Source organism: Arthrobacter sp. TJ-236 (assembly GCF_058269235.1).
The window spans coordinates 113,021-168,650 of sequence record NZ_JBZCNI010000003.1; the positions used below are offsets into that span (position 1 = coordinate 113,021).

General features: G+C 70.4%; 56 protein-coding genes and 1 tRNA gene (1 of these 57 only partly in view). 32 read left to right on the forward strand and 25 right to left on the reverse strand.

Annotated elements, in window-relative coordinates:
• Positions 1-228: 228 nt before the first annotated feature.
• Positions 229-621, reverse strand: a complete 393-nt coding sequence (locus AC4D16_RS12725) for a DUF5997 family protein (protein WP_490949862.1) — start codon at positions 619-621, stop codon at positions 229-231.
• 67 nt (positions 622-688) lie between these two features.
• Here AC4D16_RS12725 and AC4D16_RS12730 point away from each other — a divergent pair, with 67 nt between their 5' ends.
• Positions 689-1,405, forward strand: coding sequence for a LysR family substrate-binding domain-containing protein (locus AC4D16_RS12730; RefSeq protein ID WP_490949861.1), 717 nt, complete (start codon positions 689-691; stop codon positions 1,403-1,405).
• On the opposite strand, the gene AC4D16_RS12735 is transcribed toward AC4D16_RS12730, so the two are convergent.
• Entirely contained in the window at positions 1,402-2,802 is a 1,401-nt protein-coding gene (locus tag AC4D16_RS12735) for a GntP family permease (protein WP_490949860.1), read from the reverse strand. The two genes, AC4D16_RS12730 and AC4D16_RS12735, sit on opposite strands and share 4 nt — an antisense overlap.
• Positions 2,803-2,841: 39 nt before the next feature.
• On the reverse strand, positions 2,842-3,357 hold the full coding sequence (locus AC4D16_RS12740) for a gluconokinase (RefSeq protein ID WP_490949859.1): 516 nt from the start codon (positions 3,355-3,357) through the stop codon (positions 2,842-2,844).
• A gap of 178 nt (positions 3,358-3,535) precedes the next feature.
• Here AC4D16_RS12740 and AC4D16_RS12745 point away from each other — a divergent pair, with 178 nt between their 5' ends.
• Positions 3,536-4,348 (forward strand): FadR/GntR family transcriptional regulator, encoded by an 813-nt coding sequence (locus AC4D16_RS12745; RefSeq protein ID WP_490955263.1) that lies wholly within the window; start codon positions 3,536-3,538, stop codon positions 4,346-4,348.
• 164 nt (positions 4,349-4,512) lie between these two features.
• Here the strand turns inward: AC4D16_RS12745 and AC4D16_RS12750 are convergent, their stop codons facing one another.
• Positions 4,513-5,007, reverse strand: coding sequence for a Dps family protein (locus AC4D16_RS12750; RefSeq protein WP_490949857.1), 495 nt, complete (start codon positions 5,005-5,007; stop codon positions 4,513-4,515).
• Positions 5,008-5,214: 207 nt separating this feature from the next.
• On the opposite strand from AC4D16_RS12750, the gene AC4D16_RS12755 reads away from it, so the two are divergent.
• Positions 5,215-5,760: an SRPBCC family protein gene (locus tag AC4D16_RS12755; RefSeq protein ID WP_490949856.1), complete on the forward strand. Its 546-nt coding sequence runs from the start codon at positions 5,215-5,217 to the stop codon at positions 5,758-5,760.
• 79 nt (positions 5,761-5,839) lie between these two features.
• On the opposite strand, the gene AC4D16_RS12760 is transcribed toward AC4D16_RS12755, so the two are convergent.
• From AC4D16_RS12760 to AC4D16_RS12775, 4 genes are all read right to left on the reverse strand, one after another.
• Positions 5,840-6,061, reverse strand: coding sequence for a hypothetical protein (locus tag AC4D16_RS12760; RefSeq protein ID WP_490949855.1), 222 nt, complete (start codon positions 6,059-6,061; stop codon positions 5,840-5,842).
• Positions 6,062-6,162: 101 nt separating this feature from the next.
• A complete protein-coding gene (locus tag AC4D16_RS12765) occupies positions 6,163-6,960 on the reverse strand; it encodes an SDR family oxidoreductase (RefSeq protein WP_490949854.1) in 798 nt (265 codons plus the stop codon).
• A 103-nt stretch (positions 6,961-7,063) separates the two neighbouring features.
• Positions 7,064-7,528, reverse strand: coding sequence for an Hsp20/alpha crystallin family protein (locus AC4D16_RS12770; RefSeq protein WP_490950126.1), 465 nt, complete (start codon positions 7,526-7,528; stop codon positions 7,064-7,066).
• Positions 7,529-7,745: 217 nt separating this feature from the next.
• Positions 7,746-7,819 (reverse strand) — tRNA-Val (locus AC4D16_RS12775).
• A gap of 134 nt (positions 7,820-7,953) precedes the next feature.
• Here AC4D16_RS12775 and AC4D16_RS12780 point away from each other — a divergent pair.
• From AC4D16_RS12780 to nhaA, 5 genes are all read left to right on the forward strand, one after another.
• The gene (locus AC4D16_RS12780) at positions 7,954-8,205 is read left to right on the forward strand and encodes a DUF2630 family protein (RefSeq protein ID WP_490949853.1); all 252 of its coding nucleotides are present in this window, start codon (positions 7,954-7,956) and stop codon (positions 8,203-8,205) included.
• Positions 8,205-8,873, forward strand: coding sequence for a haloacid dehalogenase type II (locus AC4D16_RS12785; protein WP_490955264.1), 669 nt, complete (start codon positions 8,205-8,207; stop codon positions 8,871-8,873). The genes AC4D16_RS12780 and AC4D16_RS12785 overlap by 1 nt, the downstream gene beginning before the upstream one ends.
• A gap of 168 nt (positions 8,874-9,041) precedes the next feature.
• Positions 9,042-10,457 (forward strand): TrkH family potassium uptake protein, encoded by a 1,416-nt coding sequence (locus AC4D16_RS12790; RefSeq protein ID WP_490955265.1) that lies wholly within the window; start codon positions 9,042-9,044, stop codon positions 10,455-10,457.
• A gap of 7 nt (positions 10,458-10,464) precedes the next feature.
• Positions 10,465-11,148 carry a potassium channel family protein gene (locus AC4D16_RS12795; protein ID WP_490950125.1) on the forward strand — a complete coding sequence of 228 codons (684 nt, stop codon included), beginning with the start codon at positions 10,465-10,467 and terminating at the stop codon, positions 11,146-11,148.
• 101 nt (positions 11,149-11,249) lie between these two features.
• Positions 11,250-12,638 (forward strand): Na+/H+ antiporter NhaA, encoded by a 1,389-nt coding sequence (gene nhaA / locus AC4D16_RS12800; protein ID WP_490955266.1) that lies wholly within the window; start codon positions 11,250-11,252, stop codon positions 12,636-12,638.
• A gap of 80 nt (positions 12,639-12,718) precedes the next feature.
• On the opposite strand, the gene AC4D16_RS12805 is transcribed toward nhaA, so the two are convergent.
• Together AC4D16_RS12805 and ku are read right to left on the reverse strand one after the other, a co-directional pair.
• The gene (locus AC4D16_RS12805) at positions 12,719-12,967 is read right to left on the reverse strand and encodes a hypothetical protein (RefSeq protein ID WP_490955267.1); all 249 of its coding nucleotides are present in this window, start codon (positions 12,965-12,967) and stop codon (positions 12,719-12,721) included.
• Positions 12,967-13,806 (reverse strand): non-homologous end joining protein Ku, encoded by an 840-nt coding sequence (ku, locus tag AC4D16_RS12810; RefSeq protein WP_490955268.1) that lies wholly within the window; start codon positions 13,804-13,806, stop codon positions 12,967-12,969. The genes AC4D16_RS12805 and ku overlap by 1 nt, the downstream gene beginning before the upstream one ends.
• 58 nt (positions 13,807-13,864) lie before the next feature.
• On the opposite strand from ku, the gene AC4D16_RS12815 reads away from it, so the two are divergent.
• The 4 genes from AC4D16_RS12815 to AC4D16_RS12830 all read left to right on the forward strand — a co-directional run bounded on the left by AC4D16_RS12815 (position 13,865) and on the right by AC4D16_RS12830 (position 19,955).
• Positions 13,865-14,359: an SRPBCC domain-containing protein gene (locus AC4D16_RS12815; RefSeq protein ID WP_490949847.1), complete on the forward strand. Its 495-nt coding sequence runs from the start codon at positions 13,865-13,867 to the stop codon at positions 14,357-14,359.
• A 93-nt stretch (positions 14,360-14,452) separates the two neighbouring features.
• Positions 14,453-17,017: an ATP-dependent DNA ligase gene (locus tag AC4D16_RS12820; RefSeq protein WP_490955269.1), complete on the forward strand. Its 2,565-nt coding sequence runs from the start codon at positions 14,453-14,455 to the stop codon at positions 17,015-17,017.
• Positions 17,018-17,068: 51 nt separating this feature from the next.
• Positions 17,069-19,456 carry a phosphoketolase family protein gene (locus tag AC4D16_RS12825; protein WP_490955270.1) on the forward strand — a complete coding sequence of 796 codons (2,388 nt, stop codon included), beginning with the start codon at positions 17,069-17,071 and terminating at the stop codon, positions 19,454-19,456.
• 34 nt (positions 19,457-19,490) lie between these two features.
• Entirely contained in the window at positions 19,491-19,955 is a 465-nt protein-coding gene (locus AC4D16_RS12830) for an SRPBCC family protein (RefSeq protein ID WP_490949844.1), read from the forward strand.
• A gap of 82 nt (positions 19,956-20,037) precedes the next feature.
• On the opposite strand, the gene AC4D16_RS12835 is transcribed toward AC4D16_RS12830, so the two are convergent.
• Positions 20,038-20,754: a FadR/GntR family transcriptional regulator gene (locus tag AC4D16_RS12835; RefSeq protein ID WP_490950124.1), complete on the reverse strand. Its 717-nt coding sequence runs from the start codon at positions 20,752-20,754 to the stop codon at positions 20,038-20,040.
• Between the two features lie 139 nt (positions 20,755-20,893).
• Between AC4D16_RS12835 and AC4D16_RS12840 the strand changes: the two genes are divergently transcribed.
• The 3 genes from AC4D16_RS12840 to AC4D16_RS12850 all read left to right on the forward strand — a co-directional run bounded on the left by AC4D16_RS12840 (position 20,894) and on the right by AC4D16_RS12850 (position 25,025).
• Positions 20,894-22,258, forward strand: a complete 1,365-nt coding sequence (locus AC4D16_RS12840) for an SLC13 family permease (RefSeq protein WP_490949843.1) — start codon at positions 20,894-20,896, stop codon at positions 22,256-22,258.
• Positions 22,259-22,320: 62 nt separating this feature from the next.
• Positions 22,321-23,529 (forward strand): CaiB/BaiF CoA transferase family protein, encoded by a 1,209-nt coding sequence (locus tag AC4D16_RS12845; protein ID WP_490949842.1) that lies wholly within the window; start codon positions 22,321-22,323, stop codon positions 23,527-23,529.
• A complete protein-coding gene (locus AC4D16_RS12850) occupies positions 23,526-25,025 on the forward strand; it encodes a carboxyl transferase domain-containing protein (RefSeq protein WP_490955271.1) in 1,500 nt (499 codons plus the stop codon). The genes AC4D16_RS12845 and AC4D16_RS12850 overlap by 4 nt, the downstream gene beginning before the upstream one ends.
• Before the next feature lie 156 nt (positions 25,026-25,181).
• Here AC4D16_RS12850 and AC4D16_RS12855 read toward each other — a convergent pair whose 3' ends face one another.
• Positions 25,182-26,291, reverse strand: a complete 1,110-nt coding sequence (locus AC4D16_RS12855; RefSeq protein WP_490949840.1) for a GTP pyrophosphokinase — start codon at positions 26,289-26,291, stop codon at positions 25,182-25,184.
• 65 nt (positions 26,292-26,356) lie between these two features.
• Between AC4D16_RS12855 and AC4D16_RS12860 the strand changes: the two genes are divergently transcribed.
• Together AC4D16_RS12860 and AC4D16_RS12865 are read left to right on the forward strand one after the other, a co-directional pair.
• Positions 26,357-27,238, forward strand: coding sequence for an alpha/beta hydrolase family protein (locus AC4D16_RS12860; RefSeq protein ID WP_490949839.1), 882 nt, complete (start codon positions 26,357-26,359; stop codon positions 27,236-27,238).
• 52 nt (positions 27,239-27,290) lie between these two features.
• A complete protein-coding gene (locus tag AC4D16_RS12865) occupies positions 27,291-27,809 on the forward strand; it encodes an RES family NAD+ phosphorylase (RefSeq protein WP_490949838.1) in 519 nt (172 codons plus the stop codon).
• Positions 27,810-27,824: 15 nt separating this feature from the next.
• Here the strand turns inward: AC4D16_RS12865 and AC4D16_RS12870 are convergent, their stop codons facing one another.
• The 4 genes from AC4D16_RS12870 to AC4D16_RS12885 all read right to left on the reverse strand — a co-directional run bounded on the left by AC4D16_RS12870 (position 27,825) and on the right by AC4D16_RS12885 (position 31,068).
• Positions 27,825-28,574, reverse strand: coding sequence for a phosphotransferase (locus AC4D16_RS12870; RefSeq protein WP_490955272.1), 750 nt, complete (start codon positions 28,572-28,574; stop codon positions 27,825-27,827).
• Positions 28,575-28,667: 93 nt separating this feature from the next.
• On the reverse strand, positions 28,668-29,447 hold the full coding sequence (locus AC4D16_RS12875; RefSeq protein WP_490955273.1) for an isocitrate lyase/PEP mutase family protein: 780 nt from the start codon (positions 29,445-29,447) through the stop codon (positions 28,668-28,670).
• A complete protein-coding gene (locus AC4D16_RS12880) occupies positions 29,444-30,082 on the reverse strand; it encodes an alpha/beta hydrolase (protein WP_490955274.1) in 639 nt (212 codons plus the stop codon). The genes AC4D16_RS12875 and AC4D16_RS12880 overlap by 4 nt, the downstream gene beginning before the upstream one ends.
• An 8-nt stretch (positions 30,083-30,090) precedes the next feature.
• Positions 30,091-31,068 carry a ring-cleaving dioxygenase gene (locus AC4D16_RS12885; protein ID WP_490955275.1) on the reverse strand — a complete coding sequence of 326 codons (978 nt, stop codon included), beginning with the start codon at positions 31,066-31,068 and terminating at the stop codon, positions 30,091-30,093.
• A gap of 158 nt (positions 31,069-31,226) precedes the next feature.
• Between AC4D16_RS12885 and AC4D16_RS12890 the strand changes: the two genes are divergently transcribed.
• Complete coding sequence (locus AC4D16_RS12890) at positions 31,227-31,685, forward strand: PGPGW domain-containing protein (protein WP_490949833.1); 459 nt, start codon at positions 31,227-31,229, stop codon at positions 31,683-31,685.
• Between the two features lie 126 nt (positions 31,686-31,811).
• Entirely contained in the window at positions 31,812-32,192 is a 381-nt protein-coding gene (locus tag AC4D16_RS12895; RefSeq protein WP_490955276.1) for a DUF7793 family protein, read from the forward strand.
• Positions 32,193-32,222: 30 nt separating this feature from the next.
• Here the strand turns inward: AC4D16_RS12895 and AC4D16_RS12900 are convergent, their stop codons facing one another.
• Positions 32,223-33,062: a helix-turn-helix transcriptional regulator gene (locus AC4D16_RS12900; protein ID WP_490955277.1), complete on the reverse strand. Its 840-nt coding sequence runs from the start codon at positions 33,060-33,062 to the stop codon at positions 32,223-32,225.
• A gap of 144 nt (positions 33,063-33,206) precedes the next feature.
• On the opposite strand from AC4D16_RS12900, the gene AC4D16_RS12905 reads away from it, so the two are divergent.
• The 6 genes from AC4D16_RS12905 to AC4D16_RS12930 all read left to right on the forward strand — a co-directional run bounded on the left by AC4D16_RS12905 (position 33,207) and on the right by AC4D16_RS12930 (position 38,753).
• Positions 33,207-33,956 (forward strand): SDR family oxidoreductase, encoded by a 750-nt coding sequence (locus AC4D16_RS12905; RefSeq protein WP_490955278.1) that lies wholly within the window; start codon positions 33,207-33,209, stop codon positions 33,954-33,956.
• Positions 33,957-33,968: 12 nt separating this feature from the next.
• On the forward strand, positions 33,969-34,892 hold the full coding sequence (locus AC4D16_RS12910) for a carbohydrate kinase family protein (protein WP_490955279.1): 924 nt from the start codon (positions 33,969-33,971) through the stop codon (positions 34,890-34,892).
• A gap of 71 nt (positions 34,893-34,963) precedes the next feature.
• Positions 34,964-35,491 carry a YbhB/YbcL family Raf kinase inhibitor-like protein gene (locus tag AC4D16_RS12915; protein WP_490955280.1) on the forward strand — a complete coding sequence of 176 codons (528 nt, stop codon included), beginning with the start codon at positions 34,964-34,966 and terminating at the stop codon, positions 35,489-35,491.
• A 67-nt stretch (positions 35,492-35,558) separates the two neighbouring features.
• Positions 35,559-36,368 (forward strand): HAD family hydrolase, encoded by an 810-nt coding sequence (locus AC4D16_RS12920; RefSeq protein ID WP_490949827.1) that lies wholly within the window; start codon positions 35,559-35,561, stop codon positions 36,366-36,368.
• Positions 36,346-37,161, forward strand: a complete 816-nt coding sequence (locus AC4D16_RS12925; protein ID WP_490955281.1) for a glycerophosphodiester phosphodiesterase family protein — start codon at positions 36,346-36,348, stop codon at positions 37,159-37,161. The genes AC4D16_RS12920 and AC4D16_RS12925 overlap by 23 nt, the downstream gene beginning before the upstream one ends.
• 71 nt (positions 37,162-37,232) lie before the next feature.
• Positions 37,233-38,753, forward strand: coding sequence for a dihydrolipoyl dehydrogenase family protein (locus tag AC4D16_RS12930; RefSeq protein WP_490955282.1), 1,521 nt, complete (start codon positions 37,233-37,235; stop codon positions 38,751-38,753).
• A gap of 197 nt (positions 38,754-38,950) precedes the next feature.
• Here the strand turns inward: AC4D16_RS12930 and AC4D16_RS12935 are convergent, their stop codons facing one another.
• The 4 genes from AC4D16_RS12935 to AC4D16_RS12950 form a co-directional block, all read right to left on the reverse strand.
• The gene (locus tag AC4D16_RS12935; RefSeq protein WP_490955283.1) at positions 38,951-40,414 is read right to left on the reverse strand and encodes a glycoside hydrolase family 43 protein; all 1,464 of its coding nucleotides are present in this window, start codon (positions 40,412-40,414) and stop codon (positions 38,951-38,953) included.
• Positions 40,415-40,533: 119 nt separating this feature from the next.
• Entirely contained in the window at positions 40,534-41,472 is a 939-nt protein-coding gene (locus AC4D16_RS12940; protein WP_490955284.1) for a hypothetical protein, read from the reverse strand.
• A gap of 58 nt (positions 41,473-41,530) precedes the next feature.
• A complete protein-coding gene (locus AC4D16_RS12945) occupies positions 41,531-42,532 on the reverse strand; it encodes a phosphotransferase family protein (RefSeq protein ID WP_490955285.1) in 1,002 nt (333 codons plus the stop codon).
• A 28-nt stretch (positions 42,533-42,560) separates the two neighbouring features.
• Positions 42,561-43,889, reverse strand: a complete 1,329-nt coding sequence (locus AC4D16_RS12950) for a uracil-xanthine permease family protein (RefSeq protein WP_490955286.1) — start codon at positions 43,887-43,889, stop codon at positions 42,561-42,563.
• 113 nt (positions 43,890-44,002) lie between these two features.
• Here AC4D16_RS12950 and AC4D16_RS12955 point away from each other — a divergent pair, with 113 nt between their 5' ends.
• Positions 44,003-44,851, forward strand: a complete 849-nt coding sequence (locus AC4D16_RS12955; RefSeq protein WP_490949820.1) for an SDR family NAD(P)-dependent oxidoreductase — start codon at positions 44,003-44,005, stop codon at positions 44,849-44,851.
• Entirely contained in the window at positions 44,848-46,215 is a 1,368-nt protein-coding gene (locus AC4D16_RS12960; protein ID WP_490955287.1) for an aldehyde dehydrogenase family protein, read from the forward strand. Before AC4D16_RS12955 ends, AC4D16_RS12960 begins: the two co-directional genes overlap by 4 nt.
• A 22-nt stretch (positions 46,216-46,237) precedes the next feature.
• Here the strand turns inward: AC4D16_RS12960 and pgm are convergent, their stop codons facing one another.
• Entirely contained in the window at positions 46,238-47,869 is a 1,632-nt protein-coding gene (pgm, locus tag AC4D16_RS12965) for a phosphoglucomutase (alpha-D-glucose-1,6-bisphosphate-dependent) (RefSeq protein WP_490955288.1), read from the reverse strand.
• Between the two features lie 145 nt (positions 47,870-48,014).
• On the opposite strand from pgm, the gene AC4D16_RS12970 reads away from it, so the two are divergent.
• Together AC4D16_RS12970 and AC4D16_RS12975 are read left to right on the forward strand one after the other, a co-directional pair.
• The gene (locus tag AC4D16_RS12970) at positions 48,015-48,182 is read left to right on the forward strand and encodes a hypothetical protein (RefSeq protein ID WP_490949817.1); all 168 of its coding nucleotides are present in this window, start codon (positions 48,015-48,017) and stop codon (positions 48,180-48,182) included.
• Positions 48,183-48,255: 73 nt separating this feature from the next.
• The gene (locus AC4D16_RS12975; RefSeq protein WP_490949816.1) at positions 48,256-49,443 is read left to right on the forward strand and encodes a glycerate kinase; all 1,188 of its coding nucleotides are present in this window, start codon (positions 48,256-48,258) and stop codon (positions 49,441-49,443) included.
• A 7-nt stretch (positions 49,444-49,450) separates the two neighbouring features.
• On the opposite strand, the gene AC4D16_RS12980 is transcribed toward AC4D16_RS12975, so the two are convergent.
• From AC4D16_RS12980 to AC4D16_RS12990, 3 genes are all read right to left on the reverse strand, one after another.
• Positions 49,451-50,974, reverse strand: coding sequence for a long-chain-fatty-acid--CoA ligase (locus tag AC4D16_RS12980; protein WP_490955289.1), 1,524 nt, complete (start codon positions 50,972-50,974; stop codon positions 49,451-49,453).
• Positions 50,975-51,099: 125 nt separating this feature from the next.
• The gene (locus AC4D16_RS12985) at positions 51,100-52,563 is read right to left on the reverse strand and encodes a peptide MFS transporter (RefSeq protein WP_490955290.1); all 1,464 of its coding nucleotides are present in this window, start codon (positions 52,561-52,563) and stop codon (positions 51,100-51,102) included.
• A gap of 46 nt (positions 52,564-52,609) precedes the next feature.
• Positions 52,610-54,004, reverse strand: a complete 1,395-nt coding sequence (locus AC4D16_RS12990) for an amidase (protein WP_490955291.1) — start codon at positions 54,002-54,004, stop codon at positions 52,610-52,612.
• Positions 54,005-54,210: 206 nt separating this feature from the next.
• Here AC4D16_RS12990 and AC4D16_RS12995 point away from each other — a divergent pair, with 206 nt between their 5' ends.
• From AC4D16_RS12995 to AC4D16_RS13005, 3 genes are all read left to right on the forward strand, one after another.
• The gene (locus AC4D16_RS12995; RefSeq protein ID WP_490949812.1) at positions 54,211-54,537 is read left to right on the forward strand and encodes a rhodanese-like domain-containing protein; all 327 of its coding nucleotides are present in this window, start codon (positions 54,211-54,213) and stop codon (positions 54,535-54,537) included.
• Positions 54,534-55,478, forward strand: a complete 945-nt coding sequence (gene pheA, locus AC4D16_RS13000; RefSeq protein WP_490955292.1) for a prephenate dehydratase — start codon at positions 54,534-54,536, stop codon at positions 55,476-55,478. The genes AC4D16_RS12995 and pheA overlap by 4 nt, the downstream gene beginning before the upstream one ends.
• A gap of 68 nt (positions 55,479-55,546) precedes the next feature.
• Positions 55,547-55,630 carry the start of a DNA topoisomerase IB gene (locus AC4D16_RS13005; RefSeq protein WP_490955293.1) on the forward strand. 891 nt of this gene lie beyond the right edge of the window, so 84 of the gene's 975 nt are visible here — the first part of the coding sequence; its start codon is at positions 55,547-55,549; the stop codon falls past the right edge of the window.

Genomic DNA, 55,630 nt, shown 5'->3' on the forward strand with positions numbered 1-55,630 from the left:
CCGACACACAGGAACGCTGGAGGCACGCTCAGGGACGCACGCCCAGGAGCCGCTCACGGGGGCACGAGGACGGCGCCGTCGTGCCCCGGCGCGTCTTTCCACACCGAGTCAGGGTCGACGGAAGAGGACCGGCTTTGTTCGCCGGCGCCGGACCAAGCCTCAGGGCCATGCCGCTGGGTCGAGCCGCCGGACGACTTGCCGGACGACCCGACGACCACTATCCGATGATTACTCGGTGTCGGCGGTGGTGCTCGCTGCGCGCTCCTTGACCCGTGCGGCCTCCGCGCGGACGGCGGCCTGCGTGGACCGCTCCGCGACCAGCCAGGCCGGCGGGTCCTGCAGCAGTGCCGTGATCTGCTCGCTCGTGAGGGGATCGGTGACCCCTCCGCGGGCGAGACCGCCGATGGAGATCCCCAGCTTCTGCGCGACGACGGGGCGGGGATGCGGGCCGGTGCGGCGCAGTTCGGCGAGCCACTCGGGCGGGGTCTGCTGGAGTTCGTTGAACTCGGCGCGCGTCAACTCCGTCTCCTGGAACTCCTGCGGAGCAGCGGGCAGGTAGATCCCCAGTTTCTTGGCCGCGGTGGCGGGCTTCAGCGTTTGCGGCGTCTTCGAGGGAGTCATCCTCCCAGCTTAACGGGCGGACCCGGCCCATCCACCCGCCGCAGGGCCCGGAGGCTACTGTGATGAGGTGCACGCCGACCAGTCCCGATCCCTGTCCGTCGGCTTCGTGCCGGGCGTGACTCCCGGGAAGTGGGTGGCGCGCTGGCGTGAGCGCCATCCTGACGTGCCGCTGGAACTCCACCAGCACGACGACGATCCCCTCGCCGCCCTGAGGGCCGGATCCGACGACGTCGCCTTCGTCCGGCTTCCCGTGGACCGGGCCGGCTTCCATCTGATCCCGCTCTACGAGGAGCAACCCGTGGTGGTCATGTCGCGGGAGAACGAGCTCTCGCTGTACGACGACGTCCCGGCCGAGGAGCTCGACGGCGAGACGCTGCTCGACGTCGTCGCATGCGGGGGTGCGCGGCTGGCCGTCGAGGTGGCGGCGTCGGGTGCCGGCGTCGTCGTCCTGCCCATGTCGCTGGCCCGCCTGTACGCGCGGAAGGACGCCGTGCACCGTCCGGTTCCCGGTGTCGCGACGACCACCATCGGTATCGCGTGGCGTGTGGAGGACGAGTCCGACGACGTCGAGGAGTTCATCGGAATCGTCCGGGGGCGCACGGCGCAGAGCTCCCGGCAGCCCTCCCAGCGTGAGGCGCCGAAACGGTCCGCGGCGCAGAAGGCCGCGGCGAAGAAGGCGACGGCCAAGGGTGCGAGCGGGTCCGCGAATCCGAGGGCGGGCCGTCCGAACACCCCCGGGACGAAGCAGGGTGGGCCTGCAAGGTCCCGGGGGAAGCGTCGCTAGCCCACGGAGGCGAGGGCGAAGACCCCGGCGGCGATGACGAAGCCCATCAGGCCGATGGTCGTCTCCATGACGGTCCAGGTCTTCAGCGTCGTCTTGACGTCCATGTTGAGGAACCGGCCCACGAGCCAGAACCCGGAGTCGTTGACGTGACTCGCCACCACCGAACCACCGGCGACGGCGACGACGAGCGCTGCGAGCTGCAGGGCGTTGTAGTCGCCCGCCGCGATGGCGGGTGAGATCAGGCCGGCCGCGGTGGTCAGCGCCACGGTGGCGGAGCCCTGTGCGATGCGGAGGATCGCGGCGATGAGGAACCCGGCGAGGATGATCGGGATGCCGAGATCGCCCAGGACGTTCGCGAGGGCGTCACCGATGCCGCTGGTCCGGAGCACTCCACCGAACATGCCGCCGGCGCCCGTGATGAGGATGACGGAGCAGACCGGGCCGAGGGCGGATTCGAGCGTGCTCTCGAGGACGGTCTTGTCGATGCCACGACGGCGCCCCAGGACGTACGAGGCCACGAGCAGCGAGATCAGCAGCGCCACCGGCGTCTCGCCGAGCGTGCGGAGGAACTGGAACCAGCCCTGTTCGGTGAGGGTCTCGTCGAACGCACCTGACCGTGCGGCGGTGTTGAGCCCGGTGTTGAGGAAGATCAGCAGGAGTGGCAGCAGCAGGATCCCGACGACCGTCCCGAACTTCGGCGGGTTCGCCTCGGCGTGCTCGTCCGCGGTACCGAGCAGCTCGGGCACGGGTAGCACGTACTTCTTGCCCGCCCACAACCCGTAGAGGTAGGAGGTGACGTACCAGGTGGGGATGGCTGCCACGAGGCCCACCATGATGACCACGCCGACGTTCGCGCCGAAGAACTCCGATGCGGCCACGGGTCCCGGATGCGGCGGTACGAAGATGTGCATGACGGAGAAGGCGCCCGCAGCCGGGAGGCCGTAACGGAGTACGCCGCCGCCGAGGCGCCGTGCCACCGAGAACACCACGGGCAGCATGACCACGAGCCCGGCGTCGAAGAAGATGGGGAACCCGAAGATCAGGGAAGCGATGCCGAGCGCCAGGGGCGCCCTGTTCTCACCGAAGACCCTGATCAGGTAGTCGGCGAGCACCTTCGCTCCACCGCTCGTCTCCACCAGGCGGCCGAGCATGGCGCCGAGCCCCACGAGCAGCGCCACCGCACCCAGGGTGGAGCCGAAGCTGCCCACGAGGACGGTGACGATCTGCGAGGTGGGGATGCCCGTGGCGAAGGCGGTCGCGAGGCTGATGAGGATCAGCGACACGAACGCGTGGATGCGGAGCTTGATGATCAGGAAGAGCAGGGCGAGGATCGCCGCCGCGGCGATCAGGAGGAGCGGACCGGCGGTGAGGCTCTGGGTCCAACCTTCGATGGGCATGGAGGTTCCTTCGGTGGGGACGGGACGATCGGGGGGTGGTCAGGTGCTGCGGAGGTCGAGCTCGGAGACGACGCGCTCCGTGACCTCGTCGGGGGTTCCGATGTTCTCGATCTTCACGCCGTGCTCGTCGGGTTCCAGTGGCTCGAGCGTGCTGATCTGCGAGGGCAGGAGGGACTGCGGCATGAAGTGGCCGGTGCGGGTCTTCATGCGGTCGAGGATCAGGTTCGTGTCCCCGATCAGGTGGACGAAGCTGGTGGTGCCCTCTGCCTGCGTGAGGACGTCGCGGTAGGAGCGCTTGAGGGCCGAGCAGGTCACCACGGTGCTCCGACCGGCCTGCGCCTGCTCGGTCATCCACGCCTGCATGGCGTCGAGCCACGGCCAGCGGTCCTCGTCCGTCAGGGGGGTGCCGGCGGACATCTTCTCGATGTTGGCGGCCGGATGGAACTCGTCCGCCTCGGCGAAGACCCACCTCAGGCGCTCGGCGAGCCGGGTGGCGATCGTGGTCTTGCCGGATCCCGAGATCCCCATCACCACGATGTGGCGCGGTGTTCCCATGCTGACTCCTTCGTCGGTGCACTCGATGCGTGCTGTGCGCTGCATCACGATTCGGCAAAGGTATCACCTTTGATTTCTGAAAAGTAGTACCTTTCGAAGCCCGGATGATCGCCCTAGGGTGGGGTGATCACCCTCTGCCGTGCGTACATGGCGGCCGACGTTCTCCCGGAGGAGGAGCATGACAGCGCAGTCGATGCCCCCGCTCCTGCCTGCGGGCCACGGGGAACAGAAGGAACAGAAGGAACAGGCAGCGGGAACGATGCCGACCGCAGGCACGTCGTCATCGGCCGCTGAGGCGAAGGGACCCGCGACGGCGACGGTGTTCCACACGCGGATCATCGATGCCCTGGGTCAGGACATCGTGGACGGCGTCATCGCTGCCGGGTCCCGCCTCACGATCGAGGGACTGCAGCAGCGGTTCGGTGTCTCACGCACCGTCGTCAGGGACTGCATGCGCGTCCTCGAGGCCATGAACCTGATCGTCCCGCGGCGGCGTGTGGGGCTCGTGGTCCAGGCGCCCTCGCAGTGGAACGTGTACGAGCCGCGCGTGATCCGCTGGCGCCTGAACGGGCCGGGCCGTGATGACCAGTTCCGGTCCCTCACGCAGCTGCGGCGCGCCGTCGAGCCCGTCGCGGCGGCGCTCGCCGCCGAGAACGCCACACCCGCCCAGAGGGACCGCCTCGACCACCTGGGCCGCGAGCTGCGCCGCCTGGGCGAGAGCGGCGAGCTGGAGACGTTCCTCGAGATCGACATCGAGTTCCACGCCCTGATCCTCGAGGCCAGCGGCAACGAGATGTTCGTCGCGCTGCGGCAGGTCATCGCTGAGGTGCTCTCGGGGAGGACTCACCAGGGCCTCATGCCGCAGAATCCGAGGGAGCACGCCCTGCACAGCCACGAGCAGGTGGCCGCGAATGTCCTCGTGGGGGACGCTGCCTCCGCCGAGCAGCACATGGCATCCCTGCTGGCGGAGGTCCGGAGCGCGATCACCTGACCGAGGTCCGTACGTGGCCCGACGCCGGGACGCGGCGGCGCTCGAACGCGATGCACCGGGACTGCACCGGGACTGCACCGGAACGCGACGAGGGAGGCACCCTCGGGTGCCTCCCTCGTCCTGCGATCCGTGTGCCCGTGATCGGGCGAGATCTCACACCGTCGTCAGACGGTCGCGTGCTCGGTTCCCACGGGGGTGACGACCTCCGCCGTCGGTTCCATGTTCTCGGCGTCGACCATCCAGGCGTACTGCTCGAGCTTGCCGATGAAGCCGTGGAGCAGGTCCGCCGTGGTGGGGTCCTCCTCGTCGATCTGGTCGTGGACGTCGCGCATGGTCTTCACGGCCGCGTTCAGCATGTTGACCACGAGCCCCACGGTGTCCTTGGTGGACACGAGGCCGGACGGGAAGGGCTGGATCTTCGTGCCCTCGGCCACGGCCACGCTGCGGCCGTCGGGTACGGCGTGCAGGGCGCGCATGCGCTCGGCCATCTCGTCGGCGAAGGCACGGGCGTCGTCGATGATCTCGTCCAGCTGCAGGTGCATGTCCCGGAAGTTCTTGCCGACCACGTTCCAGTGGGCCTGCTTGCCCTGCAGGTGGAGTTCGATGAGATCGACCAGGACGGCCTGCATGTTGTCCGTGAGGGTGGGTGAAGCCTTCATGAATCCTCCAGTGCTAGAGAAAAATACGCCGCCCGGCCGAGCACATGACGTACCGATCAGACCCGGGTGACCTTCTTTCACCCTAGACCCGTGCGTTGGCCAAATCCAACCGGTTCGGCCTACGCTAAGGGAACTTACGGTTTCGGTCACAATGCTGTTGAAGAACGGCGTCGTGGCGCTTCCGGAGTCTCTACGAAGGAGAATCTTTTGGCTTCAGTTCAGGAATCGATCGACGTAGCAGTACCGGTCACCACGGCCTACAACCAGTGGACGCAGTTCGAGAGTTTCCCGCAGTTCATGGGCGGAGTGGACTCCATCACCCAGACATCGGACACCCACACGCACTGGGTGACCAGCATCGGAGGCGTCAAGCGCGAGTTCGACGCCGAGATCACCGAGCAGCACCCCGACGAGCGCGTCGCATGGAAGAGCACGGACGGCGAATCCCATGCGGGAGTCGTCACGTTCCACCGTCTCGACGACAACCTCACGCGGCTCATGGTGCAGATCGACTGGCACCCGGAGACCTTCACGGAGAAGATCGGGGCCGTCGTGAATGCCGACACCGCCCAGGTGAAGGGTGACCTCAAGCGGTTCAAGGACTTCATCGAGAAGAGCGGCGGTGAGACGGGTGCCTGGCGCGGCAACGTGGAGGCCCCGCCGACCGGCGGTTCCGGCGGATCGCCGGCGAACGGCTCGCTGCCCGACGCATCGACGAACGACCCGGATTCGGGTGGGCCCCGCATCAGCTGATGCGTTTTTCATGACGAAGGGCGGGTCCCCTCGAGGGATCCGCCCTTCGTCATGTCGGGGCTCGTGCAGGGGCCCCGGCTCAGCCCCGGTGCACCCGGTATCCGTCGGCGCGGTGCACCAGGCGCCGCCCACCGCCGTCGTTGAGGTGGATCCACAGCACGGAGGCGTCGTCGCTGCGCATGTCCAGCACCCCGCGGAGGTGCGTGCCGGCGGGATGCTGGAGCGTGATGCGCTCGCCCCGGCGGAAGCCGGACCAGTCCTGCTGGTCTGTATCGGTGGAAGTGGTGTGTGGAGCATCCATGGCGGGCCTTTCGAAGCAGCTGGAAGCGCCACGGTATCGGGACGGACTGAACGCCACGTGAACGGCTGCTGAAAGTTGTGCCCGATGTCACACCGGAGGGGTCAGAGCGTCCGCCAGTCGTTGCTCGTGAGGTGCGAGCCGGCCTGCGGCCCCATCAGGAGCATCCCGCCGTCCACGACGAACGAGGCGCCGTTGACGTAGCTCGATGCTCCGGAGGCGAGGAAGGCGACGACGTCCGCGATCTCCTCGGGCGCACCGGGCCGGCCGAGCGGGATGCCCGGGCGTTCCATGGTGTGCGGGTCCTGGTCGGCGGAATCGTTCATGGGCGTGTTGATCTCGCCCGGCAGGACGGCGTTAGCGGTGATGCCGCGGTCCGCCAGCTCAAGGGCGATGGTGCGGATGAGGCCGCCCAGGCCGTGCTTCGAGGCGTCGTAAGCGGCGGACCCCACACGCGGCTGCTCCTGGTGCACGCTCGTCACCGCGATGATCCGGCCGCCCCGGCCGCCGTCGATCATGTGGCGGGCTGCCCGCTGGATGCACACGAAGGCGCCGTCGAGGTTGGCGCCGAGGGTTCCGCGCCACGTGTCCCAATCCGTCTCCATGAACAGCGTGCCGCCGTTGACGCCGGCGTTGTTGACGAAGACGTCCAGCCCGCCGAGCTCCCGGGCCAGCTGATCCACCACGTCACCGCAGGCGGGTGCGTCCGTGGTGTCGAGCCGCGCGACGGCGGCCCGCACGCCCTTCTCGCGGACGAGGCGCGCGGTCTCCTCCGCGCCCTCCTGGTCGGAGTGCCAGGTCACCCCCACGTTGCAGCCCGCTGCTGCGAGGGCGACGGCGGTGGCGCGGCCGATGCCGGAATCGGAACCGGTGACGATGGCTGAGGTGGGTGTGAAGTCCATGCCTTCATCCTTGGCGTCCGGCCCCCGACGTCGCAAGCCTTTTCCGGGGCCGGACGCAGCAGTACCCCCGGACGGGCGTCCGGGGGTACTGACGGGGTGGGGACTACGCCTCGACGGAGTGCTGCTGGGTCCCAGCGGGGGACTCGACGGTCGCGGTCTCGATGGGAGTGGAGGACTCCCCGCTCACGACCTCGATCTTGCGGGGCCTGGCTCGCTCGCTGACGGGGATGGTGACGCTGAGGACACCGTTTTCGTAGCGGGCCGAGATGCCTTCGGTGTCCACGCCCTGCCCGAGGTTGAGCTGGCGCAGGAACGAGCCGCTCTCGCGCTCGCGGGTCAGCCACTTCACGCCCTCCGCCCCGCGCAGGGTGCGCTCGGCGCGGATGGTCAGGAGCTGGCCGTCGACGTCGATGTCCACGGATCCGGGATCGATACCCGGGAGGTCGGCCGACAGGACGTAGTGGTCCTTCTCGCGGTAGAGGTCCATCGGCATGAGACGCAGCCCGGGACGGGGATCGAGGAGAGCGCCGGCGACGCGGTCAAGCTCACGGAACGGATCGAATTTCATGGCCACGGGAAACAACTCCTTCACAGGTTCCGCACGGTGTGCGGTAGTCGGTTCTTCGAGGTTGAGCGACCTCCGCTCAACTACGAAGATATTAGCACTCCCTATGGCCGACTGCTAAGAGATTTCCTGTTCACCGTCGACGAACACATCAGACGCAGGAAGGCCCGTACCGACGTGCGGTACGGGCCTTCCTGATGCTGTTCCCAGCAGGTGTTCGTGCCTGCGCGGGGCCTCGATCCCCGGGCCTTCCGCGTGTGAAGCGGATGCTCTACCAGACTGAGCTACACAGGCGGGTTGTTCCTGAACAGCTTAGGGCATCTCACCGGCCCGCCAAATTCGGGCGGGCCGACGCCGCTCCTAGCCAGCCTGGAAGGGCATCAGTAGCCTGAGCAGTAAGCCAGCTGACGACGACGAAGGACGGCACCATGGACGAGCACGACATCCTGCAGCGCATCCAGGCACTGGTGCAGGAGGAACACGACCTCCGCGACCAGCCCCAGGACGCGGGCGACGGCGAGGCCCACCAGGATCACGCCGTACGGCTCAAGAAGCTGGAGGAGGATCTCGACCAGTGCTGGGACCTGCTCCGCCAGCGCCGAGCCAAGGCCGACGCCGGAGAGAACCCCGCGGACGCCGGCGCCCGGCCCATCAGCCAGGTGGAGGGGTACCGCCAGTAGTGGCACCTCCCCTGATCCTCCTCGACGTCAACGAGACGCTCTCGGACATGGGCCGCATGGCGCAGCACGTCGAGGAGATCGGGGCGCCGCCCCACCTGGCGGCGCACTGGTTCTCCGCGGTGCTCCGCGACGGCTTCGCCCTGACCGTCCTCGGTGACAACCCGGCCTTCCGCACGGTGGCCGAGGGCGCACTCCGGTCCGTCCTCGCGGACCAGCCCCTCAACCGCGGGCTCGACGACGCCGTCGCGCACGTCCTCGACGCGCTGCAGGCGCTCCCGCCGCACGACGACGTCGCCGACGGCATCCGCGACCTCGCGCAGGCCGGCCACGAGGTGGTGGCACTGACGAACGGCGCGGCCGCGACGGCGTCGGGCCTTCTCGAGCGGGCGGGCGTCCGCGACCTGGTGTCCGCCGTCCTGTCCGTCGAGGACGCCCCTCTCTGGAAGCCCGCACCCGAGGCGTACGCGTACGCGCTGGGGGAACGGGGGCGGGACGCGGACGACGCCGTGCTCGTCGCGGTGCATCCGTGGGACGTCGACGGCGCCTCCCGTGCCGGTCTCCGTACTGTCTGGCTCAACCGTGGCGGAGCGCCCTACCCGCCGGCCATGACGCGGCCCGACCACGAGGTCGCACGGCTCACCGACGTGGCCGGAGCCCTCCGGGCCTGACGCCCCGTCCTGCGCGTCCGCGGGGACGAAGCCGACGGCCCACAGCATCAAGAAGCCGTAAAGACACCCTCCGGGGCCGCGCCGCTCGGGTTGAATGGCCTCTGGCCCGGGGCCCCTCCCGTGATGCCGCCACAGCGTCATCCCACCGCCGGAGGTTCGAGCGTTCCCGTGAGGCCGAGCACAGACACCCCTCGGGAAGCGCAGGCCTCCGCCGTCGTCCGCGGGTTCCTCACGCGCTCCGCCGCCTGGGCCCGCCACCTGAGCCCCCGGCACCCGGCGCAGGTGATCGTCCTCGGGTTCGCCGCGGCCATCGCCGGCGGGACCGCGCTCCTGATGATCCCGACCGCGAAGGTGGGTGCCGGCAGCGCCACCCTCCTCGAGGCGCTCTTCACCGCGACGTCCGCCGTGTGCGTGACCGGGCTGATCGTCGTCGACACCCCCGTGTACTGGACCGGGCTCGGTCACGTGATCATCCTCGCGCTCATCCAGGTGGGCGGGTTCGGCATCATGGCCTTCGCATCCCTCCTCGGGGTGCTCCTGGCGCGGCGCATGGGCTTGCGCTCGCGGCTCTCGGCCGCAGCGGAGACGAAGAGCGCGGGCATCGGCGACGTGCGGACGGTGCTGCTCGGGGTCCTGCGCATCACCCTGATCGTCGAGTCGGTGACCGCCGTGCTGCTCGCGGCCCGGTTCGGGCTCGGGTACGGCCACGGGTTCTGGGAGGCCGTGTGGCTCGGCGTCTTCCATGCCGTCTCCGCCTTCAACAACGCGGGCTTCGCGCTCTTCAGCGACAACCTGATCGGGTACGCAGGGGATCCCTGGATCTGCCTGCCCATCTGCGCGGCGGTGATCATCGGCGGGCTCGGCTTCCCCGTGCTCTTCGAACTGCGCCGCCACTTCCGCTACCCCGCCAAGTGGCACATGACCACCAAGCTCGTGCTGAGCGGCACGGTGGTGCTGCTGCTGCTGGGGTCCGCGGCAATCACCGCCCTGGAGTGGGGCAACCCGGGCACGCTCGGAGCGTTGCGGCCCGGCGAGCGGATCCTCGCGGGCTTCTTCCAGTCCACGATGACCCGCACCGCCGGCTTCAACAGCGTGGATTTCGCCGCTCTGGACCCTGTCACGCTCCTGGTCATGGACGTCCTCATGTTCATCGGCGGCGGCCCGGCAGGCACCGCCGGCGGGCTGAAGATCACCACCTTCGGTGTGCTGTTCTTCATCCTCTACACCGAGATCAGCGGAGGCACCGCCGTGAACGTCTTCGGGAAGCGCCTCCCGCGCTCGGTGCACCGCCAGGCCATCTCGATCGTGCTGCTCGCCGTGGGCCTCGTCATCGGAGCCACCATGTTCCTGATGCTCATCACCGATTTCGGCCTCGACCGCATCCTGTTCGAGGTGATCTCCGCCTTCGGCACCGTCGGGCTGTCCACGGGCATCACCGCGGGCATCCCACCCGTGGGTCAGGTGGTGCTGATCCTCGTGATGTTCGCCGGACGCCTCGGCCCCGTGACGCTGGCCTCCGCACTGGCGCTCCGCTCCAAACCCCTCTACTACGAATTCCCGAAGGAAAGGCCGCTCATTGGCTAGGCAACGCATGTTCTCCTCCCGGCCCATCGAGGCGATCGCCGCCGCCGACTCCGTGGCGGTGATCGGCCTCGGGCGCTTCGGCGGGGCGCTCGCCCTCGAGCTCGAGGAGGCGGGTACGGAGGTCCTCGGGATCGACGCCGACGAGGACATCGTCCAGTCCTACAACGGGCGCCTGACGCACGTGGTCCGCGCGGACACCACGAAGGAGGAAGCGCTGCGCCAGCTCTCCCTGCCGGAGTTCGACCGCGTGGTGGTCGGCATCGGTTCCGATCTCGAGGCGAGCATCCTCACGACGTCGATCCTCTTGCGCTTCGAGCGGCCCACCATCTGGGCGAAGGCCATCAGTGAACCGCACGCACAGATCCTCGCGCAGCTCGGGGTGGAGCGCGTGATCCGGCCCGAACACGACATGGGCAAGCGCGTGGCGCACCTGGTACGCGGCACCATGCTCGATTACGTGGAGCTCGCGGACAACTTCGCGATGGTGAAGACGAGGCCGCCGAGGGAGTACTGGGACCGCGAGCTCGGGACCACGGGCCTGCGGGCGAAGTACGGCGTCACGGTGGTGGCCGTCAAGCGCAAGGGCGGCGAGTGGGACTACACGACTGCCCAGACCACGCTGTACGACGACGACGAGATCATCGTGGCCGGTCCGACCGGCAAGGCGGAGCACTTCAGCTCGGTGGTGTGACCCGGCCGAGCCCGAGGGCCTTCTGCGGGTACGCTGGAGGTTCTGGTGAGCCGGGAAGTCTGGTCGGCGCTCACTCGAGCATGCCCGACCGAAGGACGCACATGACAGATCACCCGGATGACCACAGGACCGGCTCGACGGTCTTCTCCCGCAGCAGCTACCGCGAGCACCTGCGCATCACCACTATCCTCCGCAAGGAGACGGTGGGTGGCGCACTGCTCCTCGTCGCGACCATCCTCGCCCTGATCCTCGCGAACAGTGCCGCCGCGGACACGTACTTCTCCGTCCGCGACTTCACCTTCGGCTACGAGCCCTGGCATCTGGACCTGAGCGTCGGCACGTGGGCGGCGGACGGACTGCTGGCCCTCTTCTTCTTCCTCGCCGGCCTCGAGCTCAAGCGCGAGTTCGTGGCCGGGGACCTCAGGAAGTTCGACCGCGCGGTGGTGCCGGTCGCAGCGGCGATCGGCGGCGTGATCGTCCCCGCCCTCATCTACGTGGCCATCACGCTCAGCGCTGGGCCGGATGCCCTCCGCGGCTGGGCCATCCCCACCGCGACGGACATCGCGTTCGCCGTCGCCGTCCTCGCCGTGGTGGGCTCCTCCCTGCCGAGCGCGCTGCGTATCTTCCTGCTCACCCTCGCCGTGGTGGACGACCTCCTGGCCATCATGATCATCGCGTTCTTCTACTCGGAGGACATCCAGGTCTCGCCGCTGCTCATCGCGCTGGCACCGCTGGCGCTCTACGCGTTCCTCGCGCAGAAGTTCCCCACGTTCTTCCAGCGGAAGTCCTGGTCGTCCTGGGTGATCCTGCTGCCGCTCGCCTTCGCCGTGTGGGCCCTGGTCCACGAATCCGGTGTGCACGCCACGGTGGCCGGCGTGCTGCTCGGCTTCACCATCCCGGTGCTGCCGAAGGGCGTCGACGCCGAGGTCTACGCGATCGGCGTCGAGGACGACGACGGCCCCACCCAGGCGCACGACGTCGCCCCCGACGGCCTCGCCGACACCCTCGAGCACCGGCTGCGGCCACTCTCCGCCGGGTTCGCCGTCCCCGTGTTCGCGTTCTTCTCGGCCGGGGTGGCCATCGGTGGCGCCGAGGGGCTCGTCAACGCCTTCACCGATCCGATCGCGATCGGCATCGTCGTGGCGCTCGTGCTCGGCAAGCCCATCGGCATCCTGCTCGCCACCGTGGCGGTCACGAAGACGACCAAGGCGGCGCTCGATCCCGACCTCGCATGGGTGGACATCCTCGGGGTCGCCATGCTCGCCGGTGTCGGCTTCACCGTCTCGCTGCTCATCAGCGATCTCGCGTTCGGTCAGGGGACACCGGCCGACGACCACGCGAAGGTGGCCATCCTCGCCGGTTCGCTCATCGCGGCGCTCGCGGCTGCCGTCGTGCTCCGGACGCGCAACAAGCGCTACCGGGAGCTCGATGCGGAGGAGAAGGTCGACGCCGACAACGACGGCGTGCCGGACGTGTTCGAGGGGCGCTAGGCCGGGACCGAGCGACGACGCGGAGCCGGGGCGGGGTGGTGACCGCGCAGGGAGCGGCCCGGGTGCGGCTCAGGTGCGGCTCAGGTGCGGCGGAACAGCCAGGACAGCGTGAGGGCGCCGGCGCTGCGCCGGAAGCCGCTCCGGCCCGAGACGACCTCGAGCGCCGCCCAGATCGCCAGACATGCCGCACTCGCGGTGCGCAGGCGCTGCCTGTTCGCCTCGTCGAGTGCCATGTAGGACGCCGCGCCGAGCAATGCCCACCCGAGGATGGGGGCGTTCGGTGTCTGGACGATGGTCTGGCGGCCCAGGCTGTCGGTGAAGAAACCCATCACGCCCCCTTCTTCTTGGAGGAGCCGGCATCCTTCGTGGCGCCGGCCTTCTTCTCACGGTTCTTCTCTACGCTGCGGCGCAGGGCCTCCATGAGGTCGAGGACGTTGTCGCCGTCGTCGTCCTCCTCGCCCTTGCCGAAGGTCTCCTCCGTGTCGATGGTGTCGCCCTTCTCGATCTTCGCGTCGATCAGGGTGCGGAGCTGCGCCTGGTACTCGTCGGTGAAGTTCTCGGGGTCGAAGTCGGTGGAGAAGGAGTCCACGAGGGCCGCCGACATCTGCTTCTCCTTCGCGGAGATCCGTACCTTCTCCTCGAGGGCGGGGAAGGAGGCCTCGCGCACCTCGTCGTCCCAGAGCAGGGTCTGCAGCATGAGGACGTCGCCGCGTACCCGCAGCGCGGCGAGGCGGCTCTTCTGGCGGAGCGAGAACTGGACGATCGCCGTGCGGTCGGTCTCCTGGAGGGTCCGCCGGAGCAGTACGTACGCCTTGGTGGAGGTGCTGTCCGGCTCGAGATAGTACGCGCGGTCGTACATGATGGGGTCGATCTGGTCGCTCGGCACGAACTCGACGACGTCGATCTCGCGGCTCTTCTCCACCGGCAGCGACTTGAGGTCCTCGTCGGTGAGCACCACGGTGTGCTCGCCGTCGTCGTACGCCTTGTCGATGTTCTTGAAGTCCACGATCTCGCCGCAGATCTCGCAGCGGCGCTGGTAGCGGATGCGGCCGCCGTCCTGGTCGTGCACCTGGTGGAGCGAGATGTCGTGGTCCTCCGTGGCGCTGTAGACCTTGACCGGCACGTTGACCAGCCCGAACGCGACGGCACCCTTCCAGATGGCTCTCATGGGTCAAGTGAACACCACGCCCGGTGGGCGGACCAGAGGCCTCCTCTAGACTTGCCCGGTGACTTCAGAGACCGTAGAACCCATCGTCAGCAGGACCACGAACGACGACGGCGGGACCGTGCTCCGCCTGGAGTTCCAGTTCGCCTTCCCCCCGGCCGTCCTGTGGAAGCACCTGACGGACGCCGACAAGCTGAAGTACTGGTTCCCGTGCGAGATGGAGTTCCAGCCGCGTCCCGGCGAGGAGATCCTCTTCACGTACGCCGACCAGAAGCCCCTGCGCGGCACCGTGCTGGAGGCGGAGCGGCCCTCACTGCTCGCCTACACGTGGGAGAAGGACGCCCTCCGCTGGGAGCTCGCACGGACCCCGGACAACGGCACGCAGCTGGTCCTGCTCCTCACACCCGGGAGCGTGCGCCACTCGGCCACCATGGCCGCGGGATGGCACCTCACCATCGCCGGGCTCGACGACTTCCTGAACAAGCGCAACCTCGGGCAGGATCCATCCCTGTGGGACACCTACGTGGCCCGGTACCGGGAGCAGTTCGGGGTCTGACCCGGCTCGCGGCGGCTCGGCGGTCCCAGCTACTCGGCGGCCGCTGACAGATCCGTGCTGGACCGCCCGGGGCATCCGGTCAAGACTAGAGGAATGGCGCCCCCTCGCACGGCCACGCAGCAGACCGTCACCGTGGACGGCCGGACGCTGCGCCTGACGAACCTCGACAAGGTGCTCTACCCCGCCACGGGCACCACGAAGGCCGACGTCCTCGCGTACTACGCCGCGGTGGCGCCGCACCTGATCCTCCACGCCGGGCACCGGCCCGTGACCCGGAAGCGCTGGGTGCACGGCGTGGGGACGCCCGAGGAGCCGGGCCAGGTGTTCTTCCAGAAGAACATCGATGACAATGCCCCGGCCTGGGTGCCGCGGAACGGGATCCAGCACAAGGACCACGTCAACGTGTACCCGATGGTGGACGACCTCGGGACGCTCACCTGGCTGGGGCAGATCGCGGCGCTCGAGATTCACACGCCGCAGTGGCGCTTCGCGCCCGACGGCGGCAAGGGCAACGCGGACCGGCTGGTACTGGACCTCGACCCGGGGCCGGGTGCGGGGCTCGCCGAGTGCGCGGAGGTGGCCCTGCTGGCGCGGCCCATCCTGCAGGACATGGGGCTGGAGCCGTTCCCCGTCACCAGCGGCTCCAAGGGCATCCACCTCTACTGCGCGCTCGACGGGCGGCAGACCTCGGAGCAGGTGTCCGCCGTCGCCCACGAGCTGGCGCGCGCCCTGGAGGCCGACCACCCCGATCTCGCCGTGAGCGACATGAAGAAGGCCCTGCGGTCCGGCAAGGTCCTCGTGGACTGGAGCCAGAACAACGCGAACAAGACGACGGTGAGCCCCTACTCCCTGCGCGGCCGCTTCGAACCGACGGTCGCCGCACCGCGGACCTGGGACGAGATTGCGGAGGACGGCCTCGCGCAACTCGAGTACCACGCGGTGGTGGAGCGCATCGGCACATTGGGGGACATCCTCGCCCCGGCGACCCCACCCCTACCCGGGCCCGACGGCGGTACCGCTCCGCAGGACCGCCTCTCCACCTACCGGGCCATGCGTGATGCGGACCGGACCCCCGAGCCGGTGCCGGACGCCGTGGGTCCCACCGGCGGCAACAGCTTCGTGATCCAGGAGCACCACGCGCGGCGCCTGCACTACGACTTCCGGCTGGAGCGCGACGGTGTCCTCGTCTCCTGGGCCATCCCCAAGGGCCCGCCCACCACGCCGAACAAGAACAACCTCGCCGTGCAGACCGAGGACCACCCCCTCGACTACGGCAGCTTCGAGGGAACTATTCCCAAGGGGGAATACGGCGGCGGCGAGGTGACGATCTGGGACGCCGGCACCTACGAGGCGGAGAAGTGGCGTGAGGGCAAGGAGGTCATCTGCACCCTTCGCGGGAAGGCGGACGGCGGCCTGGCGCAGGGTGGCGCGGCGATCCGGCGGTTCGCCCTGATCAACACCGGGGGCGGACGCTCCGGCAAGAGCAACTGGCTGATCCACCTGATGAAGGAGCAGCCCGCAGAGGCGGAAGGCACAGGTTCACGGGAACCTGGCGACACGGGAGGCGCACCCGTTCATGCCGATAGCGGAATGGATGGGGCAGAGGCACAGGCCGAGAGCGCCTCGCCGGCGTCCGAGGTATTCGGACGCACACCCGATCGGCGCCGGGCGGCAACCGGCAAGCGCGTCGCCGATGCGGTGCGCCCGATGCTGGCCACGCTCGCGCCCGGTGTCACCCTGCCCGATCCGGAGGACTGGGCGTACGAGATGAAGTGGGACGGCGTGCGCTGCATCGCCACGGTGCGCGACGGCGAGGTCACACTCGCGAGCCGCAACGGCATCGACACCACGGGCACCTACCCCGAGCTCTCAGACCTGGCCGATCACGTGAGTGCTGACCGCGCCGTCCTCGACGGCGAGATCGTGGTGCTGGACGCGAGGGGGCGCCCCGACTTCGGGCTCCTGCAGACGCGGATGAAGCTCACCCACAGCTCCGAGATCGACGCCGCCCGGCGGGTGACCCCGGTGCGGCTGATGCTCTTCGACCTGCTGGACCTCGACGGCAACGACCTCACGGGCCTCCAGTATCGGCAGCGCCGGGAGCTCCTCGAGAGGGCGGTGGACCCCGCAGAGGACGGCCACGTGCAGGTGCCGCCCGCCCTCGACGCGACGCTCGAGGAAGCCGTGGAGGCGAGCAGGCAGCTCGGCCTCGAAGGCATCATGGCCAAGCGTCTGGCAAGTGACTACCAGCCCGGCGCCAGATCCTCCTCCTGGGTGAAGATCAAGCACGTGCACACGCAGGAGGTGGTGGTGGTGGGGTGGCGGCCGGGACGCGGCAACCGGTCCGCCACCATCGGATCCCTGCTGGTGGCCGTGCCCGACGGCGTGGACCTCCGGTACGTGGGCCGCGTGGGGTCCGGGCTCACGGAGCGGGACCTTGCCGAGGCGGGTGCGCGCCTGAAGAAGCTCGCCCGGAAGACCGCGCCGCTGGCGGACGTGCCGAGCGCCGATGCGTCCGACGCCCACTGGGTGCGGCCGGCGCTCGTGGGAGAGGTGCAGTACAGCGAGCACACCGGGTCGGGGCGGCTGCGTCATCCGGTGTGGCGGGGATGGCGACCGGACAAGACACCGTCCGACGTCGTCGTCGAGTTGGCGTGACCTAAGACAGAAGCCGTGACCGGAAACAGAAGAATCACCGAGGAGGCATACATGACAACGCTGGATGTTCAGGGGCTCGACGCCTGGTGGCGCGCGGCCAACTACCTGTCCGTCGGCCAGATCTACCTGCGGGACAACGCGCTGCTGACGCGTCCGCTCACGGGTGAGGACGTGAAGGCGCGGCTGCTCGGCCACTGGGGCACCACGCCCGGCCTCAACTTCGTCTACACCCACCTCAACCGGGTGATCTCCGAGCGCCGTCAGGAGATGCTGTTCGTGACGGGGCCCGGCCACGGAGGTCCTGCGAACGTGGCCAATGCGTGGCTCGAGGGCACCTACTCCGAGGTGTACAGCCACATCGGCTCGGACGGCGCGGGCCTCAATGCGCTCTTCAAGCAGTTCAGCTATCCCGGCGGCATCCCCTCGCACGCGGCACCCGAGAGCCCGGGCTCCATCCACGAGGGCGGCGAGCTCGGCTACACGCTGGCGCATGCCTACGGAGCCGTGTTCGACAACCCGACGCTGATCGCCGCCGCGGTGGTGGGCGACGGCGAGGCCGAGACGGGGCCGCTGGCCACCAGCTGGCACTCCAACAGTTTCCTCGACCCGGCGGTGGACGGCGCCGTGCTGCCGATCCTGCACCTCAACGGCTACAAGATCGCGAACCCCACCGTGCTCGCGCGCATGCCCGAGGAGCAGCTGCGGCATCTCATGGAGGGCTACGGGTACGAGCCGCGTTTCGTGACCGTGCTCGATCCGTCCGCCACGGAGGAGGCCCACCGCGACTTCGCCGCGGCGCTCGACGACTGCGTGGACGGCATCCACGCGATCCAGGAGGCCGCGCGGACCTCAGCCGCCGGACCTGACGCCGCGGCGGCGCGCTGGCCCATGATCGTGCTGCGCTCGCCGAAGGGCTGGACAGGGCCTGCCACAGTGGACGGCAAGCAGACCGAGGGTACGTGGAGGTCGCACCAGGTGCCCCTCACCGACATCCACGGCGGGGGACCCGAGCACCTGCACCAGCTCGAGGAATGGATGCGCTCCTACGATCCGGCGTCGCTGTTCACCGAGGAGGGTTCGCTGCGCCCCGAGATCGCAGCGCTCGCGCCCGACGGCGACCTCCGGATGAGCGCGACGCCCTACGCCAACGGCGGGTGGCTGCTGCGCGATCTCGCGCTCCCCGCCTACGCGGACCACGCCGTCGAGGTGGCACGGCCCGGTTCCGAGAAGGTGAGCCCCATGATGACCGTGGGCGGCTACCTGCGCGATCTCATCGAGCTGAACCCGCACAACTTCCGCCTGTTCGGGCCGGACGAGACGGCGTCGAACCGGCTCTCCGCGGTGTACGAGGTGACGGACAAGGTGTGGCAGCCGCGCATCGAGGACGTCGACGAGCACCTCGCGCGCTCGGGTCGCGTGATGGAGGTGCTCAGCGAGCACCTCTGCCAGGGCTGGCTCGAGGGCTACCTGCTGACCGGCCGCCACGGCGTGTTCACCTGCTACGAGGCCTTCGTGCACATCGTCGACTCGATGTTCAACCAGTTCGCGAAGTGGCTCAAGGTGCACCGCACGCTCTCGTGGCGCCGGCCCATCTCCTCCTTCACCTACATGCTCTCCAGCCACGTGTGGCAGCAGGACCACAACGGGTTCTCGCACCAGGACCCGGGATTCATCGACCACGTGGTGAACAAGAAGGCGGACATCATCAGGGTGTACCTGCCGCCGGACGCCAATACGATGCTCGCCGTGACCGAGCACTGCCTGCAGACCCGGGACACCGTCAACGTGATCGTCACCGGCAAGCAGCCCACGCCCACGTGGCTCGGACCCGAAGAGGCGTACCTCCACGTGAAGCGCGGTATCGGCATCTTCGACTTCGCGGGGTCGGAGGAGCCGGGAGTGGAGCCCGACGTCGTCCTCGGGTGCGCGGGCGACGTGCCCACGCTGGAGGCGGTGGCCGCGGCCGGACTGCTGAGGGCCGCCGTGCCGGGCCTGAAGATCCGCGTGGTGAACGTGGTGGACCTCATGCGCCTGCAGGACAGCTCGGAGCACCCGCACGGCCTGTCCGCGCGTGACTTCGACACGTTGTTCACGACGTCGAAGCCCGTGGTGTTCGCGTACCACGGCTATCCGTGGCTCATCCACCGGTTGACCTACCGCCGCACCAATCACGCCAACCTGCATGTGCGAGGCTACAAGGAGGAAGGCACCACCACCACGCCGTTCGACATGGCGATGCTGAACCAGATCGACCGGTTCCAGCTCGCCATGGACGTGATCGATCGCGTGCCGACCCTCGGAGCCACGCAGGCGCGGTTCCGGCAGGACCTGCAGGACCAGCGGCAGCGCGCCTGGCAGTACACGCGCGACGCCGGCAAGGACCTCGAGTCCATCACCGGCTGGACGCTCGACGAATCTTCGCCGGACGACGCGAAGTAAAACCCGTCGCCCACAACCAGAAGGAGAATGCCGTATGACAGAGTCACGTATTTCCTCCACCCGCACGATCGACGCCCCCGCAGCGGCGATCTTCCAGATCCTCTCGAACCCCGCGCGGCACGCGCAGCTGGACGGCTCGGGCATGGTGCAGTCGGACAGCAAGACCGACCGCATCACCGCCGTGGGCCAGAAGTTCACCATGAACCAGCAGTGGGACAAGATGGGCGGCGATTACCAGACGGACAACCACGTGGTGGGCTACGACGAGAACAAGCTCCTCGCGTGGAAGACCGCACCGGCCGGGCAGGAGCCCCCGGGGTGGGAGTGGGTGTGGCGCCTCGAGGCCTCAGGGTCAGAGGCCACCGAGGTCACGGTGACCTACGACTGGTCCGCCGTCACGGACAAGGAGATCCTGAAGATGATCACCTTCCCGGCCGTGCCCCAGGAGGCCCTGGACACGACGCTCGGCAACCTCGCCGCGCAGGCGTCCGAGGCGTAAACAGCACCAACGATCGGAAACGACGGCCGGCCCCCACGGGGGCCGGCCGTCGTCGTACGCGGGGTACGAACGACGACGCGGATCAGCCGGTGGAAGCCTCTTTCAGCAGCGCGACGTCCGAGACGAGTTCGATGTGCTGCTGCATGGCGGCGCCCGCAGCCTCCGGGTCCTGCGCGCGGATGGCCTCGGCGATGGAGCGGTGCGAGGTGAGGGACTGCTCGGGCCGGCCGGGCTGCGCGAGGGATTCGAGGCGGGTCTCCAACACCATCTCGCCGATGAACGCCATGAGCTGCGCCATGACGGTCGAGTGCGCGGCCGCGGTGACGGCCTGGTGGAAGAGCTCGTCGCCGTGCGCTCCGCGGTCGCCGTCCTCGATCTCCGCCCGCATGGTCTCGAGGGCGTGGTCGATCGCGGCGAGGTCGGCATCGGTGCGGCGTTCCGCGGCCAGCGCTGCGAGCTTCACCTCCAGCGTGCTCCTCGCCTCGACGATGTCCGGCAGGCGGCTCCGGTGCTCCCGAAGGCCTTTGATGACGCTGGCCACGCTGGCCCGGTGCCGGAGGACCGCACCCGTCCCGTGCTGCACGTCGATGACGCCGAGGACCTCCAGTGCCACCAGGGCCTGGGCGAGGGTGGCGCGGGAGACGCCCAGCCGCTCGGCGAGGTCCCGCTCGGCGGGAAGCAGATCGCCCGGCTGGAGCTTCGCCGCCTCGATGTAGCCGAGGAGCTGCTCGACGAGCTGTTCGTACAGGCGGGGGCGTGCGACACGGCCGAGCGGCGTCGGACTGGCGGCGTCGGTCATCCTGATCCCCTCGGGTAGATGTGGGCTCATGCTACCGGTGGAGTGTTGACACGCACACCGGGTCTCCTACAGGCTAGGCCAGTGATCCTGTTAGCCAGGTCACACCTTACCGTCATCCCATTCCCGCCGGAGGATCCTGATGTCCGCCCCACTCCTGTCGATCATCATCCTCGCGGCGATGTTCCTGATAGCCACCCTGCTCCCGATCAACATGGGCGCGCTCGCGTTCGTCGGCGCCTTCGTCCTCGGCGCCCTGGTGCTCGGGATGGACACCGACGACATCATCGCCGAGTTCCCCGGCGGCCTGTTCCTCACGCTGGTGGGCGTCACCTACCTGTTCGCGATCGCACAGAACAACGGGACCATCGACCTCCTCGTGCAGGGTGCCGTCAAACTCGTCCGCAACCGCGTGGCACTCATTCCCTGGGTGATGTTCCTGATCACCGCCGTCATCACCGCGGTCGGCGCGCTCGGCCCCGCCGCCGTGGCCATCATGGCTCCCGTGGCCCTCGGATTCGCCGCGCGGCACAAGATCTCCCCGCTGCTCATGGGCATGATGGTGGTCCACGGCGCCCAGGCGGGCGGCTTCTCGCCCATCGCCGTGTACGGCGTGATCGTGAACGACATCGTCGGCGAGTCCGGCTTCGAGTCGAGCCCCCTGGCGGTGTTCCTCTCCAGCTTCATCTTCAACTTCCTGATCGCCGTCGTCCTCTTCATCGTCCTCGGGGGGCGGAAGCTGATGAGCTCCCGCATGGGGCAGTTCGTCGAGGAGGCCGCGGAGGCCCGCTTCAACGCGAGCCCCGGCATGCGCAAGGCCGACGTCGCCTACAAGGGCACGGGCAGCGGCACCTACGGACCGCGCGATCCCGCGGGCGACGGCATCGTCGCCACCAAGTCACGCGAGGACCGCATCTCGCAGCCGGCCACGATCCTCGGCCTGATCGCGCTCGCCGTGATTGCCCTCGGCTTCAAGGTCGACGTCGGATTCGTCGCCATCACGATCGCCGTGATCCTCGCGCTCATCTCCCCGAAGGCCCAGAGCGGTGCGGTCAACAAGATCGCCTGGTCCACCGTGCTGCTCATCTGCGGCATGCTCACCTTCGTGGGCGTGCTCACGGAGGCCGGCACCATCACCTACGTGTCCGACGGCGTCGCCAGCCTCGGTGCGCCGCTGCTCGCCGCACTCCTCATCTGCTACATCGGCGCCGTGGTGTCGGCGTTCGCGTCCTCGACCGCCATCCTCGCGGCCCTGATCCCCCTCGCCATCCCGTTCCTCGAGACCGGTGCGGTGAGTGCCGTCGGCGTGGTCTGCGCACTTGCGGTGTCCTCGACCATCGTGGACGTCTCGCCGTTCTCGACGAACGGTGCGCTGGTGCTGGCGAACGCGCCGGAGGGTACCGACAAGGACCGCTTCTACAAGCAGATCCTCGGCTACGGCGCCATCGTTGTGGTGGCCGGACCGATCATCGCCTGGCTCGTCCTCGTGGTACCCGGCTGGCTCTAGACCGGCGAGCTCCCCACGCAGGCCCACGCAGACGCACCGACGATCCACCGCACGGAGGAACCATGACCGCCGAGACCACTTCCACCGCACAGGCCGGACCGCTCGCCGGTCGACTCGTCGTCGATCTCAGCCGCGCGCTCGCCGGACCGCACGCCGGCATGATGCTCGGGGATCTCGGTGCTCGCGTGATCAAGGTCGAGACGCCGGGCACGGGCGACGACACGCGCGGCTGGGGTCCGCCGTTCGTCGGCCCGGAGGAGGACCGCCAGTCCACCTATTTCCTGTCCTGCAACAGGAACAAGGAATCCATCGCGCTGGATCTCAAGAGCGACGACGGCAAGCAGGTCCTCACCGAGCTGCTGCGCCGCGCGGACGTCGTCGTCGAGAACTTCCGGCCGGGAGTCCTCGACCGGCTGGGCTTCTCGACGGAAGCCATGCACGCGCTCAACCCCGGGCTGGTGATCCTCTCCATCACGGGTTTCGGCCATGACGGGCCCGAGGCGAAGCGCAGCGGGTACGACCAGATCGTCCAGGGCGAGGCCGGCCTCATGTCCGTCACGGGCCCCGGCCCCGAGAATCCCCAGCGCGTCGGCGTGCCCATCGCCGATCTCCTCTCCGGCATGTACGGGGCGTACGGCGCCGTCGCCGCTCTGCTCGAGCGCGAGCAGACCGGCAAGGGCCAGGTGGTACGGACCTCCCTGCTCGCCGCCATCGTCGGTGTCCACGCCTTCCAGGGCACCCGCGCCACGGTCGCGGGCGAGGTCCCGCAGGCCCAGGGCAATCACCACCCGTCCATCGCGCCCTACGGGCTGTTCAACTGCCGCGGCGGGAAGGTGCAGATCAGCGTGGGCAGCGAGAAGCTCTGGGCCACGTTCTCCAGCACGTTCGGCATCGAGGGGCGGCCGGAGTTCGCCACGAACGCCGACCGCGTGGGGCACCGCGATGTCCTGATCGGTGTCATCGAGGACGCCTTCGCAGCTTTCGAGGCGGAGCCCTTGCTCGCCAAGCTCAACGAGGCCGGGATCCCCGCCGGCAAGGTGCGCTCGCTCGACGAGGTCTATGCGTGGGACCAGGTGCTCTCTCAGGGTCTGCTCCTGAACGTGCAGCACCCTGTCCTCGGCGAGATCGCACTGCCCGGTCCGCCGTTGCGCTTCTTCGACGGGGCGGTGGAGACCACGCAGACCACGCACGCCGCACCTCCGCTGCTCGACGGCGATGGGCCTGCCATCCGCGCGTGGCTCGCCGAGTCGCCCGGAGGGCCGGCGGCGTGACGGAACCGGCCCGGCACCTCACCGCCCGGGAGCTGATCGGCACGGTGCTCGACGCCGGCTCCTTCGCCTCCTGGGACGCCCCGGTCACCGACGTCGACGGGAGCGCGGGCTACGCGGACGAACTCCGACGGGCGCGCGAGAAGAGCGGCGCGGACGAGTCCGTCCTCACGGGTGAAGGCCTGATCCACGGCAGGCGGGTGGCCGTGATCGTCTCGGAGTTCACCTTCCTCGCCGGGTCCATCGGCAGCGCCGCGGCGCACCGCATCACCGCGGCCGTGCAGCGCGCGACGGCGGAGCGATTACCACTCCTGGCCGGTCCGGCGTCGGGCGGGACCCGCATGCAGGAGGGCACACCCGCCTTCCTGTCCATGGTGGACATCACTGGTGCCGTCCGGGCCCACCGTCAGGCCGGGCTGCCGTACCTCGTGTACCTGAGGCACCCGACCACCGGCGGGGTCATGGCGTCCTGGGGTTCCCTCGGCCACGTCACCGTCGCCGAACCCGGCGCCCTCCTCGGCTTCCTCGGCCCACGCGTGTACGAGGCGCTGTACGGCGAGGCCTTCCCCGAGGGCGTGCAGACGGCGGAGAACCTGTTCGAGCACGGCCTCATCGACGCCGTGGTGCCGCCGGAGCAACTCGCGGGCATCGTGGACAAGGCGCTCGCGGTCCTGCTCGCCGAGCCCTCGGGTCTCCCGGCGGAACCCGCAACGGCGTCGATGAGACCCGGAACGGGCGACGCGTGGTCGTCCATCCTCATCTCACGCAACCGGCGGCGGCCGGACCTCCGCCGCCTGCTCGCCCACGGCGCCGAGGACGTGCTGCCGCTCAACGGCACGGGCCAGGGGGAGAAGGACGCCGGGCTGCTGCTGGCCCTCGCGCGCTTCGGCGCCCAGCCGTGCATCGTCCTCGGCCATCAACGCCCGCGACGCCCCGGGGACGCCGTGATGGGCCCGGCGTCGCTGCGTGAGGCACGCCGGGGCATGAAGCTCGCGGAGGAGCTCGGCCTGCCGCTGCTCACCGTCATCGACACCGCGGGCGCGGACCTCTCGCAGGCCGCCGAGGAAGGTGGTCTGGCCGGGGAGATCGCGCGGTCCCTGCACGACCTCATCGGGCTCGAATCGCCGTCCGTCTCCGTGCTGCTCGGTCAGGGCGCAGGGGGAGGGGCGCTGGCGCTGCTTCCGGCGGACAGGACCATCGCCGCGGACCACGCCTGGCTCTCGCCCCTGCCGCCCGAGGGCGCGAGCGCGATCGTGCACCGTTCCGTCGACCGCGCACCGGAGATGGCCGAGTCCCAGGGCGTGAAGATCGCCGCGCTCGTGGAGCGAGGCGTCGTGGACCACGTGGTCGACGAGCGGCCGGACGCCGCCGAGGAGGGCCGCGCCTTCTGTGAGCGGATGGCGACGGCGATCGAGTACGAGCTCGCGCGGGCCAAGGACCTGCCCGCGGCCGACCGCCTGAGCCGCCGCGCAGGGAAGTACCGCGCCGGCAGCAGCTGATCCACTGATCCGCGGTGTGACCTCCGACCGAGGTGTGCCGCGGTTCAGCCCTGCGGCGCCGACTGTGGCACCTGCGTTCACGACCGGGGCAGCAGCCGCAGCACCCGGGTTCGCGCATCTGGGTTCAGGACCGCGGGCACCAGCCGCTGGGAACGGTCAGCCCTCGGGGTGCTGCGCCCGGTAGATCTCCATCAGCCGACGCCGTCGCTGCAGGCTGTCCCGGCGAGGCGTGCTCTCGGCATCCGCGGCCTCGGCCGTCAGGTCGATGTGCCGCTCCCCGTAGTGCCACAGCAGCATGTCGTCGAGCAACCTGTCCGGACCCGGCGAGTATCGGTGGTCCAGGGCCTTGCGCACGGTGGTGATGGTGTCCGCCTGCAGGAGTGCGGCGAGCTGCTGCGTAGTCTTCAGCCCGTGCGCTGCGAGGAGCTCGGCGGCCCAGCCCCAGTTGTCGTCGGCCTTACGGTCCACGTGCGGCAGAAGCGTCTGCCACACGCGCCTGATCTGGTTCGGGGTGAGCGGCGCACTGCCCTCGCCCTCCTCGTCCCAGAACCCTGTGACAGTCTCGTACCGCTCGTGAAGCTCGGCGAACGCGGTCTCGACGGTCTCGAGCATGGCCGCCGTGCCCGTAAATTGCCGGTCGAAGTAGGGGTTCCACGCCTTCGGGTTGGAGGCCTTGAAACGGATGTCGTGCTCGATCTCGGACCAGGCGTGGGCGAGGACGGTGCGCACCTGCACCTCGAAGAGGTAGCTCCCGGCGGCTTTCGTGTCCGGGTCCACGGCCTGCTGGAAGGCCCTGACCACGTCGTTGTGGATGGTCCGCATGATCAGGTGGCGGCTCGAGTAGCCGTACGTGCCGGACTCGATGGAACCGATGTCCTTCTCCCGGTCGCCGCGGCAGTCGAACTCCTGGCGCTGACGCTTGAGCAGGTTCGCCGCGAGGTCCACCTCGTGCGGCAACGTGGTGATGATCCGGACGCCCACGAGGTCCGTGAGGTTGCGCATCGGGTCCGGGAACACGAGGACCGGCGGCGCTCCCACCTCGGGCGACGGCAGCGTGCGCGAGGCCTTGTCGCGGAAGGATTCCACCGACTTGGTCCGGGCCGTGACGAACAGCGGCTTGAGGTCCGTGCCCTCGAAGATCGCCGCGATGCTGTCGCGCATGGCGGCCGTGACGCGATCGAGTGCGGGCCGCACGCGCTCGAATTCACGGACGTGCGCCTCCACGGCAGGGCGCAGCCGCTCGTCGAGCTCGTCCCACGCACCCATGTGCGCACCCCTTTCCGTCGGTCGTGTCATCGTAGCCAGCCCGGGCGACGGTTACGCTGTCGCCTGTGAATCCCGTGGGCCGCCGTTCCGTCCTCGCCCTGCTGGCGGCTGCCGGCGCCGCAGTCCTCGCCGCGTGCGGCCTCCGCGCGGCCAGGCCCCCGAAGGTCGCCGCTCAGCGCTACGCCTATGGGCAGGATCCCAGCCAGTTCGCCGATCTCTACCTGCCGCCCGACGGCATCGAGGTGACCGGCATCGTCGTGGTGGTCCACGGCGGGTACTGGCGCTCGACCTACGGCGCCGAACTCGGCGAACCCCTCGCGCAGGACCTCGTGCACCGCGGCTACGCCTGCTGGAATCTCGAGTACCGGCGTGCCGGTAACGGCGGCGGCTGGCCGGCCACGTTCGACGACGTCGCAGCCGGTATCGACCACCTCGCCGTCGCGGCGCGGGAGCACGGCCTCGACGTGCGGTCGACGACGGCGCTCGGGCACTCCGCGGGCGGTCACCTCGCGGTCTGGGCGGCCGGCCGCCGGCGACTGCCTCCCGGCGCCCCGGGCGCGGGGGCACCCGCGGTGCCGCTCACCGCCGTCGTCAGCCAGGCCGGGGTGCTGAACCTCCGCGAGGCGCGGGAACTCGGACTGAGCGACGGCGCGGTGGAGAACCTTCTCGGGGAGCCGGACGACGCCGAGCGGTACGAGCTCGCCGACCCCATGACGGCGCTCCCGCTCGACGTCCCCGTTCACGCGGTGCACGGGGAAAGGGACACCACGGTGCCGATGAGCCAGTCGGAGAGTTACGTCGCCGCAGCGACGGCGGCGGGCGCGACCGCGGAACTCGTCACCGTGCCCGGCGACCACTTCGCGATCATCAGGCCGGGATCGAAGGCCTGGATACGGATCGTGGACCTGCTCGACGACATCCGCGGCGCTGCGGTGTCGGGCGCCTGAGCGAGAGTGACGGGCGGGGTGGCGGGCTGGTGACGGGCGAGGTGACGGAGCGGTGACGGAGTCGCGGCGCGAGGAACCGATCGTCGAGGTGACCGCGCCCCTGATGCGCACTGTTCGCGGGACATTCCATCGCGCCGTCGATCCCCGTCACCGCGAGGCAGCCCTCGCAGGATCCCGGGCCGCTGGGCGCTACTCGCCGCCGCACGCGCCGACGCTCTACCTCAGCTCGTCACCCGAGGGGGTGGCTGCCGCGATGATCGCGCACGCTGACGAGCGGAGCAGCAGCCTCGAGGTGCTGGGCTTCGAGGTGGACGCCGCTTCGATCGTCGATCTTCGCGACCACGAGGCCCTGCGGGACGTCGGCCTCGACCCGGCCGATGCTTCCGCGGACTGGCAGCGAGCGCTGGCGGCCGGGCTCACGCCGTCCTCGTGGAGGATCCGCGATGCGCTGGAGGCCCTGGGAGCGAACGGCGTGATCGACCCGTCGCGCAAGCGACCCGGGCTGTGGCACCTGACGCTGTTCTCCTGGAATGTGGAGGGCGGTCCCGTCGTCCGCCCTCGGACGCGATGAGGCCGTGACGGAAGATCAGGCGGTGAGCGCCCGTGCCCACACCTGCTCGTGGGTCCGCGCATACTCCGTCACCGCGTGCCAGTGGGCGCCGTGCCCGTCGGCGTACATCGACGCCCACGGCTCCTGCCCGGCATCGTGTGAGGACCTCAGCAGCTCGTACATCGCCGCCGCACGCTCGTGGAGGGTCTCCGGCAGGCGGTCGCGAAGGATGTCATCGGCGTCGTACCCGTCCACCAGCGCGCGCAGGTTCCGCGCAGCTGATCCGGGCGCTTCGGTGGGATCGGAGAGCGTGAACGCCTGGGCGGTGTAGGCGAGATCCCAGAGCCGCGTGCTCGGGGCGGCGGCGTCCCAGTCGATGAACGCCCATCTCTCGCCCATGACGAGGTTCCAGGGCGCGAGGTCGTGGTGGCAGACGAGCTCGGCGCCGGGGGACGGGATCGCCGTCGTCCACTGAGCGCCGACCGGCGGGACGAACGCGGCGCTCGCGTCATGGATGGCGCGCACCATCGCTCCCACGCGCTGCAACTCCGTGCGCGTCAGCGGAGCCGACCCGAGGGCGAGCCGTCCCGGCACGAACTCGATGACCTGGCGGCCCAGTTCGTCCCGGCCGAGGTGCGCGGGAACGTCGACGCCGGAGGATCGGACCGATTCCATGAAGGCGACGACGCTCGGCGTCGAGCGGGTCCATGCCTTCCGCACCGTGGCACCGACGCGCATCACGCTGCCGCTCGCGTTCCCGCCCGTCAGGCGCTCCTCCTCATCCACACCCCGATGCTAGCCACTGGGCTGCCGACGCCGGATGCACGACGACCCCGGCCCGCCCGAGAAGGGGCCGGCCGGGGTCGAGAGGAGGGTGGATCAGTTGAGCGGCAGAGTGCCCTCGGGCAGCTGGCCGTCGGCGAGCAGCTCGCGGGCCGAGTTCGCCAGGGCCGTGAGGGCCACGCGCTGCGTCCACGGACCATAGGAGATGCGCGCCACGCCCAGTTCCTGCAGGCGCGACGGCGCGAGGCTCCCCGGCACGTTGATGACGCTGAGGCGCTGCGGGCCGAATGCGCCCACGAGGGTGGTCACGGCGTGCTCGTCGAGCAGGCCGGGCACGAACACGTTCGTGGCTCCGAGATCGAGGTAGGCCTTGCCGCGCTCGACGGCGTCCGCGAGGACGTCCGCCGGGTCGCGGTCGCCGGCCTTCACGAAGGCGTCCGTCCGGGCGTTGAGCACGAAGTCGATGCCCTCCGCACGGCCGGCCTCGAGTACCGCCGTCATCTGCGCCACGGCGTCCGCGAGCGGTCGCATCTGGTCCTCGATGTTGGCGCCGACGATCCCCACGCCGATCGCTCGGCGCACGGTGTCACCGGGGTTGCCGTAGCCGGACTCGAGGTCGGCCGAGACAGGGAGGTCGGTGGCGGCAGCGATGCGCCCCACGGCGGTGATCATCTCCTCCACGGGGATGTTCTCGCCGTCCTCGTAGCCGAGCGACGCGGCGATCGAGTGGCTCGCCGTCGCGAGGGCGCGGGTGCCCGGGATGTCCGCGATGGTCTTCGCGCTGATGACGTCCCACACGTTGACCACCTGCAGGATCTCCGGGGCGGAGTGGAGCTGGGCGAGCGTGGTGGCCTTGGCGGCCACTGTGTCTGTCATGTCGATACCTTTTCCGTGTGTGAGGTGATCCAGGCGGCAGCGGCGTCCACCTCGGTGGGGTGGATGCCGTGACCGCCCGCTCGGACGTTCCGGCTTACTTCGGCGCCGCGGCTCTCGAGGACCGAACCGAGCCGCACCACGCTCTCGAGCGGCGCCATGGCGTCGGCCTCGCCGTTGAAGAGTGCGATCGACGAACCGGCGAGGTCCGCCTCGACCGTCCTCCCCTCCAGCGGGTACATGCCGGAGAACGCGACGGCCGTCGGGAGGACGTCCGGGTGGAGGATGGCCGTCGCGAGACCGATGTTCGCGCCGTTCGAGAAGCCGACGGCGATGATCCTGCGCTCGCCGATACCGTACCGCTCGCGGGCCCAGCCCACGAAGGCGGCCAGTTCACCCGCGCGCCGCACCACGTCGTCGACGTCGAACACGCCCTCGCCGAACCGGCGGAACCACCGGTTCATGCCGTGCTCCTGCACGGGTCCGCGCGGTGCCAGGTGGCCCGCGCCGGGCGCGAGGCGCTCGGCGAGCGGGACGAGGTCCTGCTCGGTGCCCCCCGTCCCGTGCAGCAGCAGCAGCACCGGAGTGCCGGGGGAGCCCGGCTCGAAGAGGTGCGGCCAGTCGTGGGTCTCGCTCATGTCCGCTCCTAGTTGACGAAGGCCTGGATGGCCGGGTTGTTCTCCCTGGGGAGTTCGATCTTCGCGACCGCGTGCGAGATGGCCTCGCGGTTCGGCTCGAGCCACGGCGGCAGCTTCAGCGAGCGGCCGAGTTCCAGCAGGGGCTCGTCGATGTCGAAGCCCGGGGTGTCCGTGGCGATCTCGAAGAGCGTGCCACCCGGCTCCCGGAAGTAGATGGAGGTGAAGTACTGGCGGTCGAGGATCGCCGTCACCCCGTAGCCGCGCTCGGCGAGCTCCTGGCGCCACTGCTCCTGCGTCTCCTGGTCGGGTACGCGGAAGGCGATGTGGTGCACGGTGCCGCCGGCCACGAGTCCGCGGTCACCGCGGGTGTCCGTGACGACGTCGACGACGGTGCCGGGCTCGCCCTCGTGCGTGCTGAGGCGGTAGCGACCGTCCTTCTCGGAGAGGAGGGTCATGCCGAGGTCGCGCGTCAGGGTCTCGAGCGTTCCGGTGGGGTCCTCGACCGTGAGGACGGACGAGTGCTGCCCGCGGACGGCGTACTCGGCGGGTACCGACGCGGAGTCCCACGGGTTCCGGGGGTCCGAGAGCGACGACGCCACGAGGTCGATCTGCAGGCCGTCGGGATCGCGCAGCGAGAGGCGCTCCTCCTCGGAGGAGGCGCGGGAGACGGTGGACTCGACGCCGAGTGCCTTGAAGTGTTCCTGCCACCAGCCGAGCGTGCCCTGCGGCACGGAGAACGCCGTCGTGGTCGACTGACCCGCGCCGATGCGCCCGCTGCGGATGCCCTGCCAGGGGAAGAAGGTCAGGAGCGAGCCGGGGCGGCCGGACTCGTCGCCGTAGTAGAGGTGATAGGTGCCGGGATCGTCGAAGTTGACGGTCTTCTTCACCAGGCGCAGCCCCAGGCCCTTGATGTAGAAGTCGATGTTCTTCTGCGGGTCCCCCGCGATCGCGGTGACGTGGTGGAGACCTTCGGTTCGTGCGGTCACTGTGTCCTCCTCGGATAGAGCCGGAAGATCAGCCGGCTTGTCCATGCAAACGCATGCATCACGATGATTGTTCCCGCTCCCACGGGGTGGTCCGGGAGGGCGGGTACGCAGTCTGCTGAGCGTCGTAAGTGCTCACCTTCCTATGTCATCCTGTGTTCATGGCAGCCAAGGAGCGGGTCCCGGGATGGGTACGCCGCGCCGTCATCGAAGTGGTCGGATGGTCGCTCGTGGTCCTCGGGATAGCTGCGCTGGTGCTCCCCGGTCCGGGACTCCTGATGCTCGCGGCGGGCCTCGCCGTCCTGTCGCGTCAGCACAACTGGGCACGCCGACACCTCAAGCCGCTCAAGGCCAGCGCCTTCCACGCCGCGGCGATCGGCGTCAAGACCATCCCCCGCATCGCCGTCAGCTGTGCGAGCGCTTTCGTGATCATGAGCCTCGGCGTGCTCTGGATCCTGCAGCCCGGCGTGCCCTCCTGGTGGTTCCTCGAGGACCGCTGGTGGCTCTTCGGTGGCGTGGGCGCGGGTATCAGCCTCGTGGTGTCCTCGCTGATCGCCCTCGTGCTCATCGTCTACAGCGTGCGGCGTTTCCGCGGACAGCCGGTCCCCGCGAAGCCTTAGCGGGCGTACGCGCGTGAGTCGAGGACCGGAGGGACGTTCGCCGATGGTGACGCGTGATGTCGGTCAGCGGCATGACCACGTAATGTGCGCAGCACATGACGACTGCCGGATCACGAGGGGGCGTGGATGAGTAGCGAGGGCACGGAGGCCGGTGAGTCGTTCACCGCGCGCGTGCACGGTGAGGTGATCTGGATCGAATGGGTCGCCCACACCACCGTGACCGATCAAGAGGCCTTCTCCCTGGTGGACAGGGCGAATGCCCTCTGCCCGGACGTCTGTCCGCCCATGCTGGTGATCCTCAACGAGATGGTGACGCTGAGCAGGGGAGCATTGCAGGCCTTCTCGCGGCACCTGAACATCGCCGCGATGGCGCTGGTGGGACCGTCACCGGTGGATGAACTCCTCGTCAGCTACTTCACCGAGGTCCACGCACCCCCCTACCCCACCCGCCACTTCATCACCGTCGAGCAAGCCCACGCGTGGCTGATGGGCCATCCCCACTCCTGACGGTCGGGCGCCCCGCCCTCGGGGAGCCGCTCAGGCGATCTGCTGCCGGGCGGCGAGGATGCTGAGGAGCTGGAGCTTGTCGTGACCCTCCGAGCCCGGTGGTGCCGTCAGGACGAGGAGCGACTGCGCCTGGTTGTCCGTGAACAGGACCTGGCAGTCCACCTCGATCTCACCGAGCTCCGGGTGCACCAGGGTCTTGTGGTCGTCGAACCGGTTGCGCACCTCGTAGCTGCTCCAGACCGATGCGAACTCGGGACTCGCCGCGAGCAGGGCCTCCACGATCTCCCGGCCTCGGTCCGCCACCTGTTCCTGGGCGATCGCCGCACGCAGTGCTGCCGCCCTCACCCGGGACTGGTGCGCGTGGTCCCGCTCCGGGTAGGTGCTGCGCTCCGCCGGGTCGGTGAACCAGCGGTAGTAGGAACTCCGCGCAAGGCCCCTGTGCCGCGCGTCGTCACCCATCAGCGCCACCGAGAGCCGGTTCTGCACGAGCGTCTCCGCGAGCGAGGAGAGGATGAGGGCCGGGGTGTCCTCGAGTCGGTCGAACACGCGCATCAGGGCCGGGGCCACCTGCTCCGACGGGCCGGAGCGCCGCGGCGGGCGGTGACCGGCCAGCAGGAACAGATGATCGCGCTCGTCGAGGCTGAGCCGGAGACCGCGCGTGATGGCCAGCAGCATCTGGTCCGAGGGCTGAGGGCCGCGTCGCTGCTCCAGCCGGGTGTAGTAGTCCGTGGACATCCCGCACAGCACGGCCACCTCCTCGCGGCGCAGGCCTGCCGTGCGGCGCCGCACGCCGGGCGCGAGCCCCACATCCGCCGGACCGAGGGCTTCGCGGCGTGTGCGGAGGAACTCGGCCAGGTCGTCGCGGTTCATGCCTCCATGATGGCCCTGCGCCCGCGGCGGGAACAGGGACCGCCGATCCATGGATGAACCCTCCTCTCCCGCCCACGGCGGAAGCGGCGCAGTGTTGATCCGTCAGCACCGTTCCCGCTGGCACCCCCTGAACGAAGGATCATCATGCAGCTCACCGGACGAACCATCCTCATGGCCGGCGGAACCTCGGGTATCGGCCTCGGCCTCGCCCTGCGCTTCCTGGCTGAGGGCAACCGCGTCATCGTGGCCGGCCGTCGGTCGGACGTCCTCGAGGAGATCGCCGCCGACCACCCGGGCATCCACACGATCGTCCTCGACATCGCGGACCCCGTATCGATCGCCCGGGTGCGGGACGCCCTGCTCGCCTCCCACCCGGACCTCGACGTCCTCGTCGCGATGGCAGGGATCATGCATCCCGAGGACCTCCGCGACCCGGCCTCCCTCGCCACGGCCGAACGGACCGTCACCACGAACCTGCTCGGTCCGCTGCGCCTGATCAGCGCCTTCGTGCAGCACCTCGAGACCCGTGAGGACGCCGCGATCATCACCGTCACGTCCGGTCTCGCGTACGTCCCCCTGCCGGTCGCGCCGACCTACAGCGCCACGAAGGCCGCGCTGCACTCCTACACCGACAGCCTCCGGGTGCACCTCGCGGACACCCCGGTGCAGGTCATCGAGCTGGCGCCACCGCTGGTCCGCACCACCCTCATGGGCAACCAGGACAACGAGCACGGCATGCCGCTGGAGGAGTTCCTCGACGAGACGATGTCCCTGCTCGCCACGGAACCCGACGCCCGGCAGATCCTCGTGGAGCGCGTGAAGCGCCAGCGCTTCGCCGAGGCAAGCGGCCAGTACGAGGACGTTCTCGCCAGTCAGAGCATGCTGCCCGGCTGATACGTTGAGAGCGTGCTCACCGTTATCGGGGAAACCCTCATCGACGAAGTCGTCAGCGACACGGCCTCCATGCGTGCGCACGTGGGCGGCAGCCCCATGAACGTGGCCGTGGGACTCGCCCGCCTCGGGCATCCCGCGCAGTTCGTGGGCCGCTATGGCGACGACGACTACGGCCGCATGATCCAGCAGCACCTGCGCGAGAACTCGGTGCTCTTCCCGGTGCACGCAGACGCAGCGCCCACGAGCGTCGCCACCGCCCGTCTCGACCCCGCGGGCGGTGCGTCCTACGAGTTCCAGCTCGTGTGGGACCTCCCCGATCTCGCCGAGCGCACCGAGTCCCTGCTCGACGGCTCGAGCGTGCTGCACACCGGCTCGATCGCCACGATGCTCGCACCGGGGTGTGACGACGTCCTCGCGCTGGTCACGGCAGCCCATCCGCGCGTCACCGTCACCTACGACCCCAACTGCCGCCCGACGATCATCCGCGACGCCGCCTACGCCCGTGAGCAGGCCGAGCGGTTCGTGGCGCTCGCGGATGTGGTGAAGGCCTCGGACGAGGACCTCGAATGGCTCTACCCGGACCGTACTTCGGAGCAGTCCGCGCGCGCCTGGCTGGACGCCGGCGCGGCCGTCGTCGTCGTGACCCGCGGTTCCAAGGGCCCCTGGGGCGTCTGCCGCGCCGGGGAGGCGTCCGTGCCTGCGCCCTCCACGAGCGTCGTGGACACCGTGGGGGCCGGTGACTCCTTCATGGCCGCGCTGGTCGGCGCGATCGTGGACCTGGAACTGGACGGCGCCCATCGGCGGGACGACCTGCGCCGAATCAACCTCGGGCAGCTCACCGGCCTGCTGCAGTACGCAGCCCGGGCAGCGGCCATCACGGTGTCCAGGGCCGGCGCCAACCCGCCGTCCCGCGACGAGATGGCCCGCCCCGCCTGACCCGGCGGCGCGCACCTGCCGAACTACGCCACCGATCCACGCCACCGATCCACGATCAGAGGAGCACAGCGATGACCCGCGACCCCTACGCAGACCTTCCCCAGGTACCCGAGTTCACGCTGACCAGCGAGAGCATGACCCACAACGCACCCCTCGGGGCGGCGCAGGCCTCGGGCATGATGGGTGCCGGTGGCCAGGACGAGTCACCGCAGCTCTCCTGGAGCGGCTTCCCCGAGGGCACCCGCAGCTTCGCCGTCACCGTCTACGACCCGGATGCACCGACCGCCAGCGGTTTCTGGCACTGGGCGGTCCTCGACCTCCCCGTGTCCACCACCTCGCTGCCCGCGGGCGCGGGCACGGACGGGTCGGGGCTCCTGCCCGAGGGGGCGCTGACCCTGAGGAACGACGGCGGATTCGCGGGCTTCGTGGGCGCGGCACCTCCCGCGGGCCACGGACCGCACCACTACCACGTGGTGGTCCACGCGGTGGATGTCGACTCCCTCGGCCTTCCCGCCGACGCGACCCCCGCGTACCTCGGCTTCAACCTGTTCTCGCACAGCATCGGCCGTGCCCAACTCATCGGCACCTTCGAGCAGTAGCCCGGCCCGCCCGCCTGCGGCCGGCCGGCCGCAGGTAGGGTGGAACGAGGGACAGAAGGAGTCGACGATGCGCCTCGTGGCGAGCGATATGGACGGGACCGTCGTGGGTCACGACGGCAAGATGAGCGAGCGCACCATCCGTGCGTTCCGGGCCTGCGTGGAGGCGGGGGTGGACGTCGTGTTCGTCACCGGCCGGCCGCCGCGGTGGCTCGAGCCGCTCCGCGACCAGCTCGGCCACACCGGCACGGTCATCTGCTCCAACGGCGCCCTGACCTACGACCTCCGGACCGAGAGCGTGCTCGACGCCAAGCTGCTGGACCCCGAGGCCATCTACGAGGCCCGCGACATCATCCGCGGCCTCTTCCCCGCGGCCACGTTCGCCGCCGAGACGGTCTCCGGGTTCAAGGTGGAGTCCGGTTTCGCGGACAGCGCCACCTCGGAGTTACTCGGCGGGCTCACGGCGCAGCCGTTCGAGGAGTCCCTTCCCGGCGAGCAGGTGGTCAAGTTCCTCGCCCGCGAGAAGGACATCTCACCGGACGCCTTCCTCGCGGCCGTGCGCCCCGCCGTCGGGCACCTCGTCTCCACCACGCACTCGGCACCCACCATCGCCCTGCTGGAGATGGCACCCCCGCACATCGACAAGTCCGTCACGCTCGCCGAGTACGCGGCCGCACGCGGGGTGGACGCCGCGGACGTCGTCGCGTTCGGTGACATGCCCAACGACGTGCAGATGCTCGGCTGGGCCGGCTCCGGTTACGCCATGGCGTCCGGTCACGCCGACGCGCTCGCCGCCGCGAACCTGGTGGCACCGCCGTTCGACGAGGACGGCGTGGCGCAGGTGCTGGAGGAACGGCTTGCCGCGCTCCGGACGGCCTGAGGCGTCCCGCTTCCCCTACCTGGACGCGCGGGACGACGCCGGGCGCGCCCGCCCCCTGGCGCTCTCGCATCGCGGCTTCGCGCCCGCCGGCGACGAGAACACCCTTGCAGCCTTCGAACGCGCCGTGGAACTCGGCTACGGGTATCTCGAGATCGACGTCCGGGCCTCCTCCGACGGCGTGGTCATGGTGTTCCACGACGAGACGGTGGAGCGCGTGACGACGAGCGCCGGCCCGGTGGCCGCGCGCACCGCCGCCGAGCTCGGGTCGCTGTCCGTCACTGGATCGGGCGGCATCCCCACCCTCGAGCAGGTCCTTCTCCGCTGGCCGACGCTCCGACTCAACATCGACGTGAAGAGCGACGACTGCGTGCGGCCGTTCGCGGAGCTGATCAACCGGCGGCGTGCTCACGACCGCGTGCTCGTCGCGTCCTTCTCCGACCGTCGGCGCAGGCGCGTCCTGACGCTCCTGGCCCGGCCCACGGCGTCGTCCGCGGGCATGGTGGTCAACGCCCTGCTGCTGCTCGCCGCGCCCCTCGGGCTGGCGCGGGTCGTCGCCGCCCTCGGCCGCGTCCAGGCGGTGCAGGTGCCCGAGACCTACCGGGGCGTGCGCGTGGTGACGCCGCGCTTCGTGCGTCGCTGCCATGCGGCCGGCCTGCAGGTCCACGTATGGACCGTCAACGAACGCCCGGACATGGACCGGCTGCTGGGCCTCGGCGTGCACGGGCTCGTCTCCGACGCCGCCGACGTCCTCGCCACGTGCATGGCGGCCCGCGGCTCGTGGCCGCAGAACTGACCGGCCCGTCCACCCGAGGCCGGCGCACCACTCCCGCCCACCCCGCACCACCCCCAGTACGAGGAGCAGGCATGGCACGCAGGACGTACGACGTCGATCTCGCCGTGATCGGCGGCGGCACCGCAGGGCTCGTCGGGGCGCAGACGGCAGCCGGGCTGGGCGCCCGGGTGGTCCTCGTCGAGGAGCGGCGCACCGGTGGGGACTGCCTGTACACGGGATGCGTGCCGTCGAAGGCGCTGCTCGCCGCGGCGTCGGCTGCGGCACAGGCCCGCGGCGCCTCGCGGTACGGCGTGGAGGTCACCGGCGTGACGGTGGATTTCCCCCGGGTCATGGAGCACGTCCGCGGGGCCATCACGCACATCGAGCCCGTCGATTCGCCCGAGGCCCTCGAGGCGGCCGGTGTCGGCGTGATCAGCGGCTGGGCCGAGCTACTGCCCGACGGCGACCTCCGGGTGAACGGCCGCATCCTCTCGGCCCGGCACGTGCTCGTGGCCACGGGATCGGATCCCGTTGTCCCCTCGGACGCCGACGTACCCGGCATCGGTGACGTGCACGTCCTCACGAACGAGAACCTGTGGGACCTCGACGTCCTGCCGCGCGAGCTGGTGATCCTCGGCGGCGGGCCGGTGGGCTGCGAACTCGCGCAGGCCTTCGCGCGGCTCGGCTCCCGTGTGACGGTGATCCACCGCGGCTCCCGCCTGCTGCCGCGTGAGGACCCGGACGCCTCGGCGATCCTCCGCGCGGCCCTCGAGGCCGACGGCGTGCGGCTGCTTCTCGACGACACCGCCGCCTCGGTCAGGGCGCCGGCCACTGCGCCGGATCATCTGGCGGGCGATTCGCCGGGAAATACGTCGGGCAGCCCGGCCGAGGCGGCCGGCGGCCCTGGCGGGACCGAATCCGGGACGGGCGCGGTCACGACGTCGTCGGGCCTTGAGCTCCCGTTCACACACCTGCTGGCCGCTGTGGGCCGGACGCCGCGGAGCCGCGGCTTCGGCCTCGAGGAGGCCGGGATCCTCCTCGACGACGCCGGTCACATCGTGACGGACCGGCACCTGCGGACGTCGAGGCCTGGCTTCTGGGCGTCCGGCGACGTCACGGACCACCCGAAGTACACGCACACCGCCGGCGTGCACGCGAGCATCGCCGCCGCCAACGCGATCCTCGGGCCGCTGCGGACGGTGAGCCGGATCGAGCCGCCACGCGTGACGTTCACGGCCCCGGAGGTCGCCGCGGTCGGCGCTCCTACGGGCCGGGGCGGTACCGAGCAGACGGTGCCGCACTCCCACCAGGACCGCGCGGTGACGGAGCAGCGCATGGAAGGCTTCACGCGGCTCGCGTTCGATCGTCGCGGACGCGTGATCGGCGGCACCGTGGTGGGACCGCGGGCGGGGGAGTCGCTCGGCGAGATCTGCCTCGCCGTGCAGCGGAAGGTCCCCGCCACCGGACTCGCGGGGGTCACCCACCCGTATCCCACCCATAACGACGGCGTGTGGAACGCCGCGATCGCGCAGACCCGGACGGTGCTCTCACAGCCGGTGATCGTCGCCGTCGGGCGGCTCGCCCGGCGACTGCAGGCGCGTCGCACCGGCTGAACCGGTACCGGAGGTCCCGTCCGGGAGGGTCCGCCGCAGTCGGGCGGGTGGCGCCTGCCGCCGGACGTGCGAGAGCCCGGTCGAGGCCACTCCCTCGACCGGGCTCTCTCGGTATCGGTGCATCACAGGCGGTATCGCGCCCTCCCCTGACTCACCGAGCCTGGTGCCTGCGGCGCCCGTGCGGGCGCCGCAGGAGTCTACTTCCGGCTCTTGCCGGGCTTCGCCTCGACCGTCAGCTCCACGGGGTCGGTGGTCACCGTTCCGTGGGGGTTCGAGAAGGTCGCCCGGAACAGGCGGCCGTCGTCGGCCGAGCGCGCCTTCTTGACCTCGGCGGTGGAGGTGTACGTGCCGTCCTCGGCGCGCTCGGCCCGCTGCGCGACGTCCGCCGGCTGCCAGGTGGCGCCGTCGTCGTCGGAGCTCTCCCACACCGCGACCGGCTCGGGGGTGCCGAGGGCACTGGCCGTGAAGCGTGCCCTGTGGCCGTCGCGGACACGGACGTCCTCGGGGGCCGAGACCATGGCGGGGAGTTCGACCGTCTGGTCCACCGTGGGCCACCCGTCCACCCAGCCCATCTTCTGCAGGCCGAGGGTGGGGATGTAGGGCGCGGCCGCGTTGCTCCGGTCGTAGTAGTGGAACGCGAGGTAGTCGTCGAAGACCGACTGTCCGCCGAGGCCGTTCATGGCGCCGTGCGACTCCATGAGGATGGTGCCGCCACCGCCGAACATGTCGCGGCCCTCCTTGTCGAGGTACGGGCCCGTGATGGATTCCGAGCGGCCCACGGCGATCTTGTACGTGGAGTCGGCCCCGCGGCAGCAGAAGTCGAAGGACGTGAAGAGGTAGTAGTAGCCGTCACGGTGCATGATGTACGGCGCCTCGATCGGGTTGCCGGGGATGAACCGGTCCGCGATGTTGACGGTCTGCGACTGCCAGTTCTCGACCGGCTTGCCGCTCGGCCACTCCAGGGGCACCAGGAAGATGCCGTACCAGAAGGAACCGATGGACATGTAGGGCTTGCCGTCGGCGTCCTCCACGATCCCCGCGTCGATGGCGTTGAAGGTCTTGTCCGGGTTGTTCGGGTCCAGGCCCTCCACCGGAGAGTCGACCACGAGGCCCTGGTCCACCCACTCGTAGTCCGGGTCCTCGGGGTCGAGGGTGGTGTTCGTCGCCAGGGCGGTGAGCGAGTTGTTCCCGCCGAACTGCGATGCCGAGTAGTAGAGGTAGAAGGTGCCGTCGTTCTCGTAGATCTCCGGGGCCCACAGGTTCTCCGGGAGCACGCCGCCCGCGTAGCGCTCGTCGATCCAGGCGGGGATCTCGTCCCACACCGTGCCGCGGTACTCCCAGGTGGTGCCCTCGTCCTTCGAGGACCACATCTGGATGGTGCCGCCGTTCTCGCGGGCCAGCAGGCCGGTGGAGTAGACGTACCAGGTGCCGTCGTCGTCGATGATGAGCGCCGGATCGTGGATGGGCGTGGTCTCGCCGACCACCGATTTTCCACCCACCAGATCCTCGAGGGACCCGGCGGCGGACTGCTGCGTGAGGGTGACCGGCTGGGCCGGGGCCTTGGGCCCGGCGCTGGCGGGAACAGCCGCTCCGGTCAGTGCCAGGGCGAGGACGGCGATGATGCTTGCCGGCCGTGACCAGATCTTCGAACGTGACGTCATTATCACGCGGTCCTTTCGATGGGGTGGGGGCAGGCGGGGGACGCGCACCGTTTACATCGTTGTCTACATCGTTGTAGAAGAGTGGCACGGGGCAGCGGGAGGCGTCAAGGTCTTCCTGCTCAGGAAGCGGTGGGGAGGCACCTCCGGCGCCCGGCGCGAGTGATGAGCGGCGCCACCAGCAGGCCCGCGACCCCGAGCGCGAGCGCCAGCAGCACCGGGCCGAGTCCGCCGCCGGCCGGGTCAAGCGAGATCGCCAGCGACGACCGGGCGAGCTCGAGCATCTCGCGCGGGTCGCCGAGCGTGACGCGGGTGCCGAACGCCGAGCGGACGGCCTCGAACACGGGCGGGAGCAGCCAGAGCAGCAGCAGGTCCGCGAGCCACACCCCGGCGTGTCGGACCGATCGGAGGCCGCACCACGCCAGGGCGAGCCCTACGAGGACGGCAGGCATCCACCGGAGTGCGAGGTACACCCAGGTGGGAACGGCGAACGAGTCCACGAAGGCGAGCACCCACTCGCCCACCCAGAGGGAGGCCGGTACGGCGAGCAGCCCGGCTCCGAGCGTCACGGTGGTCCGGGAGGGGGAGCACATCAGCAGGAGGGCGACGACGCCCGCGGCCAGTGCCGTGAGCACACCGGCGAGGATGCCGAGCACGTAGATGCGCGACGCCGAGCCCTCCAGGAGGCCGGCGTCGACCACGGTGAAGGACTGCACGGTCGCGGCCACCTGCACGGCCAGGAGACCTGCGACGGCGCCTCGGGTCCGCGCCGCCGGCCGCCCGGGCCGTCGCCGGCGCAGCGCCAGGCCCGCCAGGGCCCCTCCCATGACCAGCAGGGACACGAGCGGGACCAGGGAGTACTGGCTGATCGGCAGGAGCACCAGCGGCATGTCCTCCGGCAGCGTCTGCTCGGCCCACAGGTTCTGCAGCGGCAGCCGTGCCCCCGCCGCGAGCCACGGGGCGAGGCCCAGCACCCCCGCGAGGGCACCCGTCAGCAGGCCCGCGGCCACCTGGGCGAGCCTGCGGTGCCCCGCGGGCCGCTCCGTCGTCGAATGACTCATGCGCGCCGTCCCCCACCTGTTCCGGCCGCCGCGAACTGCGACGCACCGCGCGGCCATCCTAGCGAGCGGCGAACACCGGGTCGGCGAGGGTCCGCAGGTGGTGCAGCGCGGCGGGGGCGTAGGAAGCCATCGATGCGTCGTCGGCGTAGACCAGCAGCCGGAGCCAGGAGCCGTACCGGTGCACGTCCCCCAGGATCAGCGCGGGTTCGACGCCGGCGCGCAGGTCCTCGATGGGTGCGAGGTCCGTCCACCGCTCGAGGTAGGCGTCGATCACGGCGCCGATCCGCGGATCGTCCGGCGTGGTTCCCCACTGCTCGCACATCCGCGTCACGGGGACCAGGAGCGCGCTGAAGGGGTGCGCCCAGTAGGAGTCGGCGAAGTCCAGGAAGCGCAGGGGAGCCGCCTCCGTGGCCGGGAGGAAGCAGTTCCTCGCGTGGAGGTCGTTGTGGTCGAGCGAGAGCGGCACGGGGAGGCCGCGCAGCACGTCCACCGCCCTGCCGATCGCGGGCAGGCGCTGGACGACGCGGTCCGCGGCCTTCCCCGAGAGGTGCAGCGGGTGACCCTCGGGCAGCCCCGTGTGGAGGAGCAACTGGTTCTCCACGAAGTTCGCGGCCACCTCGGGGTTCATGACCACGAGGCCCGCGCGTGTGAGATCCTCCCCGTGCGAGGAGGCGAGCCGCTGGAGGTCGGCGAAGTCACGCGTGATCCGCGCCCACACCGCCGGTTCACCCGACGCGACCTCACTGAGCGTGGCGCCGTGATCGGCCGTGAGCATCCAGCCTCGCGACGGCTCGATCGCGAGGGGCGCGGCCACGTGGTCGGGTGCTATGCGGCCGAGCACCGAGAGGATGGACGCCTCCGCGAACTGGCCGAGGTTGTTCTCCTTGAACCAGAGCGTCCCGTGATCCGTGGGCACCGTCAGTTGCGTGGACCAGAAGCGGATGCGCGGCTGCTCGGAGGGGCCGGTGCGCGTCACCCCGACGTTCTCCAGCGCGAGGTCGATCCACTGGTCCGCCTCCCGCCGCCACTCCGCCGAAGCCCAGAGCTCGCGGGTGTTCACGGGCGGCCCGCCCGCCGTGCGGGGCCCATCAGCCGAGCTTCGACGGACGCGCGCCGTGGTCGCTGGACTCGAGTTCGTCCGCCCCGGCGACGTGCTCGCTACCGCGGGCCCGGGCGATCGCCGTCATGCCGTGGAAGATGACGAGCGCGGCCGCCGTGCCGAGCGCGATCCCCGCGAACGTGAGGTCGCCGATCACCCAGGTGAAGTCGGCGATCCCGATGACCAGCGCCACCCCCGCCGTCGAGAGGTTGATGGGGTTCGAGAAGTTCACCTGGTTCTGCACCCAGATGCGCACACCGAGGATGCCGATCATCCCGTAGAGCACCACACCCGCCCCGCCGAGCACGCCGGCGGGCACGGTGGCGATCAGCGCGCCGAACTTGGGGAACAGGCTGAGGAGGATCGCCACGATCCCGGCCACCCAGTAGGCGGCGGTCGAGTAGACCCGCGACGCCGCCATGACCCCGATGTTCTCGGCGTAGGTGGTGGTGCCGGACCCGCCGCCGGCGCCCGCGATCATCGTGGCGACGCCGTCCGCCATGAGCGCCCGCCCCGTCACGGGGTCGAGGTCGCGGTCCGTCATGGCGGCCACGGACTTCACGTGGCCGATGTTCTCCGCCACCAGCACGAGGACCACGGGGACGAAGAGCCCCACGACCGAGAGGTGGAACTCGGGGGCGGCGAACTGCGGCAGGCCGATCCAAGCGGCGTCGTTGATCGCGGCGAAGTCCACCTCACCGCGGAGCATCGCCACCGCGTACCCGGCCAGCACGCCCACCAGGATGGAGAGCCGCCCGAGGATGCCCTTGAACAGCACCGTGACCAGGAGGATGGCGATCACCGTCACGAGGGCGGTGACCGGGGCCTCCTCGAAGCTCGCCTTCGCCGTCGGTGCGAGGTTCAACCCGATCAGCGCCACGATGGCGCCGGTGACGATCGGCGGCATGGCCACCTGGATCCAGCGGGCACCCGAGGTGTGGACGATCAGCCCGATCAGCGCGAGGGCCGCACCCGCCATGATGATGCCGCCCAGCGCCCCGGCCGCCCCGTGCTGCGACTGCGCGGCGGCGATGGGTGCGATGAACGCGAAGCTCGAGCCGAGGTAGCTCGGCACCTTCCCGGCCGTGATGACGATGAACAGGAGCGTGCCGATCCCGGAGAAGAGCAGGGTGGTGGACGGCGGGAAACCTGTGATGAGGGGCACCAGGAACGTGGCGCCGAACATCGCGACCACGTGCTGCGCGCCGATCCCGATGGTCCTCGGCCAGCTCAGCCGCTCCTCGGGCGCCACGTACCCTCCCGGCCGCACGTTCTTCCCGTCGCCGTGCAGCGTCCAGCCGATACCTCGTGAGCTCATGGGTCTGCCTTCCGAAGGTGGTGCGTTGGTGATGGGCGCGCAGCCGAAAGCCTAGCCGTACGGTGTTGCCCCGGTGTTACGTTGCTTGTCGGGGCGAGCGGACGGGCGGACACATGACATTCACGGTACGAGGGCGCACCGTCCTCATCACGGGCGCAGCCCTGGGCATGGGACGCCTCTACGCGGAGCGGGCAGCCCGGGAGGGCGCAGCTGTGGTCCTCTGGGACATCGACGGGCAGGGGCTCGACGCCGTCGTGTCGGAGCTTGCCGCGATCACACCGTCCGTGCACGCGTACGTGGTGGATGTCGGGTCCACGGAGTCCGTCATCGCCGCCGCGGAGGCGGTCCTGAACGACGTCGGCGTGCCGGACGTGCTCGTCAACAACGCGGGGATCGTCCGCGGCACGTACTTCTGGGAGCACCATCACACCGTCGACATCGACCTCACGCTGCGCATCAACACCGCCGGCCCCATGCACGTCACCCGCGCCTTCCTCCCGGCCATGATGGAACGCGGCACCGCGGCGAGGATCCTCAACGTCGCCTCGGCATCCGGGACGCTGAGCGTCCCCCGGATGAGCGTGTATGCGGCGTCGAAGTGGGCGGTGATCGGCTGGAGCGATTCGCTGCGGCTGGAGCTGAACGCGGTCCGGCAGCCCATCAGGGTCACCACGCTCATCCCCAGCTACATCCGCACCGGCATGTTCGAGGGGGTACGCGGGCCCCGGCTGACGCCCCTCATGGAGCCGGGTCACGTGGTGGACCGCGCGTGGCGCGGCATGCTCGCCGGGAAGGGGCGGGTGCAGTTGCCCTGGACGGTCCACCTCGCCGGGGCGCTGAGGAACCTGCTGCCCCAGCCGGTCTGGGATGTCGTGGCCGGGCGCGTCTTCAGGGTCTACAGCTCCATGGAACACTTCACCGGGCGCACGGGCGCCCCCGCGAACGAGAAGGACGGGCGGTGACGGCTGCACAGCTCCTCGAGGAACGACGCCGGTACTTCGGCACGGGCGCCACCCGCCCCGTGACGTGGCGCCGCACCCAGCTGCAGGCAGTGGTGCGCCTGCTCACGGAGCGGGCGGACGACGTCACGGCCGCGCTGCGCGAGGACCTCGGCAAGAACGCCACCGAGGCGTTCCTGTCGGAGATCGCCGTCGTCCGGGCCGAGGTCGAGTACGCGCTGAAGCATCTCGACGCGTGGATGGCGCCCGAGAAGATCGCGGTTCCGGGCGGTCTGCGACCCGGCCGCGCGTGGACACAGGCCAGGCCGCTCGGTGTGGTGCTCATCATCGGGCCGTGGAACTACCCGCTGCAGCTCGTGCTGGCCCCGCTCGTCGGTGCGCTCGCCGCGGGGAACGCCGCCGTGCTCAAGCCCAGCGAGGTGTCGGCGGCGACGTCCCGCGTCCTCGCGCGCCTCGTGCCGCAGTACCTCGATCCGGAGGCCGTCTCGGTCGTCGAGGGCGGTGTGGAGGTGACCACCGACCTCCTGGCACAGCCGTTCGACCACATCTTCTACACGGGCGGTGAACGCGTGGGGAAGATCGTCATGCGCGCCGCGGCGGAGCACCTGACCCCCGTGACCCTTGAGCTCGGCGGGAAGTCGCCGGCGGTCGTCGTCGGCGGGGATGTGCGCACGGCGGCCCGCCGGATCGCCTATGGGAAGTTCATGAACGCGGGCCAGACCTGCGTCGCACCGGACTACCTGCTCACGACTCCGGCCGCGGCGCCCGCGCTCGCGGGCGCCCTGGCCGATGCGGTGAAGGAGTTCTACGGCGCTGATCCGCGCGCCTCGGCCGACTACGGCCGCATCATCAGCGAGCAGCATCTCGATCGGCTCGTGGGACTGCTCGACGGCGGCACCGTGGTGTCCGGCGGGCGTCACGACCGCGCGGAGCGCTATGTGGAGCCGACCGTCCTGCGCCACGTCGATTCGGCGTCGGACCTGATGCGCGAGGAGATCTTCGGGCCCCTGCTGCCGATCGTCGAGGTGGCGGACCTCGACGCCGCGATCGCGTTCGTCGCTGCTCGCCCGCATCCGCTCGCCGCCTACCTCTTCAGCGACGACGACGAGCACCTGACGCGTTTCACCGACGGCGTGCAGGCGGGCGGTATCGCGCACAACGTCTGCACCATCCAGCTCGCCGTCCCGGGCCTGCCGTTCGGGGGCGTAGGGGCGAGCGGCACGGGGAGCTATCACGGCCGGCGGTCGTTCGAGACGTTCAGCCACCTGCAGCCGGTGTTCTCGAAGCCCGGACGGGTGGACACGTTACGGCTCGCCTACCCGCCCTACGGCGCCGTCAAGCGCCGTCTGCTGCGCAGACTGCTCTGACTGCTGGAGGCCAGCGAGGCGCCTAGCTGATGACGCCGTCCACGAGCGCCTTGGCCTCGGCCTGCACGAGCTCGAGGTGCTCCTGCCCCCGGAAGGACTCCGCGTAGATCTTGTAGACGTCCTCGGTGCCGGACGGGCGGGCGGCGAACCACGCGTTCTCCGTGGTCACCTTCAGGCCGCCCACGGGAGCGCCATTGCCCGGCGCCTCGGTCAGCCGCGCGGTGATCTCCTCGCCGGCGAGCGTGGTTGCGGTGACGTCCGACGGCGAGAGCTTGCCCAGCGCCGCCTTCTGCTCCCGCGTGGCCACGGCGTCGATCCGCGCGTAGACGGGCGCCCCGAAGCGCTCGGTCAGCGCCGTGTAGTGCTGCGACGGCGTGCTGCCGGTGACGGCGGTGATCTCGGAGGCGAGTAGCGCGAGGAGCAGGCCGTCCTTGTCCGTGCTCCACGGCTTGCCGTCGAGCCGCAGGAAGGAGGCCCCCGCGGACTCCTCGCCGCCGAATGCCAGCTCACCGCTCAGCAGCCCGGGCACGAACCACTTGAAGCCCACCGGCACCTCCTGAAGGGTCCGCCCGAGGTCGGCGGCCACGCGGTCGATGATCGACGACGAGACGAGGGTCTTGCCGATCACGGCGTCCTCGCGCCAGTTCGGCCGGTGCGTGTAGAGGTACTGGATGGCCACGGCGAGGTAGTGGTTCGGGTTCATGAGGCCGGCGTCGGGGGTGACGATCCCGTGGCGGTCGGCGTCGGCGTCGTTCCCCGTCGCGATGTCGAACTGGTCTGCCTGCGTGATCAGCGAGGCCATCGCGTACTGCGACGAGCAGTCCATGCGGATCTTCTCGTCCCAGTCGAGCGTCATGAAGGCCCACTGCGGGTCCACCGCCGGGTTCACGACCGTGAGGTTCAGGTTGTGGCGCTCGCCGATGGCACCCCAGTAGTCCACGGAGGCGCCGCCCATCGGGTCCGCGCCGATGTGCACGCCGGCGGACCGGATGGCGTCGAGGTCCAGGACCGACGGCAGATCGTCCACGTAGTGCTGCAGGAAGTCGTAGGTGCCGATGCTTGTCGCCGTGCGGGCCTGCGCGATCGGCATGCGCTTCACGCCCTGCAGTCCGGCCTCGAGGAGCTCGTTGGCGCGGTTGGCGATCCACGTGGTGGCGTCGGAATCGGCGGGGCCGCCGTGCGGGGGGTTGTACTTGAATCCGCCGTCCGCGGGCGGGTTGTGCGACGGCGTGATAACGATCCCGTCCGCCTGCTCCGTGCGCGTGGCGTTGTACGTGAGGATGGCGTGGGACACCGCGGGGGTGGGCGTGTAGGCGCCGCGGGCGTCGATGAGCACGCTCACGTGGTTGGCCGCGAGCACCTCGAGCGCGGTGTCCTGTGCGGGCTCCGAGAGGGCGTGGGTGTCCTTGCCCATGAACAGCGGGCCCGTGATGCCCTGGCCCGCGCGGTACTCCACGATGGCCTGCGTGATCGCCGCGATGTGCCCCTCGTTGAAGGAGCGCTTCAGGGACGAGCCACGGTGACCCGATGTGCCGAACGCCACGCGCTGGGCGGGATCGGTCAGATCGGGCCGGAGGTCGACGTACGCGTCGAGCAGCTGGGTCACGTCGACGAGGTCGCTGGGGAGGGCCACTGTGCCCGCTCGATTAGCCATGGCCCCAGCATGTCAAAGAACCCCCGTGATTACACCCGCTGCGTGCTCCGCGGGTGATCGGGGTCCGGTTGCCCTCGTCCCCACCGTCAGTAAGCTGAGGATCAGCCCCCGGCCGGGGAGCGGACCGACGACGGAAGGCACCAGCATGAGCGAGAACTCCAGCGGAACCCCGAGCGGCGACCCGGACGAGCAGGGCGCCGAGGAAGCCGGCAAGCTCGAGGAGCAGGCGGCAGGCGGCTACGGCGGACCGGGCACGGACGACGAGATCGCCCCCGGCTTCGAAGCCGAGAACGACGGCGGCTCCGGGGCCTGACCGCCCCGGGTCCGGAGCGCGATATGGGACGCGAGACCGGCACCGCGATGCGCGGGACGCCTAAGGTGGACGCGTGATCACGTCCTCGCCGCAGCGCCCGCTCAGGGTGGTCCTCGCGCCCGATTCACTCAAGGGCAGCCTCCCCGCGGCGGAGGCTGCCCTCGCCATGTCCGAGGGGGTGCGCGCCGCTGCCGCACGCCTCGGGCACCCGGCCCCCGACGTCGTCCTCGCGCCCCTGGCCGACGGCGGCGAGGGCACGCTCGACGCCCTGCTCGCCGCATGGGGCGCCGAGGCCCGCGAGACCCCGTGTCACGACGCCGCCGATCGCGCGCGGACGGGCCGGTACGGCATCGCGGCGCCCATGGGCGGCGTGGTCCGCGGCGTGCTGGAGGCCGCCGAGGCCAACGGGCTGCCGCTCGTGGCCGACCTGCCGCTCGACGCGCTCACCGCCACGAGCTACGGCGTCGGGGAGATCGCCGCGCGGCTGCTCGACGACGGCGCGGACGAGATCCTGCTCTGCATCGGCGGGTCCGCGACCACCGACGGCGGGGTGGGCCTGCTCTCGGCCCTCGGGGCACGCTTCCTGGATGCCGACGGCGATCCCCTCCCTCCCGGCGGCGGTGCGCTCGCGGCCCTGGCGACGATCGACGTCGCCGCGCTCCATCCCCGCGCGCGGGAGGTGCGGTGGCGCATCGCGGTGGACGTCGACAACCCGCTCTGCGGACCGCGCGGCGCCGCAGAGGTGTTCGGGCCGCAGAAGGGTGCCACACCGGACGACGTCGCCGTGCTCGACGCCGGACTCGCCCACCTCGCTGGTGTTCTGCGGGACGCCACGGGTGTCGACGTGCTGGAGATCGCGGGTGTCGGGGCCGCCGGCGGACTGCCGGCCGTGCTCGTGCCCTTCCTCGACGCGGAGATCGTGCCCGGCTCCGCGCTGGTGGCCGACGCCGTCGGGCTCGCGGACGCCCTCGCCGACGCCGACCTCGTGCTCACGGGGGAGGGCTCCTTCGACGCGCAGTCGCTCGGCGGGAAGGTGGTGCAGGCCGTCGTGGAGAACGCGGCTGCCTCCTGCGCCGTCGTGGTGATCGCCGGCCGCGTGCAGCTCACCGCGGCGGAGGTGCAGGACGCCGGGATCGCCGGGGCGTTCTCGCTCGCCACGGGCCCCATGCCGCTCGACGCGCTGATCCGCGACGCAGCAGCGCTGATGACGGACGCCGCGGCGCAGGTGTACGGCGTGTTCAGCGCCTCCCGCCGAGCCTGATCCGCAGCTAGACGCTGATCTCCCGCTTGAGGATCTTGCCGGTGGGGCCCTTGGGCAGGGCGTCCACGAGCACCACGCGGCGCGGGTACTTGTAGGCGGCCACCCGCTCCTTCGCGAAGTCGAGGATCGCGGTCGAGAGCGCCTCCCGTGCGGCGTCGTCGGCCGGGGCGTGCTCGGCCTTGATGCCGATCACGGCCACGATCTCCTCGCCGTGCAGCTCGTCAGGCACCCCGATCACGGCGGCCTCCGCGACCGCGGGGTGCTCGTACAGCACCTCCTCGACCTCGCGCGGGTACACGTTGTAGCCGCCGCGCAGGATCACGTCCTTCTTGCGGTCCACGATGTAGAGCAGGCCGTCCTCGTCGATGCGCGCGAGGTCGCCGGAGCGGAACCAGCCGTCCGGGATGGCCGCTGCTGTGGCCTCGGGATTCTCCCAGTAGCCCTTCATGACGCAGTGCCCGCGGACGGCGAGCTCGCCCACCTCGCCCTGCGGCACCTCGTTGCCGAGGGGATCGAGCATGCGCACCTCCACGCCCTCGATCGGCGTCCCGATGGAGCCAGGCTTCCGCAGCGCGCCCACGCGGTTGAAGCTGACGATCGGGGACGTCTCGGACAGGCCGTAGCCCTCCAGGAGATCGGCCTTGAACACGCGCTCGAACTCGTGCAGCACCTCCACCGGCAGCGCCGAGCCACCGGAGACCGCCACGCGGACCGAGGAGAGGTCCGTGGTGGCCACGCTCGGGTGCCGCAGCATCGCGACGTACATGGTGGGCACGCCCTCGAAGACCGTGACGCCGTCGCGCGCGATGATCTTGAGGGCCTTGCCCGGCTCGAAGCGGGGGAGCAGCGTGACCGTGGCGCCGGTGAGGACGGCCGCGTTCAGCGCGCACGTCTGGCCGAAGATGTGGAAGAACGGCAGGCCGCCGAAGAGCACCTCACCCTCGGCGGTGCCCATGAGGTCGCGGGAGATCTCCGTGTTGCGGGCCAGGTTCGCGTGGGAGAGCGTGGCTCCCTTGGGGCGGCCGGTGGTGCCGGAGGTGTAGAGCACCACGGCGGTGTCCTCACCGTCGAGCGCCACCACCCCGGGCGTGGGCTCGGCGGCCGAGACCCGCTGCATGAACGCGCCCGCATCGACGGTCACGACCTCCACCGGAGCACCGACCTCCGCGGCGGAGGCCTCCGCACCGCCCTGGGCCTCGGCGATGATGCCCTCCCACGCGAAAACGAGCCTCGAGCCGGAGTTGGTGAGGTGGTATGCCACCTCGCGTGCCTTGAGCAGGGGGTTCAGGGGGACGACGACGGCACCCGCACGCAGCACCCCGTAGTACACGAAGGCCATCTGGGGGATGTTCGGCATGATCAGGGCCACGCGGTCGCCGCGCTGCACGCCGTGTTCGGCGAGGAGCGTCGCGACCTTCTGGCTGAGGACCTCGAGGGCCCCGAAGGTGACCTCCACGTCGTCGAGCTTGATGGCGACGGCCGAGGGGCTTCTCGTCGCAGTGGCCACGAGGTTGTCAGCGAGGTTCGGCACGCGATCTCCTTTGATCATGAGGCACGGTGGTGCGGCTCCCGGCACAGAGGTTACCGGTGGGTAGAAGTCTCTGTGATCGGGGCCGCACGTGCAACAGACCCGCGGCCGGAGTGGCTGCCGGGCGCTCAGCGGACCCCGCTCATGCCCTTCCGGATCGCTGGCGCCGCCGCCACGAGTGCGGCGCCCAGCACGATCGCCGTGATGCCGCTGAAGGCGAAGTACGGAACCTCCGTGTCCTCGGAGTAGAACCCGGCGAGCAGGCCGGACGCCGTGGTGCCGAGGGAGATGGACAGGAAGAACAGCGCGAGCATCTGCGTCCGGAAGGCCTCGGGCGCCAGCTTGGTGGTGACGGACAGGCCGATCGGGGAGATGAACAGCTCCGCCCAGGTGAACAGCAGCAGGATGCCCACGAGGGCCAGGAGCGGTGTGCTGTTCTCGCCGCCCCCGGCGAACGGGATGAACGCGAGGAACGCCACGCCCATGACGATCAGCCCGAAGGAGAACTTCAGCGGCGACGACGGCTGGCGGCTGCCGAGGCGCGTCCAGACGGTCGCGAAGACACCGGCGAACACGATGATGAAGATCGGGTTGATGGACTGCACCATGCCCGGGGGCATCTCCCAGCCGAACAGCGTGCGGTCCAGGCGGCTCTCGGAGTACAGGGCCACCACGGTGAACTGCTGCTGGAACAGGGACCAGAACGCGGCGCTCGCGATGAACAGCGGCATGAACGAGTACACGCGCCGCCGCTCGAGGGCAGTGACTTTCCGGCTCGTGAGGATCACCGCGAAGTAGGCGATGGTCGCCGCGATGGCGGTGTACGCCATCACGGTGGCGAGGTTGCCGGCGTCGAGCAGGCCGGTGGCGAGGGCGCCCCCGATCAGCAGGACGACGACGGCGGCGACCACACCCCAGCGCGCGTACTGCGCGCGGGGGAGGGGGTTCTCGACGGCGTGCGCCTCGGCCGGGAGGTTCTTGCGGGTCGCGGCGTACTGGACGAGCCCGGCCGCCATGCCGACCGCCGCGAGGCCGAAGCCCACGTGGAAGCCGAGGCTGTCGGCGGCGAGGCTCGTGAGCAGCGGGCCCACGAGGGCGCCGATGTTGATACCCATGTAGAAGATCGAGAAACCGGCGTCGCGGCGTTCGTCCCCCTCGGAGTACAGGGTGCCCACGAGCGAGGAGGCGTTGGCCTTGAGGCCGCCGGAGCCGAGGCCCACGAGCACGAGGCCGATGGCGAGGCCCACCGCGCCGGGCAGCAGCGCCAGGGCGATGTGCCCGAGCATGATGATGACGGCGGAGACGAACAGGACGCGCTCGGAGCCGACCACGCGGTCAGCCAGCCAGGCGCCGAGGATGGTCGAGAGGTACACGCCACCGCCGTAGGCGCCCACGAGTCCCGCGGCCGCGCCCTCGTCGATCCCGAGGCCGCCCTCGGCTGCCGAGTAGGTCATGTAGAACAGCAGCAGCGCCTGCATGCCGTAGAAGGAGAAGCGTTCCCACAGCTCCACGCTGAACAGGTTCGCCAGCATGCGCGGATGGCCGAAGAAGGGTGTGTCGCCCGAGGTGGAGGGCTTGAAGAGAGTGCTCACCTACTCCATGGTGCGCTCGGTGTGGCGGCCGGGCAAAATCGCCACCCTACTGCCCGTGACCCTCGAGTTGTGCTGCGAGTGCGAGCAGCTGCGCTTCCTCGCTGGGCCGTCCGATGAGCTGCACGCTCATCGAGATCCCGTCGGGTAGGCGGAGCGTGGGCACCGTCACGGCGGGCAGGCCGATCACGTTGACCATCGACGTGTAGGGAGAGTACTGGCACTGCCGCAGGTAGTCGGTGTCGCCGTCGGCGTCGGTGTACCAGCCCAACGGGCGCGGGGTCATCGCGACGGCGGGCGTGAGCACCATGTCGTAGGGCGAGTACTGGCGGATGGTGGTCTGCTCGAACTCCCGCAGCACGTCGACGGCCCGTGCGAGGTCGGCGGCGCTCGCAGCGAGGGCGTGACGTCGGAGCGCGCGGGTGATGTCCGTCAACCGGTCCTCGCGCTCGGCGGGAATCGGGGCGGTGGCGAGCCCGGCGGTCCACACGGTCCGGAAGGCGTCGTGGTACCGCGGGTCGTAGGTGAGGTCGGCCTCGACGACGTCGTGCCCCGCGCGCTGCAGTGCCTGTATGCCGGCGTGGTAGGCGTCGGTCGCGGCGTTGTCCAGCCGGATGTCCACGGCGGCGGCGAAGGGCGACACCGTGCTGACGCCGATGCGGAAGCGGCCCTCGGCGCGCAGGGCGGCGTCGGTGAAGGAGCCCGCGTACCGCGACGCCGCGCTGGTGGGCCGGAAGGTGGGTTCGCGCACCAGTGCGTCGAGGAGCAGGCCGGCGTCGGCCGCGGTCCGCGCGAGGGGGCCGGCGACCACGAACTGGCCGAGATCGGCCTGGCCCGAGCCGGAGGGCACGCGTCCGCGGTTGGGTTTCAGGCCTACGAGGCCCGTGGCCGCGGCCGGGATCCGGATCGAGCCGCCGCCGTCGGTCCCGGGCGCGAAGGGGATCATGCCAGCGGCGACGGCCGCCGCGCTGCCGCCGGAGGACCCGCCGGGGCTCAGCCGGCGGTCCAGCGGGTTGCGGGCGGGGGCCGCGATGCGGTTCTCGCTGTAGCAGCTGAGGCCGAACTCGGGCACCTGTGTCTTGCCGAGGCTGATGGCACCGGCCCTGCGGAGCACGGCTGCGAGCGGGGCGTCCTTCTCCGCGACGGCGTGGTCCAGGGCGGCCGTGCCGAGCGTGGTCCGTACCCCGGCGACGTCCGTGAGGTCCTTGTGGGCGAGGGGCACCCCGTGCAGCGGGCCGAGGGCCGCCCCGGAGGAACGCAGCCGGTCGGCGTGATCGGCGGCGCGCAGGGCGTCGTCGTGGGTGACGGTGATGAACGAGCCGAGATCCGGATTCAGGGCGTCGATGCGCCGCAGGAAATGCTCCGTCACCTCGCGGGCGCTGACGGCGCCGCGCGCGAGGGCGTCGCGGAGGGCGAGGGCGGGGAGTTCGTGCAGGTCGGTCATGCTCAGCTCCGTCGGAAGGCGGGGGTCGCCGGGCCCGCTGCGGCGCCGTGCGAGAAGGCTGCCAGACTATCGGCTCCGTCCTCCGGGCCGCCGAGGACGAACCCGGGCTCAGATGCTGTTCATCCGGGGTGTCCGGGTGCGTGGGCCGTCGTCGTCGCCCGACCCGGATCTGGCGGAGCGCCGCCGCACCGTGACAAGGTAGGCGCATGAGCGATCCCCAGAACGTAGCGGTGACCGATGTGCCCAGTGATGCCCGCATCCTCGACGTGCGTGAGGACCACGAGTGGGAGGCGGGCCACGCGGAGGGCGCCGTCCACATTCCCCTCGGTGAGCTCCCCGAGCGGTTCCAGGAGCTCGATCCGGACCAGGAGCTGCACGTGATCTGCCGCAGCGGCGGCCGGTCGCAGCGCGCAGCCGAGTGGCTCGAGGGCCACGGCTACTCGGCCGTCAACATCAGCGGTGGCACGGGCGCGTGGCTGGAGGCCGGCAAGCCCATGGTGTCCGAGACCGGCGGCGAGCCCACCGTCCTGTGACGCCCCCGCCGCACGGCACCGGCTCCGCGTACGCCTACCTCGGGCCCGAGGGCACCTTCACCGAGGCGGCGCTGCTGCAGGTACCGGGTGCTGCCTCCGCGCGCCGCATCCCCGTTCCCTCCGTCGGTGCAGCTCTCGACGCCGTCCGCACGGGATCCGTCGACGCCGCCATGGTGCCCATCGAGAACTCCGTCGAGGGCGGCGTGAGCGCCACCCTGGACGCCATCGCCGTCGGCGAACCGCTGCGGATCCTCCGCGAGGAACTCGTGCCCATCACCTTCGTGCTCGCGGCACGTCCGGGCACCACGCTCGACGCCGTACGCCGCATCTCCACGCACGGCCACGCGTGGGCGCAGTGCCGCATCTGGGCGGACACCCGTGTGCACCACGCCGAGTACGTCCCGGCGTCATCCACCGCCGCCGCGGCCCTCGCCCTCTCCGAGGGCGACGACGCCTTCGACGCCGCGATCTGCTCGCCCCTCGTGGCGGGCCGGCTGGGCCTGACGGTGCTCGCCTCGGACATCGGGGACGTCACGGATGCCGTCACGCGTTTCGTCCTCGTGGGCCGGCCGGACACCCTGCCCGCGCCCACCGGGGCGGACAAGACCACCCTCGTGATCCCCCTCCCCGAGGACCACCCGGGTGCGCTGATGCAGATCCTCGACCAGTTCGCGGCCCGCGGCGTCAACCTCAGCCGCATCGAGTCGAGGCCCACCGGCCAGTTCCTTGGCGACTACGTCTTCAGCGTGGACGCGGACGGTCATGTGGCGGACGCGCGCATTGCCGACGCCCTCAAGGGCCTGCACCGCATCAGCCCGGGCCTGCGGTTCCTCGGGTCCTATGCACGCGCGGACCGGCGCTCCACCGCCGTCGAGCGCCACACGTCCGACGACGCCTTCGGTGCCGCCGACGCCTGGCTGCGGGAGATCCTCGGGGACTGACCTTCCACCGGGGCAGAAACGCAGTAGGCTTACCATCGACACCCCTCCTGTTCGAAGGCTGGTTCACGATGGCTCGACTGCGCCGCAGCAACACGCGCCGCCCCGGCATCACGCGTCGTCGCCACGGCAAGGGTTTCAGCTACCGCGAAGCG

Bases quoted from the DNA above. Each gene is read 5' to 3' on its own strand.
- AC4D16_RS12835 (WP_490950124.1), bottom strand. From the start codon at position 20,754: ATGACCGACGCCGCCAGTCCGACGCCGCTCGGCCGTGTCGCACGCCCC.
- AC4D16_RS12795 (WP_490950125.1), top strand. From the start codon at position 10,465: ATGTTCTCCTCCCGGCCCATCGAGGCGATCGCCGCCGCCGACTCCGTG.
- AC4D16_RS12950 (WP_490955286.1), bottom strand. From the start codon at position 43,889: ATGAGCTCACGAGGTATCGGCTGGACGCTGCACGGCGACGGGAAGAAC.
- ku (WP_490955268.1), bottom strand. From the start codon at position 13,806: ATGAGAGCCATCTGGAAGGGTGCCGTCGCGTTCGGGCTGGTCAACGTG.
- AC4D16_RS12820 (WP_490955269.1), top strand. From the start codon at position 14,453: ATGGCGCCCCCTCGCACGGCCACGCAGCAGACCGTCACCGTGGACGGC.
- pgm (WP_490955288.1), bottom strand. From the start codon at position 47,869: ATGGCTAATCGAGCGGGCACAGTGGCCCTCCCCAGCGACCTCGTCGAC.
- AC4D16_RS12840 (WP_490949843.1), top strand. From the start codon at position 20,894: ATGTCCGCCCCACTCCTGTCGATCATCATCCTCGCGGCGATGTTCCTG.
- AC4D16_RS12780 (WP_490949853.1), top strand. From the start codon at position 7,954: ATGGACGAGCACGACATCCTGCAGCGCATCCAGGCACTGGTGCAGGAG.
- AC4D16_RS12915 (WP_490955280.1), top strand. From the start codon at position 34,964: ATGACCCGCGACCCCTACGCAGACCTTCCCCAGGTACCCGAGTTCACG.
- AC4D16_RS12940 (WP_490955284.1), bottom strand. From the start codon at position 41,472: ATGAGTCATTCGACGACGGAGCGGCCCGCGGGGCACCGCAGGCTCGCC.
- AC4D16_RS12830 (WP_490949844.1), top strand. From the start codon at position 19,491: ATGACAGAGTCACGTATTTCCTCCACCCGCACGATCGACGCCCCCGCA.
- AC4D16_RS12935 (WP_490955283.1), bottom strand. From the start codon at position 40,414: ATGACGTCACGTTCGAAGATCTGGTCACGGCCGGCAAGCATCATCGCC.
- AC4D16_RS12890 (WP_490949833.1), top strand. From the start codon at position 31,227: ATGGCAGCCAAGGAGCGGGTCCCGGGATGGGTACGCCGCGCCGTCATC.
- AC4D16_RS12990 (WP_490955291.1), bottom strand. From the start codon at position 54,004: ATGACCGACCTGCACGAACTCCCCGCCCTCGCCCTCCGCGACGCCCTC.
- AC4D16_RS12745 (WP_490955263.1), top strand. From the start codon at position 3,536: ATGACAGCGCAGTCGATGCCCCCGCTCCTGCCTGCGGGCCACGGGGAA.
- AC4D16_RS12855 (WP_490949840.1), bottom strand. From the start codon at position 26,291: ATGGGTGCGTGGGACGAGCTCGACGAGCGGCTGCGCCCTGCCGTGGAG.
- nhaA (WP_490955266.1), top strand. From the start codon at position 11,250: ATGACAGATCACCCGGATGACCACAGGACCGGCTCGACGGTCTTCTCC.
- AC4D16_RS12970 (WP_490949817.1), top strand. From the start codon at position 48,015: ATGAGCGAGAACTCCAGCGGAACCCCGAGCGGCGACCCGGACGAGCAG.
- AC4D16_RS12740 (WP_490949859.1), bottom strand. From the start codon at position 3,357: ATGGGAACACCGCGCCACATCGTGGTGATGGGGATCTCGGGATCCGGC.
- AC4D16_RS12725 (WP_490949862.1), bottom strand. From the start codon at position 621: ATGACTCCCTCGAAGACGCCGCAAACGCTGAAGCCCGCCACCGCGGCC.
- AC4D16_RS12920 (WP_490949827.1), top strand. From the start codon at position 35,559: ATGCGCCTCGTGGCGAGCGATATGGACGGGACCGTCGTGGGTCACGAC.
- AC4D16_RS12895 (WP_490955276.1), top strand. From the start codon at position 31,812: ATGAGTAGCGAGGGCACGGAGGCCGGTGAGTCGTTCACCGCGCGCGTG.
- AC4D16_RS12845 (WP_490949842.1), top strand. From the start codon at position 22,321: ATGACCGCCGAGACCACTTCCACCGCACAGGCCGGACCGCTCGCCGGT.
- AC4D16_RS12995 (WP_490949812.1), top strand. From the start codon at position 54,211: ATGAGCGATCCCCAGAACGTAGCGGTGACCGATGTGCCCAGTGATGCC.
- AC4D16_RS12765 (WP_490949854.1), bottom strand. From the start codon at position 6,960: ATGGACTTCACACCCACCTCAGCCATCGTCACCGGTTCCGATTCCGGC.
- AC4D16_RS12880 (WP_490955274.1), bottom strand. From the start codon at position 30,082: ATGAGCGAGACCCACGACTGGCCGCACCTCTTCGAGCCGGGCTCCCCC.
- AC4D16_RS12760 (WP_490949855.1), bottom strand. From the start codon at position 6,061: ATGGATGCTCCACACACCACTTCCACCGATACAGACCAGCAGGACTGG.
- AC4D16_RS12825 (WP_490955270.1), top strand. From the start codon at position 17,069: ATGACAACGCTGGATGTTCAGGGGCTCGACGCCTGGTGGCGCGCGGCC.
- AC4D16_RS12905 (WP_490955278.1), top strand. From the start codon at position 33,207: ATGCAGCTCACCGGACGAACCATCCTCATGGCCGGCGGAACCTCGGGT.
- AC4D16_RS12955 (WP_490949820.1), top strand. From the start codon at position 44,003: ATGACATTCACGGTACGAGGGCGCACCGTCCTCATCACGGGCGCAGCC.
- AC4D16_RS12770 (WP_490950126.1), bottom strand. From the start codon at position 7,528: ATGAAATTCGATCCGTTCCGTGAGCTTGACCGCGTCGCCGGCGCTCTC.
- AC4D16_RS12750 (WP_490949857.1), bottom strand. From the start codon at position 5,007: ATGAAGGCTTCACCCACCCTCACGGACAACATGCAGGCCGTCCTGGTC.
- AC4D16_RS12875 (WP_490955273.1), bottom strand. From the start codon at position 29,447: ATGACAGACACAGTGGCCGCCAAGGCCACCACGCTCGCCCAGCTCCAC.
- AC4D16_RS12735 (WP_490949860.1), bottom strand. From the start codon at position 2,802: ATGCCCATCGAAGGTTGGACCCAGAGCCTCACCGCCGGTCCGCTCCTC.
- AC4D16_RS12805 (WP_490955267.1), bottom strand. From the start codon at position 12,967: ATGGGTTTCTTCACCGACAGCCTGGGCCGCCAGACCATCGTCCAGACA.
- AC4D16_RS12930 (WP_490955282.1), top strand. From the start codon at position 37,233: ATGGCACGCAGGACGTACGACGTCGATCTCGCCGTGATCGGCGGCGGC.
- AC4D16_RS12900 (WP_490955277.1), bottom strand. From the start codon at position 33,062: ATGAACCGCGACGACCTGGCCGAGTTCCTCCGCACACGCCGCGAAGCC.